At 63.1% G+C, this 54,606-nt stretch carries 61 protein-coding genes (2 of these 61 running past the window's edge); 37 read left to right on the top strand and 24 right to left on the bottom strand.

Annotation, left to right across the window (positions count from 1 at the left end; translation table 11 throughout):
* On the top strand, positions 1-61 hold the 3' end of the coding sequence (rpoH, locus tag AC1DYW_RS23260; protein ID WP_095089340.1) for an RNA polymerase sigma factor RpoH. Its footprint begins 851 nt before the window's first position; the window shows 61 of its 912 coding nt (coding positions 852-912); the start codon falls outside the window, past its left edge; the stop codon is at positions 59-61.
* A gap of 209 nt (positions 62-270) precedes the next feature.
* Here rpoH and AC1DYW_RS23255 read toward each other — a convergent pair whose 3' ends face one another.
* The 4 genes from AC1DYW_RS23255 to AC1DYW_RS23240 form a co-directional block, all read right to left on the bottom strand.
* Positions 271-1,170, bottom strand: a complete 900-nt coding sequence (locus AC1DYW_RS23255) for an MBL fold metallo-hydrolase (protein WP_457153493.1) — start codon at positions 1,168-1,170, stop codon at positions 271-273.
* Positions 1,171-1,386: 216 nt separating this feature from the next.
* On the bottom strand, positions 1,387-2,046 hold the full coding sequence (locus tag AC1DYW_RS23250; protein ID WP_477227741.1) for a peroxiredoxin: 660 nt from the start codon (positions 2,044-2,046) through the stop codon (positions 1,387-1,389).
* A gap of 233 nt (positions 2,047-2,279) precedes the next feature.
* Positions 2,280-2,645: a cell division protein ZapA gene (locus AC1DYW_RS23245; RefSeq protein ID WP_095089345.1), complete on the bottom strand. Its 366-nt coding sequence runs from the start codon at positions 2,643-2,645 to the stop codon at positions 2,280-2,282.
* 18 nt (positions 2,646-2,663) lie between these two features.
* On the bottom strand, positions 2,664-2,936 hold the full coding sequence (locus tag AC1DYW_RS23240) for a DUF4164 domain-containing protein (protein ID WP_457154879.1): 273 nt from the start codon (positions 2,934-2,936) through the stop codon (positions 2,664-2,666).
* Between the two features lie 262 nt (positions 2,937-3,198).
* Here AC1DYW_RS23240 and tkt point away from each other — a divergent pair, with 262 nt between their 5' ends.
* The 7 genes from tkt (at position 3,199) to AC1DYW_RS23205 (ending at position 12,814) form a co-directional block, all read left to right on the top strand.
* The gene (gene tkt / locus AC1DYW_RS23235; protein WP_457154880.1) at positions 3,199-5,190 is read left to right on the top strand and encodes a transketolase; all 1,992 of its coding nucleotides are present in this window, start codon (positions 3,199-3,201) and stop codon (positions 5,188-5,190) included.
* A 211-nt stretch (positions 5,191-5,401) separates the two neighbouring features.
* Positions 5,402-6,412, top strand: coding sequence for a type I glyceraldehyde-3-phosphate dehydrogenase (gene gap / locus AC1DYW_RS23230; RefSeq protein WP_095089351.1), 1,011 nt, complete (start codon positions 5,402-5,404; stop codon positions 6,410-6,412).
* 217 nt (positions 6,413-6,629) lie between these two features.
* A complete protein-coding gene (locus AC1DYW_RS23225) occupies positions 6,630-8,519 on the top strand; it encodes a potassium/proton antiporter (protein WP_457150472.1) in 1,890 nt (629 codons plus the stop codon).
* 143 nt (positions 8,520-8,662) lie between these two features.
* On the top strand, positions 8,663-9,859 hold the full coding sequence (locus AC1DYW_RS23220; protein WP_457150471.1) for a phosphoglycerate kinase: 1,197 nt from the start codon (positions 8,663-8,665) through the stop codon (positions 9,857-9,859).
* 186 nt (positions 9,860-10,045) lie between these two features.
* On the top strand, positions 10,046-11,071 hold the full coding sequence (locus AC1DYW_RS23215; protein ID WP_477227740.1) for a class I fructose-bisphosphate aldolase: 1,026 nt from the start codon (positions 10,046-10,048) through the stop codon (positions 11,069-11,071).
* Between the two features lie 231 nt (positions 11,072-11,302).
* Positions 11,303-12,088 (top strand): DUF899 domain-containing protein, encoded by a 786-nt coding sequence (locus AC1DYW_RS23210; RefSeq protein WP_457150469.1) that lies wholly within the window; start codon positions 11,303-11,305, stop codon positions 12,086-12,088.
* 9 nt (positions 12,089-12,097) lie between these two features.
* Positions 12,098-12,814 carry an SGNH/GDSL hydrolase family protein gene (locus tag AC1DYW_RS23205; protein ID WP_457150468.1) on the top strand — a complete coding sequence of 239 codons (717 nt, stop codon included), beginning with the start codon at positions 12,098-12,100 and terminating at the stop codon, positions 12,812-12,814.
* Between the two features lie 28 nt (positions 12,815-12,842).
* On the opposite strand, the gene AC1DYW_RS23200 is transcribed toward AC1DYW_RS23205, so the two are convergent.
* Complete coding sequence (locus AC1DYW_RS23200) at positions 12,843-13,004, bottom strand: hypothetical protein (protein WP_082525434.1); 162 nt, start codon at positions 13,002-13,004, stop codon at positions 12,843-12,845.
* A 114-nt stretch (positions 13,005-13,118) separates the two neighbouring features.
* Positions 13,119-14,066 (bottom strand): ring-cleaving dioxygenase, encoded by a 948-nt coding sequence (locus tag AC1DYW_RS23195; protein WP_457150467.1) that lies wholly within the window; start codon positions 14,064-14,066, stop codon positions 13,119-13,121.
* A 310-nt stretch (positions 14,067-14,376) separates the two neighbouring features.
* Between AC1DYW_RS23195 and AC1DYW_RS23190 the strand changes: the two genes are divergently transcribed.
* The 4 genes from AC1DYW_RS23190 (at position 14,377) to AC1DYW_RS23175 (ending at position 16,577) form a co-directional block, all read left to right on the top strand.
* Entirely contained in the window at positions 14,377-14,544 is a 168-nt protein-coding gene (locus AC1DYW_RS23190) for a hypothetical protein (protein WP_457150466.1), read from the top strand.
* 83 nt (positions 14,545-14,627) lie between these two features.
* On the top strand, positions 14,628-15,218 hold the full coding sequence (locus AC1DYW_RS23185) for a DJ-1/PfpI family protein (RefSeq protein WP_477227739.1): 591 nt from the start codon (positions 14,628-14,630) through the stop codon (positions 15,216-15,218).
* Positions 15,219-15,376: 158 nt separating this feature from the next.
* Positions 15,377-15,787, top strand: coding sequence for a hypothetical protein (locus AC1DYW_RS23180; protein ID WP_457150464.1), 411 nt, complete (start codon positions 15,377-15,379; stop codon positions 15,785-15,787).
* A 70-nt stretch (positions 15,788-15,857) separates the two neighbouring features.
* The gene (locus AC1DYW_RS23175; RefSeq protein WP_091578656.1) at positions 15,858-16,577 is read left to right on the top strand and encodes a helix-turn-helix transcriptional regulator; all 720 of its coding nucleotides are present in this window, start codon (positions 15,858-15,860) and stop codon (positions 16,575-16,577) included.
* Between the two features lie 104 nt (positions 16,578-16,681).
* Here AC1DYW_RS23175 and AC1DYW_RS23170 read toward each other — a convergent pair whose 3' ends face one another.
* The 3 genes from AC1DYW_RS23170 to AC1DYW_RS23160 all read right to left on the bottom strand — a co-directional run bounded on the left by AC1DYW_RS23170 (position 16,682) and on the right by AC1DYW_RS23160 (position 19,077).
* Positions 16,682-17,374 carry a DUF1013 domain-containing protein gene (locus tag AC1DYW_RS23170; protein WP_095089368.1) on the bottom strand — a complete coding sequence of 231 codons (693 nt, stop codon included), beginning with the start codon at positions 17,372-17,374 and terminating at the stop codon, positions 16,682-16,684.
* 347 nt (positions 17,375-17,721) lie between these two features.
* Positions 17,722-17,862, bottom strand: coding sequence for a DUF1127 domain-containing protein (locus AC1DYW_RS23165; protein ID WP_095089369.1), 141 nt, complete (start codon positions 17,860-17,862; stop codon positions 17,722-17,724).
* A 204-nt stretch (positions 17,863-18,066) separates the two neighbouring features.
* Entirely contained in the window at positions 18,067-19,077 is a 1,011-nt protein-coding gene (locus tag AC1DYW_RS23160) for an NAD(P)H-quinone oxidoreductase (RefSeq protein WP_477227738.1), read from the bottom strand.
* Positions 19,078-19,189: 112 nt separating this feature from the next.
* Here AC1DYW_RS23160 and AC1DYW_RS23155 point away from each other — a divergent pair, with 112 nt between their 5' ends.
* The 3 genes from AC1DYW_RS23155 (at position 19,190) to AC1DYW_RS23145 (ending at position 21,014) form a co-directional block, all read left to right on the top strand.
* Positions 19,190-19,384, top strand: a complete 195-nt coding sequence (locus AC1DYW_RS23155; RefSeq protein WP_378922741.1) for a DUF1192 domain-containing protein — start codon at positions 19,190-19,192, stop codon at positions 19,382-19,384.
* 86 nt (positions 19,385-19,470) lie between these two features.
* Positions 19,471-20,718 carry an MFS transporter gene (locus AC1DYW_RS23150; protein WP_095089372.1) on the top strand — a complete coding sequence of 416 codons (1,248 nt, stop codon included), beginning with the start codon at positions 19,471-19,473 and terminating at the stop codon, positions 20,716-20,718.
* Between the two features lie 32 nt (positions 20,719-20,750).
* Positions 20,751-21,014 (top strand): ArsR/SmtB family transcription factor, encoded by a 264-nt coding sequence (locus AC1DYW_RS23145; protein ID WP_095089373.1) that lies wholly within the window; start codon positions 20,751-20,753, stop codon positions 21,012-21,014.
* A 26-nt stretch (positions 21,015-21,040) separates the two neighbouring features.
* On the opposite strand, the gene AC1DYW_RS23140 is transcribed toward AC1DYW_RS23145, so the two are convergent.
* The 5 genes from AC1DYW_RS23140 to AC1DYW_RS23120 form a co-directional block, all read right to left on the bottom strand.
* Entirely contained in the window at positions 21,041-21,505 is a 465-nt protein-coding gene (locus tag AC1DYW_RS23140) for an SRPBCC family protein (RefSeq protein ID WP_477227737.1), read from the bottom strand.
* A gap of 55 nt (positions 21,506-21,560) precedes the next feature.
* Entirely contained in the window at positions 21,561-22,034 is a 474-nt protein-coding gene (locus AC1DYW_RS23135; RefSeq protein ID WP_477227736.1) for an SRPBCC family protein, read from the bottom strand.
* A gap of 11 nt (positions 22,035-22,045) precedes the next feature.
* Positions 22,046-22,381 carry an ArsR/SmtB family transcription factor gene (locus AC1DYW_RS23130; RefSeq protein WP_095089377.1) on the bottom strand — a complete coding sequence of 112 codons (336 nt, stop codon included), beginning with the start codon at positions 22,379-22,381 and terminating at the stop codon, positions 22,046-22,048.
* 5 nt (positions 22,382-22,386) lie between these two features.
* Positions 22,387-23,043, bottom strand: a complete 657-nt coding sequence (locus AC1DYW_RS23125; RefSeq protein ID WP_477227735.1) for a glutathione S-transferase family protein — start codon at positions 23,041-23,043, stop codon at positions 22,387-22,389.
* Positions 23,044-23,167: 124 nt separating this feature from the next.
* A complete protein-coding gene (locus tag AC1DYW_RS23120; RefSeq protein WP_477227734.1) occupies positions 23,168-24,004 on the bottom strand; it encodes an alpha/beta fold hydrolase in 837 nt (278 codons plus the stop codon).
* 100 nt (positions 24,005-24,104) lie between these two features.
* On the opposite strand from AC1DYW_RS23120, the gene AC1DYW_RS23115 reads away from it, so the two are divergent.
* From AC1DYW_RS23115 to AC1DYW_RS23105, 3 genes are all read left to right on the top strand, one after another.
* Positions 24,105-24,626 (top strand): winged helix-turn-helix transcriptional regulator, encoded by a 522-nt coding sequence (locus AC1DYW_RS23115; RefSeq protein ID WP_477227733.1) that lies wholly within the window; start codon positions 24,105-24,107, stop codon positions 24,624-24,626.
* Positions 24,627-24,703: 77 nt separating this feature from the next.
* Positions 24,704-24,937 (top strand): hypothetical protein, encoded by a 234-nt coding sequence (locus AC1DYW_RS23110; protein WP_457150457.1) that lies wholly within the window; start codon positions 24,704-24,706, stop codon positions 24,935-24,937.
* A gap of 169 nt (positions 24,938-25,106) precedes the next feature.
* Entirely contained in the window at positions 25,107-25,538 is a 432-nt protein-coding gene (locus AC1DYW_RS23105) for a GlcG/HbpS family heme-binding protein (protein ID WP_477227732.1), read from the top strand.
* 166 nt (positions 25,539-25,704) lie between these two features.
* Here the strand turns inward: AC1DYW_RS23105 and AC1DYW_RS23100 are convergent, their stop codons facing one another.
* From AC1DYW_RS23100 to AC1DYW_RS23090, 3 genes are all read right to left on the bottom strand, one after another.
* Positions 25,705-26,106 carry a hypothetical protein gene (locus AC1DYW_RS23100; RefSeq protein WP_095089382.1) on the bottom strand — a complete coding sequence of 134 codons (402 nt, stop codon included), beginning with the start codon at positions 26,104-26,106 and terminating at the stop codon, positions 25,705-25,707.
* A gap of 281 nt (positions 26,107-26,387) precedes the next feature.
* Positions 26,388-26,570, bottom strand: coding sequence for a 50S ribosomal protein L32 (gene rpmF, locus AC1DYW_RS23095; RefSeq protein ID WP_008834724.1), 183 nt, complete (start codon positions 26,568-26,570; stop codon positions 26,388-26,390).
* Positions 26,571-26,711: 141 nt separating this feature from the next.
* Positions 26,712-27,473, bottom strand: coding sequence for a biosynthetic peptidoglycan transglycosylase (locus tag AC1DYW_RS23090; RefSeq protein WP_477227731.1), 762 nt, complete (start codon positions 27,471-27,473; stop codon positions 26,712-26,714).
* Positions 27,474-27,551: 78 nt separating this feature from the next.
* Between AC1DYW_RS23090 and AC1DYW_RS23085 the strand changes: the two genes are divergently transcribed.
* The 4 genes from AC1DYW_RS23085 to AC1DYW_RS23070 all read left to right on the top strand — a co-directional run bounded on the left by AC1DYW_RS23085 (position 27,552) and on the right by AC1DYW_RS23070 (position 32,856).
* Positions 27,552-28,469, top strand: a complete 918-nt coding sequence (locus tag AC1DYW_RS23085; RefSeq protein ID WP_477227730.1) for a polyprenyl synthetase family protein — start codon at positions 27,552-27,554, stop codon at positions 28,467-28,469.
* Between the two features lie 268 nt (positions 28,470-28,737).
* Positions 28,738-29,196 carry a (2Fe-2S)-binding protein gene (locus AC1DYW_RS23080; protein ID WP_457150452.1) on the top strand — a complete coding sequence of 153 codons (459 nt, stop codon included), beginning with the start codon at positions 28,738-28,740 and terminating at the stop codon, positions 29,194-29,196.
* Between the two features lie 2 nt (positions 29,197-29,198).
* The gene (locus AC1DYW_RS23075) at positions 29,199-30,563 is read left to right on the top strand and encodes a c-type cytochrome (protein ID WP_477227729.1); all 1,365 of its coding nucleotides are present in this window, start codon (positions 29,199-29,201) and stop codon (positions 30,561-30,563) included.
* On the top strand, positions 30,556-32,856 hold the full coding sequence (locus AC1DYW_RS23070; protein WP_477227728.1) for a xanthine dehydrogenase family protein molybdopterin-binding subunit: 2,301 nt from the start codon (positions 30,556-30,558) through the stop codon (positions 32,854-32,856). Before AC1DYW_RS23075 ends, AC1DYW_RS23070 begins: the two co-directional genes overlap by 8 nt.
* Before the next feature lie 24 nt (positions 32,857-32,880).
* Here AC1DYW_RS23070 and AC1DYW_RS23065 read toward each other — a convergent pair whose 3' ends face one another.
* On the bottom strand, positions 32,881-36,309 hold the full coding sequence (locus AC1DYW_RS23065) for an acyl-[ACP]--phospholipid O-acyltransferase (RefSeq protein ID WP_477227727.1): 3,429 nt from the start codon (positions 36,307-36,309) through the stop codon (positions 32,881-32,883).
* 460 nt (positions 36,310-36,769) lie between these two features.
* On the opposite strand from AC1DYW_RS23065, the gene AC1DYW_RS23060 reads away from it, so the two are divergent.
* Positions 36,770-39,109: a response regulator gene (locus AC1DYW_RS23060; RefSeq protein WP_477227726.1), complete on the top strand. Its 2,340-nt coding sequence runs from the start codon at positions 36,770-36,772 to the stop codon at positions 39,107-39,109.
* A gap of 18 nt (positions 39,110-39,127) precedes the next feature.
* On the opposite strand, the gene AC1DYW_RS23055 is transcribed toward AC1DYW_RS23060, so the two are convergent.
* From AC1DYW_RS23055 to AC1DYW_RS23035, 5 genes are all read right to left on the bottom strand, one after another.
* The gene (locus tag AC1DYW_RS23055) at positions 39,128-39,880 is read right to left on the bottom strand and encodes a Stf0 family sulfotransferase (RefSeq protein WP_477227725.1); all 753 of its coding nucleotides are present in this window, start codon (positions 39,878-39,880) and stop codon (positions 39,128-39,130) included.
* Positions 39,881-39,940: 60 nt separating this feature from the next.
* Positions 39,941-40,492 (bottom strand): phosphotransferase-like protein, encoded by a 552-nt coding sequence (locus tag AC1DYW_RS23050; RefSeq protein ID WP_477227724.1) that lies wholly within the window; start codon positions 40,490-40,492, stop codon positions 39,941-39,943.
* A gap of 47 nt (positions 40,493-40,539) precedes the next feature.
* Positions 40,540-41,394 carry a transglycosylase SLT domain-containing protein gene (locus tag AC1DYW_RS23045; RefSeq protein WP_477227723.1) on the bottom strand — a complete coding sequence of 285 codons (855 nt, stop codon included), beginning with the start codon at positions 41,392-41,394 and terminating at the stop codon, positions 40,540-40,542.
* 5 nt (positions 41,395-41,399) lie between these two features.
* Positions 41,400-42,650: a flavodoxin-dependent (E)-4-hydroxy-3-methylbut-2-enyl-diphosphate synthase gene (ispG, locus tag AC1DYW_RS23040; RefSeq protein WP_095089394.1), complete on the bottom strand. Its 1,251-nt coding sequence runs from the start codon at positions 42,648-42,650 to the stop codon at positions 41,400-41,402.
* A 317-nt stretch (positions 42,651-42,967) separates the two neighbouring features.
* Positions 42,968-43,147 carry a YdcH family protein gene (locus tag AC1DYW_RS23035; RefSeq protein ID WP_027023510.1) on the bottom strand — a complete coding sequence of 60 codons (180 nt, stop codon included), beginning with the start codon at positions 43,145-43,147 and terminating at the stop codon, positions 42,968-42,970.
* Between the two features lie 241 nt (positions 43,148-43,388).
* Between AC1DYW_RS23035 and AC1DYW_RS23030 the strand changes: the two genes are divergently transcribed.
* Positions 43,389-43,592 carry a YdcH family protein gene (locus AC1DYW_RS23030; protein WP_095089397.1) on the top strand — a complete coding sequence of 68 codons (204 nt, stop codon included), beginning with the start codon at positions 43,389-43,391 and terminating at the stop codon, positions 43,590-43,592.
* 35 nt (positions 43,593-43,627) lie between these two features.
* On the opposite strand, the gene AC1DYW_RS23025 is transcribed toward AC1DYW_RS23030, so the two are convergent.
* A complete protein-coding gene (locus AC1DYW_RS23025; RefSeq protein WP_095089399.1) occupies positions 43,628-44,416 on the bottom strand; it encodes an IclR family transcriptional regulator in 789 nt (262 codons plus the stop codon).
* 130 nt (positions 44,417-44,546) lie between these two features.
* Between AC1DYW_RS23025 and AC1DYW_RS23020 the strand changes: the two genes are divergently transcribed.
* The 13 genes from AC1DYW_RS23020 to purE all read left to right on the top strand — a co-directional run.
* On the top strand, positions 44,547-45,419 hold the full coding sequence (locus AC1DYW_RS23020; RefSeq protein ID WP_095089400.1) for a transporter substrate-binding domain-containing protein: 873 nt from the start codon (positions 44,547-44,549) through the stop codon (positions 45,417-45,419).
* Between the two features lie 76 nt (positions 45,420-45,495).
* Positions 45,496-46,161: an amino acid ABC transporter permease gene (locus AC1DYW_RS23015; RefSeq protein ID WP_477227722.1), complete on the top strand. Its 666-nt coding sequence runs from the start codon at positions 45,496-45,498 to the stop codon at positions 46,159-46,161.
* Between the two features lies 1 nt (position 46,162).
* On the top strand, positions 46,163-46,813 hold the full coding sequence (locus tag AC1DYW_RS23010) for an amino acid ABC transporter permease (RefSeq protein WP_111544464.1): 651 nt from the start codon (positions 46,163-46,165) through the stop codon (positions 46,811-46,813).
* 2 nt (positions 46,814-46,815) lie between these two features.
* On the top strand, positions 46,816-47,610 hold the full coding sequence (locus tag AC1DYW_RS23005) for an amino acid ABC transporter ATP-binding protein (RefSeq protein ID WP_095089404.1): 795 nt from the start codon (positions 46,816-46,818) through the stop codon (positions 47,608-47,610).
* A 36-nt stretch (positions 47,611-47,646) separates the two neighbouring features.
* A complete protein-coding gene (locus AC1DYW_RS23000) occupies positions 47,647-48,108 on the top strand; it encodes a RidA family protein (protein ID WP_095089405.1) in 462 nt (153 codons plus the stop codon).
* Positions 48,109-48,131: 23 nt separating this feature from the next.
* Positions 48,132-49,337: an aminotransferase class V-fold PLP-dependent enzyme gene (locus tag AC1DYW_RS22995; protein WP_477227721.1), complete on the top strand. Its 1,206-nt coding sequence runs from the start codon at positions 48,132-48,134 to the stop codon at positions 49,335-49,337.
* Between the two features lie 149 nt (positions 49,338-49,486).
* Complete coding sequence (locus tag AC1DYW_RS22990; protein ID WP_095089408.1) at positions 49,487-49,687, top strand: plastocyanin/azurin family copper-binding protein; 201 nt, start codon at positions 49,487-49,489, stop codon at positions 49,685-49,687.
* Positions 49,688-49,733: 46 nt separating this feature from the next.
* Positions 49,734-50,273 carry a sigma-70 family RNA polymerase sigma factor gene (locus AC1DYW_RS22985; RefSeq protein WP_477227720.1) on the top strand — a complete coding sequence of 180 codons (540 nt, stop codon included), beginning with the start codon at positions 49,734-49,736 and terminating at the stop codon, positions 50,271-50,273.
* On the top strand, positions 50,270-51,181 hold the full coding sequence (locus tag AC1DYW_RS22980) for an anti-sigma factor family protein (protein ID WP_477227719.1): 912 nt from the start codon (positions 50,270-50,272) through the stop codon (positions 51,179-51,181). The genes AC1DYW_RS22985 and AC1DYW_RS22980 overlap by 4 nt, the downstream gene beginning before the upstream one ends.
* Positions 51,182-51,385: 204 nt before the next feature.
* Complete coding sequence (locus tag AC1DYW_RS22975) at positions 51,386-52,375, top strand: sugar phosphate isomerase/epimerase family protein (protein WP_477227718.1); 990 nt, start codon at positions 51,386-51,388, stop codon at positions 52,373-52,375.
* 13 nt (positions 52,376-52,388) lie between these two features.
* Positions 52,389-53,264 carry a MurR/RpiR family transcriptional regulator gene (locus AC1DYW_RS22970; RefSeq protein WP_477227717.1) on the top strand — a complete coding sequence of 292 codons (876 nt, stop codon included), beginning with the start codon at positions 52,389-52,391 and terminating at the stop codon, positions 53,262-53,264.
* Positions 53,261-54,154 carry a ribokinase gene (locus AC1DYW_RS22965; protein WP_477227716.1) on the top strand — a complete coding sequence of 298 codons (894 nt, stop codon included), beginning with the start codon at positions 53,261-53,263 and terminating at the stop codon, positions 54,152-54,154. Before AC1DYW_RS22970 ends, AC1DYW_RS22965 begins: the two co-directional genes overlap by 4 nt.
* A 117-nt stretch (positions 54,155-54,271) precedes the next feature.
* Positions 54,272-54,606, top strand: the 5' portion of a protein-coding gene (purE, locus tag AC1DYW_RS22960) for a 5-(carboxyamino)imidazole ribonucleotide mutase (protein ID WP_477227715.1). The gene runs 163 nt beyond the window's last position; the window shows 335 of its 498 coding nt (coding positions 1-335); it begins with the start codon at positions 54,272-54,274; its stop codon lies beyond the right edge, outside the window.

The raw sequence follows: 54,606 nt of genomic DNA, 5'->3' as shown, positions 1-54,606 counted from the left end.
GGCCGCCGCCAAGCGCCAGACCCAGGCGCTGCGCACCATCGAGGCGCAGCCGGCGGCTTAAGGCCAGCTCGGCAACAAAAATACAAAGGCGGCGTCAGGAAACTGACGCCGCCTTTTTTGTAGCGCTGTCTAGAGCAATTCCAGGAAAAGTGTGAAACGGTTTTCCCGGGAAAAGCGCATAGCGCTTTCCCTTTGGGAACTGCGTCAAAACAAAGAGATAGAGCGGTTCGGCGTTTCCGTGAAACGGTGAACCGCTCTGGCGCCGTCAGGTCAAAGCGAGTCCAGCGGAAATTTCAGATACCGCCGGCCATTGGCTTCCGGGTCCGGCAACCGTCCGCCATTCATGTTGACCTGCAGCGCATGCAGGATCAGCCTCGGCATCGGCAGTGTCCTGTCGCGGGTTTCGCGCAGGGCAACGAAATCAGCCTCGGTGCGCGCGGCAACGAGGTGGGTATTGCTGGCCTTCTGCATCGCGACCGTGCTTTCCCACAACGGCTCTCGTCCGCCGGGCTGATAGTCATGGCCGACGAAAACGCGCGTCTCGTCCGGCAATGCCAGGATGTCCTGGATCGAGTGCCACAACCGCGCTGCACTGCCGCCGGGAAAGTCCGCCCTCGCGGTGCCGCTGTCGGGCACGAACAGCGTATCGTGGACGAAGGCGGCATCGCCGATCACATAGGTGATCGAGGCCAGCGTGTGCCCGGGGGAGAACAGCACGGTGACTGGAAGGGTGCCGATCCGGAAGGTTTCGCCTCCTCCGAACAGCCTGTCCCATTGCGAACCGTCGGCGGGAAAATTCGGCCAGTTGTAGATCGCCTTCCACAGTTTCTGGACGTCGACGATCCTCTCGCCGATCGCCGTGGGCGCGCCGGTCTTCTGCTTCAGATAGTGCGCCGACGAGAAATGATCGGCATGCGGATGGGTATCGAGGATCCACTCGACGCCCAGCCCCTGCTCGCTGACGAAGTCGAGCAGAGCATCGGCGCTCTTCGTCGCCGTGGCGCCGGACCTCTCGTCGAAGTCGAGGATCGGATCGATGATGGCGCATCGTTTCGTCGCCGGGTCGGCGACGACATACTGGATGGCCCCGGTCGACTTATCATAGAAGCCGCTGACCTGCGGCCTGGCCAAAGCTAGGTCCAATTTCAGCTCCCCCAACCCTTGATGCATGTCGCCCAAAAGTGGCCCCGGCTTTGGGAGAACGACATGCATAACAACTCAGACCTCGGCACGCCGTCTCAATCCGTTCAGAAACGACGCGCTTTGGTCGGCAGGAATGATTTTCTCTACCGGCACCCAAGGAGAGCATGGTTGCCCCCTCGCGCGACCCAGTCAAGTATCATTTCGCCCGCTGCGGCGAGAAAGCCAAAAACCGTTCCGAAGCGCTCAGGCGGATGGCTGCTTGGTCTTCCTGAGATAGGGCAGGATGGTCTCGTAGGCGCCGAAACGCTTGATTGCATCCTCATTGGAGACGGCGGCGGTGATGATGACATCCTCCCCCTGCTTCCAGTTCGCCGGCGTCGCTACCTGGTGTTTGGCGGTCAGCTGCATGGAATCGACTGCGCGCAGGATCTCGTCGAAGTTACGGCCCGTGGTCATTGGGTAGGTGAGCACCAGCTTGATCTTCTTGTCCGGCCCGATGACATAGACCGAGCGCACCGTGGCGTTGTCGGCGGGCGTGCGACCCTCCGACGTCTCGCCGGCGCCGCCCGGCAGCATGTCGTAGAGCTTGGCGACCTTGAGGTCCCTGTCGCCGATCAGCGGATAGTTCACCGAGTGGCCGGTCGCCGTCTTGATGTCGTCCTGCCATTTGCCGTGGCTTTCGACCGGATCGACCGAAATGCCGATGATCTTGACATTGCGTTTCTTGAACTCGCCCTCCAGCCCGGCCATCGTGCCAAGCTCGGTCGTGCAGACCGGGGTGAAATTCTTCGGGTGGCTGAACAGGATCGCCCAGCCGTCACCGATCCATTCATGGAACTTGATCGTCCCTTGCGTGGTCTCGGCGGTGAAGTCCGGCGCGATGTCGTTGATACGAAGGCTCATGGCACATCTCCCCTGAAACAAATTCTGCCAGCAGAGAGGGCTACGGGCGGCAAACCATGCCGCCATCAAGGCGTCCCCACGCTCCGGCATTGCTGCATCTTAGCGCAAAAATCGCGGCCGCGAGATAATATGAAACTCTTGTCGGCGGCAGAACGAACATTTTTGTGCTGCAGACGGCAACGCCAGCGCATGCGAGCCACGAGCCACGTGTGGGCAGGAAGGCTCCGTGCGCCTCAGGCCTTGTTGACCGCCAGCGTCTCCGTCAGATCTTCCATACGCTGCGCCAGTGCACCAAGCGCGTTGGTCAGCACACTGTCGTTCTTGTCGGCCTTGGTCAGCGCATCGTCGCGCGTCTTGCGCAAGGTCAGCACTTCACTTTCCATGCCCTTGACGCGCTTCTGCAACTCCGAGAGCTCGTCCATCACCATGATGCCGGCCATGACGGTCAGCCGCTGGTCGCCGATCTCGCCAAATGAGTCCTTCAGATGCAAGACATAGCGGTCGAAGCGTTCGGCAAGATCGATCAGATGCTCTTCCTGGCCTTCGTCGCAGGCCATCCGATACTGCTTGCCGTCGATGGAAACCGTGACCTGTGCCATGAGCCTACCTGTCCAGCCCTATCTGTCCAACACAGCGCGGATGGTTTCCATGGCGGTCACCAGCCGTCGCGACACTTCCTTGTTGGCGTCTTCCAGCCTTTCGGCGCGCGCTTCGGAATTGTCGAGTTCTTGCGCCAACCGGGATCTGTCGGCATTCATCCGCTGTACCTCGGCCTCGGCTTCCGAGTAATCGCGTTCATGCTCGAGCTTGGCCGCGACGGCATTTTCCAGCCCCTCGATGGCCTTACTCAGCCTGGAGATGACTTCCTTGAGCGTGGTTTCCCCGGTCATGGCCTTCGTCCTGTGCCCTGCCCATCACCGAATCGTTCGCGTTCAGAACGCGTTATCCGCGAAACATTAGGCACCGGGTGAAGGCAACGTCAACAAAGCTCTCGCGACTGTCCCCTGCTAACGCTAATGTAGGCCCGCCATCGGCATCATAAGACCGGCAAATACGCACCGATTTGTTGACTAAAAGCCCGCGCCTGCTATGTGTCGCGCACCCTTTTCCAGGGCTCTCCCCAGCCCTCAAACCCCCATTTCTGGAGGAACCATGACGTCGCGTGAACAACATGACCGGATGGCCAATGCGATCCGTTTTCTCTCCATGGACGCCGTCGAGAAGGCTCAGTCCGGCCATCCCGGCCTGCCCATGGGCTGCGCCGACATCGCCACGGTGCTGTTCACACGCTTCCTGAAATATGATCCCAAGGCCCCGCACTGGCCCGATCGCGACCGCTTCATCCTGTCGGCCGGTCACGGCTCGATGCTGCTCTATTCGCTGCTGCATCTGACCGGCTATGAAGACATGACCATCGACCAGATCAAGCATTTCCGCCAGTTGGGCTCGAAGACCGCCGGCCACCCTGAATATGGTCACGCCACCGGCATCGAGACGACGACCGGCCCGCTCGGCCAGGGTCTCGCCAATTCGGTCGGCTTCGCGCTCGGCGAGCGCATCATGAACGCCGCCTTCGGCAACGACCTCATCAATCACTACACCTATGTGCTGGCCGGCGACGGCTGCCTGATGGAAGGCGTCAGCCAGGAGGCCATCGCGCTTGCCGGGCACCTCAAGCTCAACAAGCTGATCGTCTTCTGGGACAACAACAACATCTCGATCGATGGCCCGGTGTCGCTCGCCGACAACACCGACCAGGTTGCCCGCTTCCAAGCATCCGGCTGGAACGCCAGCCACATCGACGGCACGGATCCGGAAGCGATCGCCTATGCCATCGAAGCCGCCCGCCATTCCGACAAGCCGACGATGATCGCCTGCAAGACGACCATCGGCTTCGGCGCGCCGACCAAGGCCGGCACCAACAAGGCACACGGCTCGCCGCTCGGCGCCGACGAGATTGCCGGCGCGCGGAAGTTCTTCAACTGGGATTCGCCGCCCTTCGAGATTCCGGCCGACATCCTCGACGCATGGCGCACCGCCGGCAAGGCCGGCGTCAACGCGCGCACCGACTGGGAAGGCCGCCTCGCCAAGGCCGAAGCGAAGCTGAAGGCTGAGTTCGAGCGCCGCATCGCCGGCAAGCTGCCGTCCAACTTCGACGCCGTCATTGCCGACTACAAGAAGACGCTCTCTGTCGACAAGCCGAAGGTCGCCACCCGCAAATCGTCGGAAATGGCGCTGGAGGTCATCAACGGCGCCGTGCCCGAGACCATCGGTGGCTCCGCCGACCTGACCGGCTCCAACAACACCAAGACCAGCCAGACCAAGAACATCACGCCGGACGATTATGGCCAGCGCTACGTCCACTATGGCATCCGCGAGCATGGCATGGCCGCCGCACTCAATGGACTGACGCTGCATGGCGGCCTCATCGCCTATGGCGGCACCTTCATGTGCTTCTCCGATTATGCCCGTCCGTCGATGCGGCTGGCCTCGCTGATGGGCATCCGTTCGATCTTCGTCATGACCCATGATTCCATCGGTCTGGGCGAAGACGGCCCGACCCACCAGCCGGTCGAGCATCTGGCGGCACTGCGCGCCATTCCCAACCACAATGTCTTCCGTCCGGCCGATGCGGTGGAAACCGCCGAATGCTGGCAGATCGCTCTCGAGTCGGAAAAGACGCCTTCGACTTTGGCGCTGACCCGCCAGAACCTGCCGACGGTGCGCACCGAATTCTCGGCCAAGAACCTGAGTAGCCAGGGCGGCTACGAACTGGCCGCAGCCAGCGGGGAGGCCGCGGTGACGATCTTCGCCAGCGGCTCCGAGGTCGAGATTGCGCTTGCCGCCCGCGAGTTGCTGGAGAAGCATGGTCATCCGACCCGCGTCGTGTCGATGCCTTGCTTCGAATTGTTCGACAAGCAGAGCGACGACTACCGCAAGAAGACGATCGGCAACGCGCCAATCAAGATGGCGATCGAAGCCGGCATCCGCCAGGGCTGGGATCATCTCATCGGCTCCGACGGCATCTTCATCGGCATGACCGGCTTCGGCGCCAGCGGCACCATCGAACAGCTCTATCCGCATTTCGGCATCACCGCCGATGCTGCCGCCAAGGCAGCGGAAGCCCGCTTGCACGGCAAGTAAGGTCTTGCATGTCGCCCAAAAGCGTATCGCGGTTTTGGACAACGACAGGCTGAAGCAAAAAATGCCCCGGCGAAACCGCACAAAGCGATTTCGCCGGACTGGCCCAACCTAATCGATTTAAATCCATGTCGCTGCGGCTGGATTCTTTCCGCTTCCGCCGCTATGAAGCTGCGGACCCATCGTCTGCCCTCCAGCTCCCCGGGAGAGAAAAATGACCGTCAGAGTTGCCATCAACGGATTCGGCCGCATCGGCCGCAACATCCTGCGCGCCATCCATGAATCAGGCCGCAAGGACATCGACGTCGTCGCCGTCAACGATCTCGGCCCGGTCGAGACCAATGCCCATCTCCTGCGCTTCGACAGCGTGCATGGCCGCTTCCCGCACGAGGTTTCGGTCTCCGGCGACCAGATCACCGTCGGCAAGGAAAAGTTCAAGGTCACCGCGATCAAGGATCCGACGCAACTGCCGTGGAAGGAACTCGGCGTCGACATCGCGCTCGAATGCACCGGCATCTTCACCGCCCGTGACAAGGCCGCTGCGCACCTGACCGCCGGCGCCAAGCGCGTGCTGGTCTCGGCGCCGGCCGAAGGCGCCGACCTCACCGTCGTCTACGGCATCAACCACGACAAGCTGACCAAGGACCACATCGTCATCTCGAACGCGTCGTGCACCACCAACTGCCTGGCGCCGCTGGCCGCCGTGCTGCACGAGACGGTCGGCATCGAAAAGGGCATGATGACGACGATCCATTCCTATACCGGCGACCAGCCAACGCTGGACACCATGCACAAGGATCTCTACCGCGCCCGCGCCGCCGCTTTGTCGCAGATCCCGACCTCGACCGGTGCCGCCAAGGCAATCGGCCTCGTCTTGCCCGACCTCAAGGGCAAGCTCGACGGCATCTCGATCCGCGTGCCGACCCCGAACGTCTCGGTCGTCGATTTCAAGTTCATCGCCAAGCGGCCGACCACCGTCCAGGAGATCAACGATGCGGTCATCGCCGCGTCCAACGGCAAGCTGAAGGGCATTCTCGGCGTCACCCATCACCCGAACGTCTCGATCGACTTCAACCACGATCCGCGCTCCTCGATCATGGCGCTCGACCAGACCAAGGTCATGGACGGCAACTTCGTTTCGGTGCTGTCCTGGTACGACAATGAATGGGGCTTCTCCAACCGCATGGCCGACACGGCGGTCGCCTTCAGCAAGACCATCGCCTGATCGCGACGCCTTCCTTCGAGACCTGGAACGCCCGGCTTTGTCCGGGCGTTTTTCATGCGAGCGCCGGGCGCCTTCTCAAATCGTGCCCCGAGCGCCAAAGCGTTCGAAAATCAGGGGCATAGGGCAAAAAACCACCCCGCCGCCTTGCACTGGTCACGTCTTCGCCCCACTCTGCCATAAACCAGGAGACAGACGAATTTGAGGGGCTGATTTCAGGATGGAGCATGCGATCTATCTCGTCACGCTGGTCGGCACAGCACTTGTCGTCGCCGCCGCGTTTTCGAGCCTGATCGCCTTCCGCTTCGGCGCCCCGCTTCTGCTTCTGTTTCTCTGCATCGGATTGGCCACCGGCACCGATGGCCTCGGCATCGAGTTCGACAACGCCCGCATCGCATATTTTGCCGGCTCACTGGCTTTGGCCGTCATCCTGTTCGATTCCGGTTTCGGCACGCCGCTCAACGCCTTGCGGCAGGCGGCGGGACCGGCGCTGTCGCTGGCGACCTTCGGCGTCCTTCTCACCACCGGCCTGTTTGGCGCCGCCGCCCACTACCTGCTCGACCTCACCTGGCTCGAATCGTTCCTGCTCGGCGCCGCCGTCGCCTCCACCGATGCCGCGGCGGTGTTCTTCCTGCTGCGCGCCGGCGAAATCAATCTGCGCGAGCGCGTGCGCTCCACGCTCGAGGTGGAATCCGGCACCAACGACCCGATCGCCATCTTCCTGACCATCACGCTGGTCGAGATCATCGCCGCTCACGCCAACCCCGAGGCCAATGTGCTGGTCACCAGCCTGGCCCTAGGCTTCCTCATCAACATGGGCCTCGGCGCCGTCGTCGGCGCGCTTGGCGGCCTCGCCATCGTGCGCCTCGTCGACCGGCTCAATCTCGATCACGGCTTGCTGCCGATCTTCGTGCTGACCTTGTCGCTGATGATCTTTGCCGCCGCCGGTGCCATCGGCGGCTCGGGCTTCCTGGCGGTTTATCTCGCGGGCTTGATCGCCGGCAATTCCGACATCCGCGCCGTCACCATCCTCAAGCGCTTCCAGGACGGTATGTCATGGCTGGCGCAGATCATCATGTTCCTGATCCTCGGCCTGTTCGCGACGCCATCGCAATTTCCCGCGATCATGGTGCCGGCGATAGCGCTCGGCCTGTTCCTGATGTTTGTCGCCCGCCCGATCGCGGTCTGGCTCTGCCTGATCCCGTTCCGATTGCCGCGTCCCGAAGTCGCCTTCGTCTCCTGGGTCGGCCTGCGTGGCGCGGTGTCGATCCTGCTCGCCATCACCCCGCTGCTCGGCGGGTTGGAAAACGGCCGTATCATCTTCAACACCGCCTTCATCATCGTGCTGGTCTCACTGGTCATCCAGGGCTGGACCGTCGGGCCGCTGGCGCGCCGTCTCGGCCTAATCGTGCCGGCGCGGCTCGGCCCACTAGACAAGGTCGAGCTGGAATTGCCGGGCTCGGCCCATCACGAGCTTCTTGCCTATCGCGTGGCACACGGCAGTCCGGTGGCGCGCGGCGAGCGCATTCCGCGCTGGGCGCGGCCCTCGCTGGTGCTGCGCGACGGGCGCTCGATGCGCTTCCAGGACATGGGCAGGCTCGCCGCCGGCGACCAGGTCTATATTTTCGTGCCGGATCGCTATCCTCGCCTGCTCGACAAGCTGTTCGCCAGCCGCGCGGTGGTCGATCCCGAGGATGCGGATTTCTTCGGCGCCTTCGCCGTGGACCCCGCGCGCTCCGCCGCCGAACTGGAGGCCGCCTATGCGCCCGGTCTGACTGAAGCGGAGCAAAAGCTCACCGTCGGCGCGCTGGTCACTGGGCGGCTCGGCGGCCATGCCGAATATGCCGACCGTGTACTGCTCGGTCCGATCGAGCTGATCGTCCGCGACGTCGACGATAAGGGCAAGATCATGGGCCTCGGCCTTTCCTTCGAGCCGACCGCACCGGTGGCGCGGGTGCCGGTTTTCCTGAGCGCCGGCGAAATCGGCGACCGGCTCTCTGCCTTTATCCGCAACTGGCGCAAACCGACCGAGACGCAATTGGCCGAGGCGCGGGCGGGCGAGAAGCCGGCGCCGGAACCGGCAGCGGAGAAGGCTGCGACCGAGAGCTGACACGGCGATCGCTGCGCTGCCCCTCACCCGCTGCCGGCACGGCCCTGGTACCGGCTTCAAAATTTCGTATCGAACCCAGCCTAAGCCTTGCATCATCGTTGGCGCGGGGTATGGTCCCCCGATTTTTTGCGAAAGGAACCTGCATGGCCGCCTTCAAGACTCTCGACGACATCGGCAACATCAGCGGCAAGCGCGTGCTGGTGCGCGTCGACCTCAACGTGCCTGTCGCCGACGGCAAGGTCACCGACGCCACCCGCATCGAACGCATCGCGCCGACCATCGCGGAGCTGTCCGCCAAGGGCGCCAAGGTTATCCTGCTCGCCCATTTCGGTCGGCCCAAGGATGGCCCCTCGCCCGAATTCTCGCTGGAGCCGATCGCCAGGGCGACAGCCGATGTGCTTGGCCGGCCCGTTGGCTTCGCCAGCGATTGCGTCGGTGACACGGCGGGAAGCGCCATCGCCGCCATGGACAAGGGCGACGTGCTGCTGCTCGAAAACACCCGCTTCTACAAGGCCGAGGAGAAAAACGATCCGGCCTTCACCGAAAGGCTCGCCGCCTGCGGCGACATCTTCGTCAACGACGCCTTTTCCGCGGCGCACCGCGCCCACGCCTCGACCGAGGGGCTGGCGCGTCTGTTGCCGGCCTTCGCCGGCCGCACCATGCAGGCTGAGCTCGAGGCGCTGGAGAGGGGTCTGGGAAATCCGGTCCGTCCGGTGGTTGCCATTGTCGGCGGTGCCAAGGTCTCGACCAAGATCGACCTGTTGATGAATCTGGTGAAGAAGGTCGACGCGCTGGTCATCGGCGGCGGCATGGCCAACACGTTCCTTGCCGCGCGCGGCACCGATGTCGGCAAATCGCTGTGCGAGCATGATCTCGCCAGCACTGCCAAGCAGATCATGATCGAAGCGGCCGAGGCCGGCTGCGCCATCATCCTGCCGGTCGACGGCGTCGTCGCGAAGGAATTCAAGGCCGGTGCGGCCTGCGAGACCGTCGCCATCTCGGAGGTGCCGGCCGACGGCATGATCCTCGATGTCGGCGCCAAAACCGTAACGACCATTGGCGAATGGATCGACCGCGCCGCAACGCTGGTCTGGAATGGCCCGCTCGGCGCTTTCGAGATCGCGCCCTTCGACCATGCGACGGTGGCGGCAGCGAAGCACGCGGCGGCGCGCACCAAGGCCGGCAAGCTGGTCTCGGTCGCCGGCGGTGGCGACACGGTGGCGGCACTCAACCATGCCGGCGTCGCCGACGACTTCACCTATGTCTCGACCGCCGGCGGCGCTTTCCTGGAATGGATGGAAGGCAAGCCGCTGCCCGGCGTCGACGTGCTGAAGCACTAGAGCATTCTTCAGCTAGGCGGAAACGCCTGGCGCCGCGGAAATGCGGCTAAACCGAACGCCTCGATCAACACAAAGAGAGCGGGCAAGGGCTCTCGAGACTTTCAATCGATTCGAGCTTTCCGATGCCATTCCTTTGGCGGTAGACTTCCGTTAAGCGCGGAAGACAACCGTTTCAGGAGAAGCAGAATGAGCGAACGTCTCGAAGACATTGCCGCCGCGATCGTGGCCGATGGCAAGGGCCTGCTGGCCGCCGACGAAAGTTCCGGCACCATAAAGAAGCGCTTCGACGTCATCGGCGTCGAATCGACCGCCGACAGCCGTCGCGACTACCGCGAGATGATGTTCCGCGCCAGGGAGGCGATGACCCGGTATATTTCCGGCGTCATCCTCTACGACGAGACGATCCGCCAGAAGGCCGCCGACGGCACGCCGCTGGTCGATATCATCAAGGCGGCCGGCGCCATCCCCGGCATCAAGGTCGATGCCGGCGCCAAGCCTCTGGCCGGTTTCCCCGGCGACACCGTCACCGAGGGCCTCGAGGGCCTGCGTGAGCGCCTTGCCGACTACTACAAGCTCGGCGCCCGCTTCGCCAAATGGCGCGCGGTGATCGACATCGACACCGGCAAGGGCGTGCCTTCGGCCAATTCGATCAGCTCGAACGCCCATGCGCTCGCCCGCTATGCAGCACTTTGCCAGGAAGCCGGCATCGTGCCGATCGTGGAGCCGGAAGTGCTGATGGACGGCGCCCACGACATCGACACCTGCTACGCGATTTCGAAGGCGACGCTGATCAAGCTCTATGACGAGCTCCATGCGGCACGCGTCGTGCTCGAAGGCACGATCCTGAAGCCCAACATGGTGCTGGCCGGCAGGAAATCGGGCAAGGTGAGCAGCCCGGAAGAAGTCGCGGAAATGACGATAAAACTGTTCCGCGAGACTGTGCCGGCAGCGGTGCCTGGCATCGCCTTCCTCTCCGGCGGCCAGGAGGACGAGGAAGCGACCGCCAACCTCAACGCCATCAACGCCATCGGGCCGCACCCGTGGAAGCTGACCTTCTCCTATGGCCGCGCCCTGCAGGCCGCACCGCAGAAAGCGTGGAGCGGCAAGGCCTCGAACGTCGCCGCCGGCCAGGCCGCCTTCACCCACCGTGCCCACATGAACCATCTGGCCGCACTTGGGAAATGGAAGGCGAGCCTGGAGCAGGCCGCCTGATCGGGGCTTTTTCCGTCTTCCTTCGAACCCGGGCCGCTGCGCCCGGGTTTTTGTTTGTGGCTTGCCTGGGCTTGGGACGGCTCGCCTGCATCCCTACTTCCTCTCCGGCGCTGGAGCGTGATCCCGAAACTGGAATCCGGTTTCGCAAGATCATGCTCAAAAACAAACAACCGGCGATGTCGGTTTTCGCCCGTCCCGAACGTCCTTGGGATGACAGACAGGGAGAGGTTCATGAACCGCAACAAGGTCGTTTCGCGCGAAGACTGGTTTCAGGCGCACAAGGCGCATCTGGCGCGCGAGAAACAACTCACCAAGCTTCGCGAGCGCATCGCCGCCGAACGGCGTGAACTGCCCTGGCTGAAGATCCGCAAGGACTATGTCTTCGAGACCGGGCAAGGGCCGAAGAAACTGGCGGACTTGTTTGCCGGCAACAGCCAGTTGATCGTCTACCACTTCATGTTCGGGCCGGGGTGCAACCATCATTGCGAGGGTTGCTCGTTCCTTGCCGACCATATCGACGGGGCCAACCAGCATCTCAGGCATCACGACGTGTCGCTGGTCGTGATCTCGCGGGCGCCGCTGGCCGAATTGCTGCCCTACAAGCAGCGCATGGGCTGGAAGTTCGACTGGGTGTCGTCCTATGCCTCGGATTTCAACTTCGACATGCAGGTCTCCTTCACCGACAAGCAGATCGCGGCTGGCGACACCACTTACAATTTCGAGACAATTCCCCGGACGTCGAAGGAACTTCCCGGCACCAGCGTTTTCTACCGAGACGAGAACGGCGACATCTTTCTCACGTTCATGTCGCGCGCCCGCGGGGGCGAAGCGCTGATCGGCACATATGATTATCTCGACATGACGCCGAAGGGCCGCAACGAGACCGGCCCCTATCATGGCCTGATGGACTGGGTGCGGCTGCACGATGAATATGGCGACCGGTCTGGAGTGCAGGAAACCTGTTGCGATCAGCGTGTCGGCGAGCCGGTCGTTCACCTCGGGCGCAACATGCGCTAAAGGGTGCGCATGCAGCGCCCTCTCGCCCTTCTCACCTGGCTCGCCTACCCGGTCTATGTCTGGCAAGGCCTCGGCGTGCGCCGCCGTACCACGCGCATGCTGCCGGCGCAGGGTCCGGTCATGCACGATATCCAGGGCAAGGCGCCGCCAATCTCGCTTCTGGTGCTGGGGGATTCCTCGGCCGCTTCGGTTGGCATCGGCAATTCGGAGAACGGGCTTGCCGCGCAACTCGCCGTGCTGATTGCGCAGGACACCGGCCGCGCCGTGCGCTGGCGGGCGGCCGGCTTCAATTCGGCAACGTCGGGCCAGATCCGCGACCATGTCCTGCCCAATCTGTCGGCCGATCCGTGGACACATATCGTGCTCGCCATCGGCACCAACGACACCAAGAATTTTCACTCGGTGCCGCGCTTCAAGAAGGAGTTCGGCGGCCTGCTCTATGCGCTGCGCGCCAAATGGCCGGAAGCGCGCGTGGTGTGGTCTCCGGTGCTGGAGTTCACGCGGGCACCGGCCATGCCGTCGCTGCTCGGCAAGATCCTGGAGATCCGTGCCGCGGAGATGAACCGGATGGGCGAACGCCTTTGCCTGGAACGCGGCGCGGTGCCGGCGCCGCGCCTGCCGATCACAAATCCTGAAGAGGGTTTTGCCTCCGACGGTTTTCACGCCTCGGAAGCCGGCTACCGGGCATGGGCTGAGCATCTCGCCGGCCTGGTACTTGCCAGCTGAACTGGAGCCGGGCTTGGTTGGCGCAGGCTTATGTCCAGTGTCCGAGCACGGCTGTTATGGAAATCGCCGCCATCGCCAGCAGCGCCAGCTTCCAGAAGTCGCTGCGCCGTTTCAGCCCCGGCCAGCCGAGCGGCTTGATCAGCTGGATGACCATGATGCCAACAATGACGAGCGCGAGGAGTTTCGACATGCCGCCTTTGACCAGCAACACGGCCGGCTGTCAAAGCACGTCGTCGTTGCCCGAGAAGAATGGGCGCCGCGATCCCGAGCCGGAACGCGGCGCCCGCCTTGACTGAGGAACGATCTACTTCAGCGGCTTGAGGCCGGCCTCGATCGAGGCGCGCTTCGGTTCGAGGAACGGCGGCAAGGCCAGCTTTTCACCCAGCGTCTCCAGCGGCTCGTCGGCGGTGAACCCCGGCCCATCGGTGGCGATCTCGAACAGGATGCCGTTCGGCTCGCGGAAATAGAGCGAACGGAAGTAATAGCGCTCGACCTCGCCGCTCGACGGCAGTCGGAATTCGGCCAGCCGCGCCGTCCATTGATGCAGCGTCTCCTGGTCCGGCGCCCTGAAGGCGACGTGATGGACCGCACCGGCGCCTTGCCTTGCCGGCGCCAGTCCAGGCTGCACAAGGACATGAAGCTCCGCCGCCGGTCCGCCCTTGCCCATTTCGAAGACGTGAACCTGACCTTCCGGCGAGGCATAGTCGCGGGCCTTGCGCATGTTCATCACTTGCGTCACCATCGCCTCGGTGTTGGTGATGTCGGGAACGCTGATGACGATCGGCCCGAGCCCGCGAATCTGATGCTCAGCCGGCACCGGGCTGTGCGCCCAGGGGTGGCTGTCGCCCTCGCCGTCATCGCTGATGAGGCGCAGACGCTGGCCCTCGGGATCCTCAAAATCCAGGCTGGGGTAGCCGCCGATGTCGGCGATCTCACTCGTCGCGATGTTTTCGCTGGTCAGGTGCTGCTTCCACCAGGCAAGGCTTTCCTGCCTGCCGACCCTGAGGCTGGTCCGCACGATGCTATGGGTGCCGCGCCGCTCCTGGCCAACCGGCCAGTCGAAGAAGGTAAGATCGGTGCCCGGTGTCGCTTCGCCGTCGGCATAGAAGAGGTGGTAAGCCGAGGTGTCGTCCTGGTTCACCGTCTTCTTGACCAGCCGCAAGCCCAGCACCTTTGTGTAGAAATGAAGATTTCCAGGCGCATTGGCGGTGATTGCCGTCAGATGGTGGATTCCTGTCAGTTGCAGGCTCATGGTCGTCTCCCTGTTTTTGGGGAATAATTTTCTCCCTCCATATCAGAACTTCGGCCACGTCGCTGAAGACCGCGTATCCTGACAGTCCGTCGCTCAGGATTGAACAATGGACCCTCGATCGATATTCGCTCGGTGAACAATCCCGACCGGCAAGCGTGCTGCATGGCCTCGACTTGATGCAGCGAAAACGATGTCTTCTCTCGGGGTACACTGCGATCACAACTATCGTCCGCGCCCTGCCACCCTCCTGACAGACTGCTGTCAGGAGGGGTATGCGATACTGCCTCCAGTTAAAGAGAGGAGACTAGCTATGAACGGTTCCACCCTTCTGCGCGGCGTGCAGCACTATGTCGGCAAGATACGGACGATGCGCAACGAGATCCGCACCCAGCGGTTCATGAACTCGCTGCCGGCGGACATTCGCAAGGATATCGGCTGGCCGGACATGTATGCCGAACGTCGCTACCGCGGCAATTGAGACGAATTTTTCGACACAGCGGTTGGATGTGGGCGCCCCAAGGCCCAGATAATAAGTCCGGCGCGCAAGGGAGGAGCGAGCTCATGCCCAAACAGAAGCAGATCGGCTTTCTTTTCATCGACGGCTTTGCCGACTGGGAATATGGGCTGCTGGCGGCCTCGGCGGTCGAATGGTTCGGTGCGCGCGCCGTATCGCTGACGCCCGGTGGCAAGCCAGTGACCGGGATCAGCGGTTTTCAGTTGACACCAGATCGCTCTGCTGAAGCTGGGGAGAATGCCGATCTCGACGCCATCGTCGTCATCGGCTCCGACCAGTGGACAGGCAAGGCGCCACCGGATGCGGCAGACCTGCTCACCGCTGTTGCGTCGCGCGGCGGCGTCGTTGGCGGTGTCTGCGCCGGCACGTTGGCGCTGGCCCGAGCCGGCCTGTTCGAGAAGGCCAGGCACACCAGCAATGGCCGCGATTGGATCAACAGTCATGAAGCCGGCTATCCCGGCAACGGCAACTATCAGGACGTGCCGCATGCCGTTGCCGACGGCGCTGTGGTTTCCGCGCCGGGCTCGGCGCCGGGCACATTCGCGCTCGCCTTTCTGAAGACGCTCTATCCGGAAAGAAGCAGCGATCTCGCGCAGATGCGGACGCTGTTCGCCAAGGAGTATGCTGAAGCCTCCTGACAGTATGCTGTCAGGATAGACGTGCAATAGGTGTCGCGAGCAAACTCACTTCGGGAGAAACGCATGGCTTCCATTGCTGCAAAAGCTTCGGCCTGGTTCCAGATTCCCGTCACTGACATGGACAGGACAGGAGCCTTCTACGGGAAGGGCCTCGCGGAATGGTGAAGAGCTGGAACGACAGGCTGAATACGCCCGGTATCAACGGCGTGAAGCCGACGCCGCGCACGATGGCCGATGTCATCGAGGGCCAGCCGATGCTGGTGCCGACTGCACGCCAGGTCGATGATTTCATCCGCTCGATCCCGGAAGGCGTGGAGATGGATGTCCGCGCCCTGCGCACGGCGCTTGCCATCGAGCACGGCGCCGAAGTGACATGCCCGGTCACCATCGGCTATCATCTGCGCACTGTTGCCGAGGCCGCCAACGAGGATCTCGAGCGCGGCATGACACTGAGCGATATTGCGCCGTTCTGGCGCGTGCTCGACTCGAACACGCCGACCACGAGAAAACTGTCCTTCGGCGCGGCATTCGTCGCCGCGCAGCGCAAGCGCGAAGGGCTGAAACCATGATGCATGCCGCCCCAAAACTGTTCTGCGGTTTTGGGCGGCATGCATAGAAACAACGCCGAGGGACCAAACGATGCGCCGCGCCGACAGGCTCTTCCAGATCGTGCAGCATCTGCGCGGTGGCCGTCTGGTCACCGCCCAGAAGCTCGGCACATGGCTCGAGGTTTCCGAGCGAACCATCTACCGCGATATCGCCGACCTGCAGTCGACCGGAGTGCCTATCGACGGCGAGGCCGGGGTTGGCTACATGATGAGGGAGGGTTTCGACCTTCCGCCGCTGATGTTCACGCGTGACGAGATCGTCGCGCTGGTTGCCGGCGCCCGCATGGTGCGCGCCTTTGGCGGCGCCGCCATGGCGCGCGCTGCCGACGAGGCGCTGGTCAAGATCGGTGCGGTGCTGCCGGATGCCGAGAAGGACCGCATCGCCCGCACCGAGATCCACACGCCGATGTGGGTGGTCAGCGACGCCGCCCGCGAAGCGATCGACCTGATCGAGCGCGCGGTCGAAAAGCGCCAGGTTCTGACCATCGACTATAGCGACGAGGCCGGCCGCGGCACCGCACGCGATATCCGTCCGCTCGGCCTGTGGTTCTGGGGCAAGGTGTGGACGCTGGTCGCCTGGTGCGAGATGCGTGACGACTTTCGCGCCTTCCGCATCGATCGCATCGCTTCGGTGGTCATCGCCGGCCGCATCTTCAAGCCGGAGCGAGGCAAGCAGCTTGCCGACTTCTATCGGGCAGTGGAGCGCAGCGAGGATTACGGCATGGCGCCGGACCGTGCTGCGCGGACCTAGAGCAACTCCAGGAAATGGGTGAACGGCGTCAAAGTAAAAAGGAACTGCCGGACCGCACAAAAAAAGCCCGCTCGAAGCGGGCTTTTTGTTGGGTGTCGGAAATATCACTCGTCGTCGTTGTCCGTGTTCTTCGACTTCAGGGCCGAGAGCTTGGCGAAAACGGCGTTGGCGTCGAGCTCGGCGTCCTCGTCCTTCGGCTTCTCCGGAGCCGGCACCAGCCGCTCGGTCAAGGCCGCTGGCAAAAGCGTGTCGCCGACCGGCTGCGCCTGTTCGCGGCCACGCGAAGCGCGGTTGACTTCCATGTCGAGGTCGATCTGCGAGGCGAGACCCAGCGTCACCGGGTCCATCGGCTGCAGATTGGCCGAGTTCCAGTGCTTGCGCTCGCGGATCTGCTCGATCGTCGACTTGGTGGTGCCGACGAGGCGGGAGATCTGCGCATCTTTCAGTTCGGGATGGTTGCGCACCAGCCACAGAATGGCATTCGGCCGGTCCTGGCGCTTAGACAGAGGCGTGTAGCGCGGACCCTTGCGCTTGGATTCCGGCACCCGCACCTTGGGGTCCGAAAGCTTCAGGCGCTGGTTCGGATCCTTTTCGGCGCGCGCAATCTCGTCGCGGGTCAACTGGCCGGTCATGATCGGATCCATGCCCTTGATGCCTTGCGCCGATTCGCCGTCGGCGATCGCCTTGACCTCGAGCGGATGCAGCCCACAGAACTGCGCGATCTGCTCGAAAGAAAGCGCGGTGTTGTCGACCAGCCAGACGGCAGTCGCCTTGGGCATCAGCAGCGTATTGGCCATTCTAAAAATCCTTCTCGTTCGCCCGCGTTCCCGCGCGGGCGGTGGTTTAGAGCCACCAAAATGGGAAATTCGCGGCCTGTATAGCCGCTCCGTCGCCGCTTCGCAATGTTTTTGGATGTCATCGGCCAGAAACCGTGGCCCGCGACCACTGGAACGGCTCCGCGCTCTTGAGCAGCGACAAACTGGCTTTGCCGACGGAGGCCGCGGTCGACCGGCTCTGGTCGTCCGACCCCCAGAACGACAAAACCCGCCGGACTGGGTCCAGCGGGCTCGGAACCGCGACGGGATCCGTCTGATGCGGCTCTGGCTTCTACGGCACCGTCCGCCTGCGCGGACCGTGCTCGGCTTTAGATGGCCTTGCGGGCGATCTTTTCGATGTCGGCGCGGTTGATGCCGAGATCGTTGAGCTGACGTGCGTTGAGACTGTTCAGTTCGCGCACAGTCTCGGTGTACCTACGCCAGTTACGGAAAGCGCGGATCGGGTTCATGGTAGTCCTCCAAATGGGTTGTTCGTTTCGGTGATGCTCAAATAGTCATCATCGATCAGGACTTGAACGGCCGTTTTTGCATAGCAATGATGCAAATGCTGCATTGCACCATTAAGCCTCTGTTCATCTTGTAGGCAGCGAGGCGCACGATCAGGATGTGTCGAGATTCAGGTCAGTCCCGCAGCAGCTGAAACTCGATGCGGCCTAGCCGACGTCGAGCACGATCTTGCCGATGTGCTCGCCCTCCTCCATCCGCTCATGCGCCCGCCAGGCCTCGCTGAGCGGGAAGATCATGTCCATCACGGGAGCGACCTTGCGCGTGCCGAGCAACGGCCACACCTGCGCCTCCAGCGCTGCCGCGATCGCCGCCTTGAATTCAACGGTGCGCGGCCTCAGCGTCGACCCCGTATGGGTCAGCCGCTTGACCATGATCTTCGAGAAGTCGGCGCTCGCCACGGCGCCGCCCTGCACGGCAATCTGCACAATGCGACCCTCAATCGCCGCGGCCTCGTAGTTGCGCGCCACATAGTCACCGCCGACCATGTCGAGGATGACATTGGCGCCTTTGCCAGCGGTCGCCTCCTTGACCGCAGCGACGAAATCCTCCTCGCGATAGTTGATCGCCCGGTCGGCGCCGAGCTTCAGGCAGGCGTCGCACTTCTCCTTGCTGCCGGCGGTGGTGATGACATTAGCGCCGAAAGCCGAGCCAAGCTGGATCGCCGTGGTGCCGATGCCGGACGAGCCGCCATGGACGAGCAGTGTCTCGCCGCTCTTCAGGCCGCCGCGCTCGAACGCATTGTGCCAGACGGTGAAGTAGTTCTCCGGCACCGCCGCGGCTTCGGTGTGGGTAAAGCCGGCCGGCAGCGGCAGCACACTGCCGGCGTGAACCTTGACATATTCGGCATAGCCTCCGCCGGGTGTGAGCGCGCAGACGCGGTCGCCGATGCGCCAGCGCGATATGTCATCGCCAAGGGCGGCCACTTCGCCCGACACCTCGAGGCCGGGCAGGTCGGACGCGCCGGCCGGCGGCGGGTAGGCGCCCTTGCGCTGCTGGATGTCGGGCCGGTTCACGCCGGCGGCGTGCACCTTGATCAGGATCTCGCCGGGGCCCGGCTGCGGCACGTCGCGCGTTTCGGGTTTCAGCACCCGGGGGCCGCCCGGCACCGAGATCGCGATGGCCGTCATTCTTGCCGGAATTTTCTGTCCGCTCGCCATGTGATTTCCCGTCTTTCCTCGCCGCTATCCGACCGGCTGTTTGCATCGACGCCCCTGCCCTATGTATGCTGATTGCCAAATCAGGCAAATGGCCAATGTGGGAGGAGCGACGATGGCGATCTTCGACGACGAACCCAAGAAGAAGGCGCGCCCGCACGAGATCGGGCAGGACCTGTCGCTGCTTTCGGTCGGTGAATTGACCGAGCGGATCGGTATCCTGCGCGATGAGATCACCCGCCTCGAAAACGAGCTCAAGGCCAAGGACAGCACCAAATCGGCCGCCGAAGCACTGTTCCGTCGCGGATAGAGGCTGGCGCAGGGCCCGCCGCCGAAAAGCCCGAATGCGACTGTCTTCAGACCCAGCGTCCCCGCCAACCCGAGCCGGATCAAACAATGTTCGCAACCTACCGACCGATCCTCTCGCTGCTTCGCGGCACTGCCTTCCTGCTCGCGGCGTCTGGATTGCACGGGCTGCTGTTGCCGCTGCGGGGTCAGCTGGAAGGCTTCTCGACCGCATCGCTCGGCCTGATGGGCACGGCCTGGGCCGGCGGCTTCGTCACCGGCTGTTTCTTTGCACCGCGCATCGTGCGCCGTGCCGGGCACGTGCGCGCCTTCGGCGCCTTTGCCGCATCGGGCGCCATCGTGGCGCTGCTCACCGGACTGATCATCGACGAGTATGTCTGGATCCTGCTGCGCGCCTTCACCGGCTTCACCATGGCCGGCGCCTTCATGGTCATCGAAAGCTGGCTGAACGAAAAGGCCACCAACGAGAACCGCGGCACCATCTTCGGCCTCTATATGATGGTCACCTATGCCTCGATCATGGGCGGACAGATGATCGTCGCTGGCGGCGACGTGAAGTCGGCCTCCCTGTTCATGATCACCGGCATCCTGTTTTGCCTGTCACTGCTCCCGACCGCGGTTTCGACCGCTTCCCACCCCAAGCCGCTGCAGGATGTCTCGCTCGACGTCAAAGGCCTTTATGTCAATTCGCCGGTGTCGGCTGTCGCTTGCGTCCTGATCGGCATCGCCAACGGCGCCTGGGGCACGCTTGGCGCCGTCTATGGCGCCCGCATCCGCATTCCCACGGCCGAGATCGCCCTGATGATGAGCCTGGTGGTCGTTGCCGGTGCCGCCATGCAGCTTCCGGCCGGGCGCCTCTCGGACAAGACCGACCGGCGTTTCGTGCTGGCAGGTGCTGCCTTCGGCGCGGCCTTGGTTGCACTTGCCATCTTCGTGTTCGAGCCACGCTCCAGCGTCTTCGTCATCGTCTTCACGGCCGCCTATGGCGGCTTCGCCTATACGCTCTATTCGATCGCGGTGGCGCATGCCAACGACCACGCCCGCGCCGAGGATTTCGTCAAGGTGTCGGGCGGCCTGCTTCTGCTCTACGGCTTCGGCACGATGATCGGACCGCTGCTGGCAGCCGCCTTGATGGGCTGGACGCGCCCGGAAGGCCTGTTCCTGGCGACCGCTTTCGCGCATGTCTGCCTCGCGGCCTATACGTTGCTGCGCATCAGCCGCCGTGCTCCGGTGCCGATCGAAGATCGTGACGCCTTCAAGACGCAACCGGCCGACCGGTCGGTGACGCCGGAAGCATTGCGGCTTGATCCCAGAAGAAAAGCAGAAGCAGACAGTTGAGATTCGAAAGGCTTTGCCTCACTAATAAAGGCATGATGTTTTCCGACGCCTTCATGGCGATTGCCGATCCCAACCGGCGCCATCTTCTGGAAGAACTTCGCCGCGGCCCGAAAACCGTCAACGAGTTGGCTGCGGGTTTGCCTGTATCGCGCCCGGCCGTTTCGCAACATTTGAAAGTGCTGCTCGATGCCGGGCTGGTCAACGCCAAGGCCGAAGGCACCAGGCGCGTCTATACGGTGAGCAATCCCGGCTTCCTCAAACTCAACATCTGGCTCGATCAGTTCTGGGAAGCCTGACGGCCCCGCCGTATCGGCAACGCAGTTCAAGCTTCCTCGCGCAAGAAAGCGCCGAGCGCATCGAGCAGCTCGCCTGTGCCATGCTCGCGTGTGGCCGACGTATCGTGGCCGTCGAGGAAGGCTCCCTGTTCCGTCATCACAAGCCGCGTCCCGTCGCCCTCGGCAAGCAGCTCGATCGTGGCCAGTGACACCGAGACACGGGTTTCGCCGAACAACAACTCATAGCTGTAGACGATGCGCTGGTCCGGCACGATGTCTTGATAGACAGCATTGAAAAAATGCATCTGGCCATCGCTCGGACAGCCGGCATTGACCTCCTTGCCGCCGATACGGAAATCCATTTCATGCCTGCTGGGCGTCGGATCGTGCGGATCGGCGAACCAGCGCCGTTTGGCCGCCGGATTGCTCAGGGCAAAGTAGACTTTTGCGGGCGACGCTGGGTAGCTGCGCTCGATGACGAAGGTGGAATGGACGACGGAACGTTCGGTCATGGATTCTCCTCGTTGGATGGATTGAATTCAGAGCATGATCCTCATCGAGGGATCGTCATGCACCGGCGGTCTCGGGCACGAATTCGGCAGCCAGATTGTCCAGCGCCGCGCTGAATCCGGCCTCGCTGCCGGCGATCATGTCCTTGCCGCCGAAGGCAGCGATCTGGTCGGTCAGCACCAGCCGCGTGGACGCACCGAGCGGCTGAAACTCGATCGTGATCAGCGAGGCGGACAGCCGGTCCCACCCTTCGCAGACGAGTTCGGTCGAGACGATGCGCTGCTCAGGCACGATATCGACGTAGCGGTTTTCGACCCGGTAGATCAGACTGCCACGCGGACCGCAGCGGCTGACATCCAGCCCGCCGACGCGGAAATCGGCCTTGTCGTAGACCAGTTCGGCAGTCTTTGATGGCGTGCCCCAGCGCATGCGGGCCTTCGGGTCGGCAAAGGCCTGGAACACGCGCGCCGGCACAGCGTCGTAGGTGCGCTCCAACACGATGGTCGAATGAATCACGGAACGTTCCGTCATAATTGCCTCCTTCAGCTTTTGTCCTTGGTCTCAGCCAGAAAATCGCCGAGCCGGTCCAGCCGGCGCTCCCAGACGAGACGCCGTTCATTGATCCAGTGTTCGGCTGCTCTCAGGGCCTTGGGTTCGATCTGGCAGGTGCGCACCCGACCGACCTTCTGCGTGCGCACGAGGCCGCTTGCCTCCAAAAGGTTCAGATGCTGGACGACGGCCGACAGCGACATCGCCAGCGGCTCGGCCAGCTGGCTGACCGAGGCCGGGCCGCGCGACAGCCGGTCGACCATCTGCCGCCGCGCCGGATCGGCGAGCGCCTGGAACATCAGATCGAGCTGGGCAGGATCGTGCAGCATTGCGATCAGCCGTTGTTGTAGGGAAAGTACTTGAAGTAGGGCTGCGCCTCCTCGATCACGCGGGCGAAAGCGGCGCGCTGCACCAGGCGGTCATGGTATCGCTTGACGGCCGGGTATTTGTCGCCGAACGGCTCGACCTTGTTGGCGTAGAAGAGTGCGGGAGACGCCGAGCAATCGGCCATGCTGAAGGCGTCGCCCACCGCCCAGGTCTTCGTCTGCATCTCCTCTTCGACGATGGCGTAGGAATTGCGCAGCTGGGCGCGGGCCTGCTCGACGCCGAACGGATCGGTCTTGTCCTGCGGCCGCAACCGGTCGCCGACGATCTTCTGCATCGGTTCCTGCACATAGAAATCATAGAAACGATCGGACTGCCGGACCGCCAGCGCCAGGTCGATGTCGGCCGGAACGAGGTGGACTGGCCCCGGATAATGGGCGGCCAGGTACTCGACGACGATGGTCGATTCCAGCACCGTGCGGTCGCGCGCATCGTCGCGCAGGACCGGCATCTTGCCGGTCGGCGAAATCTTCAGGAAGGCCGCGCGCGACTCGGTGTCGCCGAGATCGACGATGACCGGCGCGAACGGTATGCCGTTCTCATACAGCGCGATCAGCGGCTTCCAGCAGAAGGAGGCCAGCGGATGGAAATGAAGCGTCAGGGACATTCTTTTGCTCGTCTGTTTCGAGATGCGCCAGTGGTCGGTACCATGCTGCTTGCCAGGATTGACACTGAAGCATTTACTTAACTATTGTGGCGGGCCTTGCTCGTCAAGGCCCGCGCAGGATGGCTCAATTGGCTTGAGCGTGGTCGACGATGGCGGAAGATATCACCGTCCAGTCGTCCGGGTGCAGCTCGTGGCCGCCACCTTCGATCCGAAGGATTTTCGCACCGGCGACAGTCTCGGTCAGTGCCTCGCCGTGCTCGACCGGAAAGATCGGATCGGTGGTGCCATGGATGACCAGCAGCGGCGCCGTCATCTCGCGCAGGCGACCCTTCCATGCCTCGCCGCCCTTGACCATGAAGTGGTTCGTCGCGCTCAGCAAACTGCCGGATCGATCGTAATCCTGTTCGATGAAGGCCCGCATCCCGGTCTCATCGAATGGATGTACGGTGCTAGCGATCGCCCGCGTATCCTTGACCATGAAATCGACCACTTGGCCACGGTCCGACCAATCGACTTTCGCGCCGTCCGCCGAATGCTTGATATAGACATCGCTCGTTTGTGGCAGATGCGATGTGTCGATCCCCAGGGGCGAGCTGCTGATCACGGTCAGCGAAGCGACACGGGACGGGTGCTTGAGGGCCACAAGCTGGGCGATCATGCCGCCCATGGACATGCCGACGACATGCGCCTTGCCGACGCCGTGGTCGTCGAGAACGCGCATCGCGTCGTCAGCCATGTCGTCGAATGTGTAGGGTGGCTCGCCCGGCGGATATTTGGTCGAACGCCCGGTATCGCGATTGTCATAGCGGATGACGAACAGGCCGCCATCGGCCAGTTTCCGGCACAGCGCCTCCGGCCACCAGAGCATCGAGGCCATCGATCCCATGATCAGCAACAGCGACGGGTTTGCCGGATCGCCAAAGGCCTCGGATACGATCTCGGGGCGCTCGATGGTTGTCATGGCTCGGCCTCCTCCTCAGCACTACTGATTGCTTTTTGCAATCGGTTGCACGATAATAAAACTGATACGATAATGCAACCGGTTTTGCGGAGAAAATCCCATGAGCATGGATCGCCGGTCCGGATGCCCGATCAACCTGTCGCTCGAAGTGTTCGGCGACCGCTGGAGCCTGATCATCCTTCGCGACATGATTTTTGGCGGCAGGCGCCACTTTCGCGAGCTGCTCAACGGATCGATGGAAGGCATTGCCTCCAACATCCTCGCTGACCGGCTGAAGCGACTGATGGGACTGGGCATGCTTACCAAGGCCGACGACCCCAGCCACAAGCAGAAGGCGATCTACAGCCTGACCGAGATGGCGATCACCCTGGTGCCGATCCTGGCCCACCTCGGTGCCTGGGGCCGCGTCTGGTTGCCGGTCAGCGCGGAACTCTCGATCCGCGCTGAACTTCTTGAAAATGGCGGGCCGCCGATGTGGGACAAGTTCATGGACGAGTTGCGCCACGAGCATCTCGGCATGCCGCTCGATACATCGGCTGGCCCTTCTGTCCGTGCGACCCTGCAGGCCGCCTATGAGGCCGTGGTCGCCGGCAAGGCCCCCGGCGCCAGCCCGGCCGCTTGAGCAACATATTTTCCCGTTTGAGGCCCGGCTCTGCTAGAAGGGGCGGAAAACCACAATTCACGGGATTGGATAAGGTCTTGGTTGAGAACTCTCGGGATGCTGCCCGCGCGCGTGCTGACCTGCGTTTCAAGAAGCAGGAAGAGGCGGCAACCGTCCGCCAGAAGGCGATGGCCGAATACGTCGCCGAGAGCGACGCCCGCCAGGCCAAGACCAACAAGCTGCGGGCGCTGCGTCTCGCCAAGGAAGCGGAAGACCTTGCCAACGCACCGGTGGCACCCGCCAAGAAGCCTGCCCGCGCCAAGAAAAAATAGCGTTGCCGGCCGGCACGATCGACTGCCGGTCCGGAAGCTGCAAAATGGCAACGCCATATCCGGATCTTTCCATTCCACCTCTTAACGCGAAGCAATTTCAACCGAAACCGGGATTTTGCCGTGCCCGCCGACGGTCGATGATCGGCGCGTTTTCAAACAGGAGACTGCCATGACCGCGCTGCCGCTCGAAAAAGCCAAGCAAATCATCGATGCCGCCTTTGCCAGGGGCGCCGATCTCAAGCTCAAGCCGCTGGGCATCTCGGTGCTTGACGCCGGCGGACATCTGGTCGCCTTCCAGCGCCAGGACGGCGCCTCGTTCCTGCGCCCGCAAATGTCGGCCGGCAAGGCCTATGGCGCGCTCGCCATCGGCATGGGCTCGCGTCGCGTCGAGGCCTTCGCCAAGGAGCGCCCGCACCTCGTCGCCGGTATCTCGGACGTGTCCGGCGGCCGCGTGCTGCCGGTCGTCGGCGGTGTGCTGATCCGCGACAAGGCCGGCGGCATCATCGGCGCTGTCGGCATTTCCGGCGATACGTCGGACAATGACGAAGCGGCGGCCATCGCCGGCATCGAAGCCGCCGGCTTCACTGCCGATCCGGGCTGAGCTTTAACAAATATTGCGGCCAAGGCTGCGTTGAGATTCAGGTAAGGCCGAGTCGAAAACGGTGGCATCCGAGAACCGTAGCGGAGCGTACTTTTGGGTACGTGAGCACCGGAAGTACAGGAGGCCGCCGTTTGCAGGCCGGCATCACCTGAAGATCAATGCAGCCTTAATTCAGATTGATGTCCCTGCTCGCCGACCGCATCGACACCGCAAACCCCGCCAGCACGTCGAACAGCGCGATGACCATCAGCGTGAAGAAGATGGAATGTGCCGCGCCCTTCACCAGCAGGAACTCGACCAGGAACGCGACGAAGACCAGCGTCGACAACAGATGATCCATGATCGAGGCGCCGGTCGTGCGCGCTGACTTCACCATTTCGGCGAAAAGGGAAATCAGCCCGATCAGCACTATCAGGTCGCCGAGAGTCATCGAGAACACTCCGCCCGACATCATGCGGAAGGAGAAGATTTCGCTCGCCCACGGATCGTCGCCGCCGCCGAATATTCCGAGCAGGCCGAGATTGTAGAGCACGAATGGCACGATCAAAAGCGGGACGGCACCGAACATCTGGCGTCTCCATATGGGGGCAATCTCTGTAGAATGCGCCACAGGCATGCCGTCAAGAATTTTCGTAAAATGCCACGAACACGGTCGAAGACCGGATGCAACAACCATGTCAGCCCTCGGCACAACGATCCTGATGAATATCGCCCACGGCAGGCATTTGGCGTTTGGGATAGGGTGAGCGGCCAAGCGACAATGCGGGCTGCCCGGTTATCGGCCCACCCAACGCAAAAGACCGGCCACCGGCCGGTCTTTCGAATGCTCAATACGTCGAAAAGCTGGTCTCAGCTTTCCTTGGGCGTCAACACCTGGCGGCCGCGATACATGCCGGTCTTCAGGTCGATGTGGTGCGGACGGCGCATTTCGCCGGAATTCTTGTCCTCGACATAGGTCGGGGCCTTGAGGGCGTCGGCCGAGCGGCGCATGCCGCGCTTGGACGGAGAGGTTTTTCGTTTCGGAACGGCCATGGATATGCTCCATTACATGGTCAAAAAGCCCCGCCCGCCCTCGTGAAAGGGCCGTGTCGGGGCCGGAATCTGAGAAAGTCGGGTGCCTATACACGCCCTACGCCGTTTTGGCCAGCACTGCCGCGAATTTTTTTGAGCTGGCTACTGCAGACAGCCGACATACGCGCCGGAGCGGCCGGCCCGCCGCTCGATCAGGTTGGCAAGCCGTCTCAGGCCGGGCCCGGGCTTTGCCGGATTGCGGGCGATCGGATTTGGCAGGGAGACGGCGAGCAGGGCGGCCTGCCGTCGCGACAATTGTTTTGCCGAAACGCCGAAATGGTGCTGTGCGGCGGCTTCGATGCCATAGATGCCCGGCCCCCACTCGGCGATGTTGAGATAGATCTCCATGATGCGCCGTTTCGACATCACCGCGTCGAAATAGACTGCCAGCGGCAATTCGACCACCTTGCGCACCGAGCCCAGCGGTCGTGACCAGAGAAAGAGGTTCTTGACCGTCTGCATGGTGATGGTCGAGGCGCCGCGCGTTGCTTCGCCGGCCAGCGCATCGTCGACGACGCCCCTCAGTTCGCCGAGATCGACGCCGCGATGAAAGCAGAACTGCCCGTCCTCCGACATGATGACCGAATTGGCCAGCACAGGTGCGACGTCGTCGATCGACACCCAGCGGCGGTCATAACCCGAGAATGCCGCCAGGTCCTTCAGCATCAGCGTCGAGACCGGATGCACGAAGGACGGCAGATAGAGGAACGTCAGCACCGTTGGTATGAGCGCCAGTACCGCGGCCACGACGATCCCGCGCCGGACCCAGCGCTTGAGACCGCGGCGGTTCACGCTCCGCGATCTGGTCGCCATGTCCAGCTTTTCGGTTTCATGATCGACGATCGGTTCCGCCAAGCCGCCCAACCCGTACTTCTCCCTGCTCCGGCATAATGGCGCTTGGCTTCTTGCGCAACGTCTGAGTGTCGGCTACCGGTCCCGACCATGACGAATGAGGACGAAATGGCGTTCGAAATGGCGCTCATCCGACGGGCCGCCGCCGTCGAGGTGCTGCTGCGGCGGTTGCTCGACGACCGCGCGCTTTCGGGCGAGATCACGCGACCCGACCGCCTGATGGCGGCGATGCGCCACGGCGTGCTCAACGGCGGCAAGCGCCTGCGCCCTTTCCTGGTCATGGAAAGCGCCGCCCTTTTTTCCGCCGATGGCGAGGCAGCACTGCGCGTCGCGGCCGCCCTTGAATGCGTGCATTGCTATTCGCTGATCCACGATGATCTGCCCGCCATGGACGACGATGACCTGCGTCGCGGCCAGCCGACGGTGCACAAGGCCTTCGACGAGGCAACCGCCATCCTGGCCGGCGATGCCTTGCTGACGCTGGCCTTCGACATCATTGCCGATGAGGCGACCATGCTGCCGGCGGAGCGGCGCGCAGCCCTGGTGCTGGCGCTGGCCCGCGCGGCCGGGGCCGGCGGCATGGTCGGCGGCCAGAAGCTCGACCTCGAGGCCGAACAGGCGCCGCCTGACGAGGCCGGCATCATCCGGCTGCAGGCGATGAAGACCGGCGCGCTGATCCGCTTCGCCTGCGAGGCGGGGGCGCTGGTCGCCGGCGCTCCGGCCGAGGACCGCGAGCGGCTGGCCGAATTCGGCTCGGCGATCGGCCTTGCCTTCCAGCTTGCCGACGACCTGCTCGACCTGACCGCCGATGCCAGCCAGATGGGCAAGGCGACCGGCAAGGATGCAGCCGCCGGCAAGGCGACGCTAGTGGCGCTGCACGGCGCGAACTGGGCGCGCAGCCAGCTTCACGGCCTCGTCGACCAGGCGCATGAATTGCTCGCGCCTTACGGGGAGCAGGCGGCGCTGCTGAAAGAAGCGGCGACATTCGTGGCGACCCGTAACAACTGACGTTGGGCCAGCCAAGACGTCGGCGCGATCGGATTGCGAAATCCGTCGCCACCGCTTCCAGACAATGGGGACCCGCGGCGCACAAGGAGGCGGCACCCTCGCCACTGCTTTCAACTTTGCAAACAACCGCTCGGTTTGCCGATTGCACGGGCCGCCCAGCGGCGATCCCTTAAATGTGATCCAACCGATCCTACCTGCGGAGCTCCGGCCCCCTACAATTTGAAGAGGCGCTTATGCGACGGCTTCATGGTCAGGCAGGTATGGACTTATGGTTACCCTCACGGTCAACGGACAATTGCGCACGGTCGATGTACCGGAAGACATGCCGCTTCTGTGGGTGCTGCGCGACCATCTCAATCTGGTCGGCACCAAATATGGTTGCGGCATCGCCCAATGCGGCGTTTGCACGGTGCATGTGGCCGGCAAGCCTGTGCGTTCCTGCCAACTGACAATTGGCGATGTCGGCACCCGCGCCGTCGTCACCATTGAAGGGATCGGCAACACGCCCAACGGCGCCAAGGTCCAGCAGGCCTGGATGGAAGCCGAAGTGCCGCAATGCGGCTATTGCCAGGCCGGCCAGATCATGTCGGCCACGGCGCTGCTGGACAGCAACCCGCAACCCGACGACTCCGACATTGACGCGGCCATGGCGGGCAATCTCTGCCGCTGCGGGACCTATATCCGCATCCGCCGAGCAATCAAGAACGCCGCTGCCAAGCCGGCCTGACCATGCAGAAAATCATCGGCACTGTCTTTGCTGTCATTGTCATCGCAGCGCTTGGTTTCGCCGGCTGGCTGTTCCTCGGCCGCGATCCGATGTCCTTTGCCGGCGGCTCGACCGTTGCGCTGGCGGATTACCATGGCGCCGATATCACCGGTGTTCCGGCCCAGCTCGCCAGTGCCGATCTGGTCAAGCGCGGCGAATACCTCGCCCATGCCGCAGACTGCCAAGCCTGCCATACCGCGCCGGGCGGCGCGCCCTTCTCGGGAGGTTTCGCCTTCAACATGCCGTTCGGCACGATCTATTCCACCAACATCACCCCGGACAAGCAAACCGGCATTGGCAACTACACTGACGCGCAGTTCCTGGCCGCTGTGCACAAGGGCATTCGCGCCGATGGCGAAAAGCTCTATCCCGCCATGCCCTACAGCTCCTACACCTACATGACCGACGCCGACGCGCTGGCCATCAAGGCGTACCTCTTCTCGCTGGCGCCGGTGCACGCCCCAACAAGGCAAGACCAGCTTTCCTGGCCCTTCAGCCAGCGCAGCCTGCTGGTGCTCTGGGATGTCATGTTCAATCCCGACAATCGTTTCCGCCCCAACGCCGGCCAGAGCCCGCAATGGAACAGAGGCGCCTATCTTGCCGAGGCATTGGGCCATTGCGGCGAATGCCATACACCGCGCAACCTGGCATATGGGCTGGACAATCACGGCAAATTCGCCGGCGCGCTGACCGCGGGCTGGCGCGCCTACAACGTCACCGGCGACAAGGCTTCAGGCATCGGCGACTGGAGCGACCAGGATCTCTATTCCTATCTTTCCACCGGTCATGCCAACGGTCATGGCGGCGCTGCTGGGCCGATGGGTGAGGCCACCGATGACAGCCTGAGCTATCTGTTGCCCGACGACACCCATGCCTTGATGGCGTACCTGCGCAGCATACCCGCCCATGCGAGTGACCTGCCCCGCACGGTCACGACCGCAGCGCCGGCGTCGTACAAGGAGGGCGTGGCGGCGGATGTCAATTCGCGTGGTGAAAAGATCTTCGCCGGCGCCTGCGCCAGCTGCCACGACTGGACCGGCGTGAGCCCGGTCACCGGCTATGCCACCCTGACCGGCGTGCGCGCGGTAAACGACCCCAGTGCCACGAATGTAGCGCAGACGATCATCAATGGCGTCAACCGCAAGACCGCCGAAGACACGATCTTCATGCCGGCCTTTGGTGAGGGCTATTCGGACGACGACATCGCGGCCGTGGCCAACTATGTCACCGCCCGGTTTGGTGCCGAAGGCGCACATTTGGCAGGCAAGGATGTGGCCGGTCTGCGAAAGCAGGCGTCCCAGCAATCTAAGGAGGCACCCAATGGCTGACATTCAGTCCAACTTTGCCCAGTCCGATGCCTACCTCTCGGCGCTGATACGCGAGGTCCGTTCGGTCCCGCCGACCAGTGCGTCGGTGACAATGGGACGACGCACCTTCTTCAAGTTGGCCGGCGCGGGCGTAGCGGGGCTGGTGCTGGGCTTTCACCTTGGAGACGCAGCGTTCGCGGCGGATGGTGCGAACGTCGATACGGCAAGCACCAAGGACCAGGCGATGAACGCTTTCATCCGTATCGCCCCGGACAACACGATCACAATTTATTCCAAATGCCCGGAGATCGGCCAGGGCATCAAGACCTCCTTCGGCGTCATCATTGCCGATGAACTCGACGCAGATTGGAACCACGTCGTGATGGAGCAGGCGGACATCAATCCCAAGGTCTATGGCAGTCAAGGCGCGGGAGGCTCGACATCCATCCCGCATGCCTGGGACCAGCTGCGTCAGGCCGGTGCCGGCGCAAAGGCGATGCTCATCGCCGCAGCGGCCGGGCAATGGAAGGTGGACCCGTCGCAGATCACCGCCAGGGACTCGATCTTGACCCATGCCGCCAGCGGTCGGTCCGCAACCTATGGGTCACTTGCCGCCGCGGCGTCGAAAATGCCAGTGCCCGATCCCAAGAGCTTGAAGCTGAAGGTTCGCGCCGAGTATCGCTTGATAGGCAAGCGCTATCGCGGTGTTGACGATCCCAAGGTCGTCAGTGGCAAGCCGCTGTTCGGCATCGATGTTCAACTCCCCGGCATGGTCTATGCGACCTACACCAAATGTCCGGCGGCGGGCGGCAAGGTCAAATCCTTCAACATCGACGAGATCAAGGCGCAACGCGGCGTGCTCGACGCCTTCGCCGTGGACGGCACGGGCATGGCGGTCGAAGTGATGCCGGGCGTCGCTATCGTCGCCAGGGACACCTGGAGCGCTTTCCAGGCCAAGAACAAGCTTCAGGTGGATTGGGACCTGAGCATGGCCTCGAAAGACTCCACGTCGCAATTCTCGGCCCAGGCCAGGAAGCTGGCGACAAATTTCCCGGAAAAGCCCGACGACAATGTCGGCGACGTGGATAGGGCCTTCGGCAATGCCGCCAAGACCGTGGAGGCCTACTACGAGTATCCTTTCGCCGCCCATGTGCCGCTTGAACCGATGAACACCACGGCGCACTACCATGACGGGGTGATGGAGATGTGGGTGCCTACCCAACAGCCCGATCGTGGCTTGCCGCTGATTGCAAAGGCTGCAGACATTCCGCCGGAGAAAGTCGTGATGCACCAGACCCGCGTCGGCGGCGGCTTCGGACGACGGCTGGTCAATGACTATGCCTGCGAGGCGGCGGCTATCGCCAAGAAGGTCAGTGCCCCGGTCAAGCTGCAATGGACCCGCGAAGACGATTTCGCCCACGATTTCTACCGGCCCGCCGGCTACCATCAGTTCAAGGGCGCGATCGACAGAGGCGGCAGGCTCGACGCCTGGCAGGAACATTTCATCACCTTCACCGCCGACGGCAAGAAGGAAGCCACGGGCGCCAACCTCACCGACAATCTGAGATATTCGATCAAGGCGCCCAATCTGCGCCGCGCCAAGACAATGTTCCCCTTGAAGATTCCCACCGGAGCGTGGCGCGCGCCGGGCGACAATGCCCAGGTCTTCGCTGCCCAGAGCTTCATGCACGAACTGTCGCTCGCTTCCGGCCGCGATCATGTCGATTTCCTTATCGACGCCGTGAACCGCGACGTGCCTGGTCTGGCGCCCAAGGACAAAAGCGTCAACTTCAGCCCCAAGCGGGCCACCGACGTGATCAGGATGTGCTCCGAGAAGGCCGGGTGGGGCAAGAAGTTGGCGAATGGGAGCGGTTTGGGCCTGGCCTGGTGCTATTCCCACGCCGGCCATGTCGCACAGTCGATTGAGATCAGCGTGGACACCGACAAGCGGATCAAGATCGCGCGCATCGTGGTGGTGCTCGATGTCGGCCCCATCATTGACATGGCAGGGTCCGAAGCCCAGGCGCAGGGAGCGTCGACCGACGCACTCTCAACGGCCATGGGTCTCAAGATCAACATCGAAAACGGCCGCGTGCAGGAGCAGAATTACAATGCCTATCCGATCCTGCGCATGCCTTTCGCACCAATGACGATCGATGCCTATTTCATCCAGTCGGACAATTCACCGACCGGCATGGGCGAACCTGCTTTCCCGGCGCTGGCGCCCGCGCTGGGCAACGCCATCTTCGCCGCCACCGGAGAGCGCGTGCGCCGACTGCCATTGCGCGATCTGGGCTACTCGCTGGCGGTCTGAGAGATCAATCGATGTTCAAGCGCTTCAAGCCACCTTGATCTTCATCTCTTCTTCGCCGCGCACCATTTTGGTCACAGCGGCGAAGTCGAGCTTGCCGGAACCGAGGACCGGCACTTTTGCAACGGCGCGGACTTCGGCCGGCACCATCAGGTCCATGGCGCCGTTCGCCTTGGCGAAAGTCAGGAATTCGGCGCGCGTGGCGTTGGCGGCCTCGGTGATCAGGATCAGCTTTTCGCCCTTGCGCGCATCCGGCACAGTAGCGACCGCAGAGAGCGAACCTTTCCACAATTCGCCGGCCAGCGCCTCGATAGCAGCCAGCGATATCATCTCGCCGCCGATCTTGGCAAAGCGCTTGGCCCGGCCGCGAATGGTGATGAAGCCGACGTCGTCGACGGCGACGACGTCGCCGGTGTCATGCCAGCCGTCTTCGAGTGGTTCGAGCACACCGGGCTTCTCGGCCCTGAGATAGCCGGCCATGACATTGGGCCCACGCACGAAAAGCCGTCCGCCATCGTCGACACCGGGCACCGGATCGAGGCGATATTCCATGCCGGGCATGATTTTGCCGACGGTTCCGGAGCGGTTGTACATCGGCGTGTTGATCGAGATCACAGGTGCTGTTTCGGTGACGCCGTAACCCTCGAGGATGCGCACGCCGAACTTCTCCATATAGGTCATGCGCGTCGCTGCCTTGACCGGCTCCGCGCCGGCAAAGCAATAACGTATCGAGCGGAAGTCATAGGGGTGTGCGGTGCGCGCATAGCCGGCGAGGAACGTGTCGGTGCCGAAGATGATCGTCGCGTTCGAGGCGTAGATCAGTTCTGGCACGATGCGGTAGTGCAGCGGCGAGGGGTAGAAATAGACCGGCACGCCGGAGATCAGCGGCAGCACCGTGCCCGCCGTCATGCCGAACGAATGGAAGATCGGCAACACGTTGAACACCTTGTCGCCCGAATGGAAGTCGATGCGCGAGGCAGCTTGGGCGGCATTGGCCAGGATGTTGCGGTGGGTGAGCACGACGCCCTTCGGCGTGCCTTCCGAACCCGAGGTGAACAGGATCACCGCGGCATCGTCGGGCTTGCGCGGCGCGCGTGGCGTGCTCTTGCGCAGCAAGCCCAGCAGCTTGTCCCTGAGGCCGACGGTGCCGCGCAAATCGTCGAGCCAGACGATGTCGACCGAGCGGCCGATTTCCTCGACCACCGCACCGAGCTTTGCCTGCTCGACAAAGGCGCGCGAGGTGAGCACGGTGCGCACTTCGGCCGCCTTGCAGGCGGACAGGATGTTTGCCGCACCGGCGGTGAAGTTCATCATCGCCGGAACCTTTCCGGCCGACATGACGCCGAGCAGCGTCGCGCAGGAGCCGTTGGCGTTCGGCAGCATGATGCCGAGCGTCTGCTGGCCGGCATAGAGGTTCTGGAATTTCTCGCCGAGCACCGCAGCGGCCGTGAGCAGCTTTCCGTAGCTCAGCGAACCGGTGACCGGATCCTGCACGGCGAGCTCTCTCATGCCGCGTTCGTTCGCCGTCTGGATGATCTTTTCCAGCACCGTCTTGTCGATGTCCTGGGTACGGAAGACGAGGTCCGACATTACCTGATAGAGGGCAGCGCCCGCCGCGGCGCGGCGCTTGCGGCCCTTTAGGTCCTGCAGCACTTCCAGCCTTACCGGCTCAAGGATGGTCACCTTGACCTTTGGGAACAGCCGGCGGCGCACATGCTGCGAGGTCAGCCGTGAAAAGTAGCTTTTCTCCAGCCCGTCGATGCGCACCGGTACGACCATCGAACCGGTCTTGTCGGCGACCATGGCGGCGCCGTCATAAACCTTCATCAGGCCGCCGGTGACGGTGATGCGGCCTTCCGGGAAGATGACAAGCGGGTCGCCGCCCTGAACGATCTTGATCAGCGTGCGGGTCGACATCGGCTTGGATGGGTTGAGCGGCAGCGCGCGGGCGAGTTTCATGAACGGCTTCATCCACCAGGCCTGGGCGATGGTGTGGTCGATGGCGAAGACCGGCTCCTCATCGGTCAGGGTCAAGGCCAGGGGACCATCGAGGAAGCTGACATGGTTGAGCGCCAGGATAGGTGCCGGGCCGGCGGCCTTGAGGTTTTCCATGCCCTCGACTTCGAGGCGGTGGAAGGCCCGAAACAGAATGGAGACAAAATCGCGGAAAGCGTTGGTCGGCAGGTATTTCAGCATCAGCCAGGCGGCGATGGCGTTGGCCGCAGCAAGGCCGAACAGGATGGCTCCGGTAGAGACGCCGGCTGACTGGATCGCGGCGACGAGTATGCCGCCGACCGTCATGAAGCCTGCGTTGACGATGCTGACGGCGGCGACGACGCGGGCACGACTCGCTTCGGGCGACCATGCCTGTACGGCAGCAAAGGTCGGCACCACGAGGAAGGCGCTGGCAATCGCCATGCCGGCGAGGTCGATCGCGACATGGATCGTGTTTGGCCCGGCGAAGAACAGGGCAAGGGTCTCAGTCCTGGGCGAAGGCTGCATGCTCCAGATGGTCCAGGCCAGGTCCAGTCCAAACAGCGCCAGCAGCGCCGTGCCGACCGGTGCAGGCAACAGCACGATGCGTCCCTGCGACATCCACGCGGCAATGGCCGAGCCAATGGCGATCGAAACGGCGAACACCGCGAGATAGGCAGTCACGGCGATCTCGTTGCCGCCGAGCGAATCCTTGATCAAGGTCGGCAGGATCGAAAGAACGATGGCGCCGATCAGCCAGAACCAGGACGTCATCAGCCCGGCGCGCCAGATCCGCTTGTCGCCACGCAATCCGTTGACCTGCCGCCAGGTCGAGCGAAAGACGTTTTTGTCGATGACGAGGTCGGGGGCGGCAGAACCGGTGGACGGGATGTAGCGGCTGACGATCCAGCAACTCACGGCGAGGATCATCATGATCGGCCCGAAGACCGAGACGCCTATGCCATCGGCCGAGACGATGCCGCCGGCGATGGTGCCACCGAGGATGGCGGCGAAGGTCGCCGATTCGATCCATGCGTTGGCGCCGGGCAATTCCTTGCGCTCGAGATGATCCGGCAGGATGCCGTATTTGATCGGTCCGAACAGCGCCGAGATGATGCCGAACATCAACAACGCCACCATCAGCACCGGTATCGACGACAGCGCGATGCCGACGACCGCGACGCCAGCAGCGGCGATCTCGGTGAATTTCAGCCGACGGGCGATGAGGGCCTTGTCGAAGCGGTCGGCGATCTCGCCGCCAAGGGCTGACAAGAGCAGGAAGGGAGCCATGAAGACGGCACCGGCCAGGGTGACCAGTGATGCCGCCTTGTCCGCCGCCAGCGTGAACAGAATAAGGAACACCAGCGTGTTCTTCAGGAAATTGTCGTTGAAGGCAGACAGGAACTGCGTCCAGAAGAGAGGCGCAAAGCGCCGTGTCATCATCAGATGACTGTTCGTATGATTGTTCGGAGAGATGTCCATGGCGGCGACTTCCATTGGGCAAGGCCGTTGAAGTCCTGGTCCGATCAATCAACGGTCTTACGCGGTTTGAGCGTAGTGGTAGCGGAAACCCGGTTACACTTCGTTACTGCGGTTGGCGTCATCAGCTGTGTCTCGGTCTTGCGCGTCAGGCAGCACCTTGACGATCGAGGTATGCACGAGCCACGATGGCGAAACTGGCCGTGGCGAACGCTTCCCGGGTGCTTGAGTTCATGGGCGCTTAGTTGTTGGTGGCCATCGATATGATCCTTTCGTTTCAGCCTTAAGCCGGGTCGCTGGTGGTCTGTTTCAGGCCGGATACAATCAAGCCGACTTGCCGACAGCGTTTCCGTCAGCCGTTCGAGCTTCGCGCCGGCGCATGGTTCGCCCGACGAACGAAATTTTAATGTAAATGAAGCGTAATCCCGGTCATTAAAATGATGCGTATGTGTTGGGGTTGCGCATGCCGGAATATTCGTCCTTCATCCGTTCGGTCCGGGCCCGCTATATTTCAGGGTTGCTGATCTTTGCGCTGGCTTCCGCCGCCATCGTGATCGCGCTCGATCGGGTCAATTCCTTTCGTCATGACATCGATGCGCTAAGCAGCAACCTCGTCGTTTTCACCCGCGACCTGCGCAACGCGACCAGCTTTGCCGAGACGACCGGTACTGCATGGCGGGCGGAGACGCGCGATGCCCTCACCTCATCGGCGCGCGGTCATTCGGAGCGCCTGACCGGCGAGATCGAAATGCTGACCGCTCAGCTTGCCGCGATCAAGCCGCGCCTTTCGGTGAAGACCATCAACGAGCTCGAAACCGCTTCCGTCAACGGCGACCTGTTCTGGTCGCCGCGCGACATGGTGCGCAACTTCAACCTGATGTCGATGGCGCAGAAGGTCGATGAATGGAGCTATCGCGAAATCCGCAACCAGAATGACCTGTTCGCCCAACCCATGCTGGTCCGCGTCCGCACCGCGATGGACGACGAGCGCCATCTGGCCGATGTCTCCAGCGACAGGCTGTTGCTGTGGGCGAGCGGCATCCTGTTCGCCGCCCTTGCCATCGTCGCCTTCTGGATCTTTCGCCCGATGGAAGTGGCCATCCGCCGCGCCTTTGCCGAGTCCGCCGAATCCCTGTTCAAGGCCGAGGCCGCCGACCGCGCCAAGTCGGAATTCCTGGCCAATATGAGTCACGAAATCCGCACGCCGATGAACGGTGTGCTGGGGATGGCCGAGCTGCTGGCCAAGACCGACCTGACGGCGCGCCAAAAAACCTTTACGGACGTCATCGTCAAATCCGGCAACGCGTTGCTCACCATCATCAACGACATCCTCGATTTCTCCAAGATCAATGCCGGCCAGCTGACCCTCGATCCGGCTCCCTTCCGTCTCTCCGAGGCGGTCGAGGACGTGGCGACGCTGGTGTCGGCGCGCGTCGCCGAGAAGAACCTCGAACTGATCGTGCGTGTCGACCCGCGGCTGCCGGCCTATGTCGTCGGCGACGCCGGACGGTTCCGGCAGATCGTCACCAACCTGCTCGGCAATGCGGTAAAGTTCACCGAAAAGGGTCACGTGCTGATCGATGTCGGCGGCGAGATCGTCAACGACGTGGTCCAGCTCAAGGTTCGCGTCGAGGACACCGGCATCGGCATACCGGCCGAAAAACTGCAGAACGTTTTCGAGAAATTCGCCCAGGTCGACGGGTCGTCGACCCGCCGCCACGAGGGCACTGGCCTTGGCCTCGCCATCGCCGCGCGCCTCGTCGATCTGATGGCGGGCAAGATCGGCGTCGAGAGCGAGATCGGCCGCGGCTCGGTGTTCTGGTTCGCGGTGCCGCTGCCGGCGCACCACGCCCTGGCGCGCGACGAAATCGTGCCGGTCGACGTCACCGGCGCGCGCGTGCTGGTCATCGACGACAATCCGGTCAACCGCGAAATCCTGCTCGAGCAGCTGAGAAGCTGGAGCTTCGACTGTGCCGCCGCCGAAAGTGGTGCCGTGGGCCTGGCCTTCCTCGATCGCGCCTTCCAGCTGGGCGCCGCCGTCGACTGCATCATCCTCGACTACCAGATGCCGGGCATGAACGGCGCCGACGTTGCCAGGGCCATCGCTTCCGATAGCCGGCTGGCTTCCATTCCGGTGGTGTTGCTCACCTCGGTCGACCAGGTCGATTTCGGCAAGATGATCATCGACTTCGGCATCGCCGCGCACCTGACCAAGCCGGCGCGTTCCGCTGTCCTGCTCGGCACCGTCATCTCGGTCATCCAGAGGGCCCGCTCGCAGGTAGGCAAGGCCCAGTTCGTCCGCGAACCGATCGTGCCGATTCCCCCGGCTGCGCCACCCGCTTTCACCGTTATCCGGGGCCCGGCTATACCGGTTGCCGCAGCACCGGAATCGACGGCTACGCTGAACGGTCCGATCGACATCCTCATTGCCGAGGACAACGACGTGAACCAGTTGGTTTTCGGCCAGATCCTTAACGGCCTTGGCCTCAGCTATCGCATTGCCGGCAACGGCCGCACGGCGGTCGAGATGTACCGGGCGCTGCGCCCCAGGCTGATCCTGATGGACGTCTCGATGCCGGAGATGAACGGCTACGAAGCGACCCGCGCCATCCGTGCGATGGAGACCTCGTCGGGCACGCACATCCCGATCATCGGCGTCACCGCGCACACGCTGAAGGGCGATCGCGACAAGTGCATCGAGGCCGGCATGGACGACTATCTGCCCAAGCCGGTTTCACCCGACCGCCTCGGCACCAAGATCGGCACCTGGCTCAGCGAGACTGTGGTGGCGAAGACGGCTTAGCCCGCAGCCATCGGCACATCAGGCGGCAGCGTCCAGACGATAGCGGCGCATCCAGTCAAGGCTCGTCTCGTCGGCGAGCTTTGCAACACCTGGCTTTATGTCATCGGCGATCGGCGCTTGAACGCCCAAGGCTCCGCAGATGTCTAGCAATGTCGCGGCCGGGTTGGCGGCAAGGCGCTCGTAGCCAAGCCGCAGCGGAATTATGCCTTGCTCTACGAACCAAATGTTCCACGCGGCATCATAGGCCTCGAGCTCCGTGACCTCACGTTTGAGCCGCTCGAAATCATATTGCGGTTCTTTCGCGGGTGCGACCCTTTCGATCTCGGTTCCGTCGGGAGCGATATGCCAAGGACCGGTTTGCTCTGCCTTGACCAGGGAAACAGCCTGCGCAAGCTTGTTCTCACGCGAGAGATGCATGTAGAGAACACGGCCGAATGCTTTCTCGAACCGCGCTCTGTCCGATGGAAGTTTTGGGAAAACCTGGTCGAGGATCGCTGAAAGCTCATCCAGGTTTTCCCGCATCAGACGAAGACCGAAAATGCCTGTCCCACCCCTGCCATTGGCGATCGCCGCCTTGAGATAGGCGGCATTGAAGTCGAGCTCGCTCATCGTGTCGCGATCGGGCAGGCCCCACTCTTCGGCCCACTCCGACAAATCCTGCCGCCGATAAAATGAGTGAGGATTGCCAGCCGTCTTCGTGGACGCCAGAAGCTTGCACAGCAAAGTGCTTCCGGTCCTCGGCGTGCCACAGATGATGTATCCGTCAAACATGTCACGGCTCTCGCGGTTCGTCGGTGGCAAGGCTGTCGCCCCTTGGCAAGAATGGTCGCGCTATAGCTGAAATCTTTGCTGGATGCGACGGGCACACTCCTGCGAGGTCAGGACGCTGGTGTCGACTTCGAGGTCGTAGCGAATGTTCTCGTGCACGCGCCCATATTGCCAGCGCGCCAGGCCCGGCAGCCGATCGGCACGCTGGGCTTCGCGCGCCTCCAGCACCTCCAGCGGCGCCAGGACAGCAACCACATGGAGGTCGAAGGCCGACAGCAGTTCGAGATATTCGGACATTTCGCCGTTGCAAAGCACTTCGTCGACGATGAGGTTGTTGCCTTGCCCAGCCATGGCGGCGATGGCGTGGCGCATGCCGCGCAGGGTCCGCGCCCCCACCGGTCCGGTTCTGATCACGACCGCAGGCTTGCCGTCCTGCCGGATGGTCTCATACGAAAAGCCATCCGCATGGTCCTGCAAGGCGTCTGGCAGCATCTCGATGAAAGTGTCCATCTGGACATGCAGGAAGGGCGCGGCGGTGATCTGTTGCAACGCCCTTGCGATGGAGCTCTTGCCGGCACTGCCGACGCCATTGAGCAGAATGATGCTGGCTTTCACGTCATCGCCCCTTTTCGGCCAGAACATCTTGCCCGCCACGGGTCAGACTACCGGTTGCGCACCACCACGCACGCTCCGCCGACGCTTTGCAATTTCTGGCAGATGACATTGGCAGCGGCGCGGTCGTCGACACCGATCCTGACCGCGTAGATGCCGCGCCGGCCGATTGGCGTGCGCACCCGGCTGACCACCGGATCATGGCCGCTGAGCAAGGCCGGGAAGCGGCTCCTCACCCGCAGCCACTGACTGATCGCGGCGCTGCGGCGGAAGTTGCCGGCCACTTGGATACCCCATGGTTTTATGTTGATCGAAGCCATTGCCACGGTCTGCGACATGATCACCGGCAGCCTGCGGCAAGCAACGGCAAAATCCGCCTTCTGATCGAGCGGCTCGACCTTTCCGGCATAAGCTGGATCGGTGAACTTATCGACCGGCTCGCCCATGATGTCGAAAACATAGCTCTCGGTCTCCATCGGCAGGAAGCCGCCGGAACCGAGCCAGCGCGACACCCGGCTTTCGCCGGCATTGTAGGCGGCGGCCGCCAGGCCGAGATTGCCGTAGGCACCCTTCATCTCGGCGAGATATCTCGCCGAGGCAGGGATCGCCTGGTTGATGTCGAAGGAGTTGGCAAGGCCGCGCATCTTGGCGGTGCCCGGCATGAACTGGGCGATGCCTTCGGCGCCGACCGGACTGACGGCGTTGGGATCGAAGCGGCTTTCCTTCCAGATCAGCCGGGCGAAGAAATCCCTGGGCAAGCCGTTCTGGTCGGCATGGGCCTGGATCAGGGTGCAGACCTTGTCGATGAGCCGCTGCTTGGCGGATTGAGGAGGGTCTGCCTGAACCAGCGTCGACCAGCCCACTCCGAACATCAAGATCAGCGCCGCCCACAGGAAACGCTGCATGGCGCCTACTCGGCCGCGGCCTTGCCGCGACCAAACCGTTGCTCGATATAGTCTGCGACCATTTTTTCGAAATCCGCCGCGATCGACGGCCCGCGCAGCGTCGCTGCCTTCTTGCCGTCGACGAAGACAGGCGCCGTCGGCGTCTCGCCGGTGCCGGGCAGCGAAATGCCGATATCGGCATGCTTGGACTCACCCGGGCCGTTGACGATGCAACCCATCACCGCGACCTTGAGGTTCTCGACGCCGGGATATTTTTCGCGCCACACCGGCATGTTCTTCCTGAGATCCGCCTGGATGTTCTGGGCAAGTTCCTGGAACACGGTGGAGGTCGTTCGGCCGCAGCCCGGACAGGCCGCGACGATCGGCACGAACTGCCTGAACCCCATCGTCTGCAACAGTTCCTGCGACACCTGCACTTCACGCGTGCGATCGCCGTTCGGCTCCGGCGTCAGCGAGATACGGATGGTGTCGCCGATGCCTTGCTGGAGCAGGATGCCCATGGCGGCGGACGAGGCCACGATGCCTTTCGAACCCATGCCGGCCTCGGTCAGGCCAAGATGCAGTGCGTGGTTGGAGCGGGTGGCGAGTTCGGTATAGACGGCGATCAGGTCCTGCACGCCGCTGACCTTGGCCGACAGGATGATTTTTTCACGGCCAAGGCCGATCTCTTCCGCCATTTCGGCCGACAGGATCGCCGACTGCACGATCGCCTCGCGCGTCACTTCCTGCGCCGTCAGCGGAAAGCCCTTGGCCTGGTTGTCGTCCATCAGCCGGGTCAAAAGCTCCTGGTCGAGCGAACCCCAGTTGACGCCGATGCGCACCGGCTTGTCATATTTGATCGCCATCTCGACGATCGCAGCGAACTGCCGATCCTTCTTGTCCTTGAAGCCGACATTGCCCGGATTGATGCGGTATTTGGCCAGCGCCTCGGCGCAGGCCGGATGGTCGGCCAAAAGCTTGTGGCCGATATAGTGGAAATCGCCGACCAGCGGAACGTCGACGCCGAGCCGCGCCAGCCTTTCGTGGATGCGCGGCACGGCCGCAGCGCTCTCGTCGCGATCGACGGTGATGCGCACGATCTCGGAGCCGGCGCGGTGCAGCGCCGCAACTTGCGCAACCGTCTGGTCGACATCGGCCGTATCGGTGTTGGTCATCGACTGCACGACAACCGGCGCGCCGCCGCCGACGACCACGCCGCCGACATCGACGCCGACCGAGGTGCGGCGGGGGAAGGGAGAGGAAAAATATCCGGTCATGCCCGGCAGCCTTTTGTCTCTGGAGCGTCATGCGTCCACTCGGACGCACACAAACGCCCCGGGCCGATGCGCTAAGTCCGGGCATGAGGTGGAGGAGCAAAGATGGCTTGTCAATGGCGACAGGTCGCCACTGGCCGCATTTGGCTCGCCGCCGGGATCAAAAACAATCGGTGATCCGGCGACGGCCGAAGCGACAATTGACCTGAACGGAAGTCCAGCCTGGGCGATCGCCGCGCTGGAAATCAAAACCCACCACACCGGCGACAATTGCCGCCGGCAAAGGGCCGTGGATCGTGATCGTCTATATCAGGAGGGCATCAATGCGTGGTCGGTTGTGCTCTCAGTTTTTCAATCTCGTCCTTGAGTGCCAGCTTGCGTCGCTTCAGATTCACGATTTCGAGGTCGTCCACCGACGGATGGTTCATCGCGTCATCGATCTCGCGCTCGATGTCGCCGTGTTTCCGCTGCAACTCATCAAGATGGGAAGCAAGAGACATGATTGGTTCTCCCTTTCATGGTTTTCCTCGATTGCAACCGTCACGGCGCGTCCACCGCAGGTTCGCTTCTGTGACGGCACAATGACACTGTGCCACCATCCGGCGGCGATGTCGAATGCTGCGTGGTAGCATTCCACGACAATGTGAAATGTGATATGGGCTGCGCGCCAGCGGCAGAAGTTGCCGGTCCCGCCCAATCAGGCCCAGTTTTTGGGCGCCGCAGACGTGCAGACGGTAGAGAATGTCCGATCAGGAACAGGCCGATATTCGCCTCGAATTTTCCCGGCTGAAGCAGGAACACGCCGATTTCGATGCGGCGATCAACGCAATGATCGCCACGAACTGCGACCCGCTGCAGATCCAGCGCATGAAAAAGAAGAAGCTGTTCCTCAAGGACCGGCTGATGGCGCTGGAAGACAAGATCATCCCCGACATCATTGCGTGAGACGGCGAGCCGGGGTCGATCCTGATCGCTTGCGCCTATCCGGCGATCGAAAGCCTGGCGGCGCGGTCGCGCAGCAGACCGATGAGACTGCCGGTCCGTTCCTCGGACGTGTCGATGGGAACCACCAGGCACATCGTCGCCTCGACCTTGCCAGGTCCTGAAAAGACGGGCGCGGCGAGGCATTTCGTATAGGCATCGACAAGGCCCGAGGTGACGCAATAGCCTGTGGCTTCGGCCTTCGCTATGTCGGCGATGAAGTCATTGAGAAGCAATCTGCGGCCATCCGGCAGGACGAGATCATCTTCGGACACCATGTCTTCGATCTGGGCCTGTTGGAAGCCCGCCAGCAGCAGCCGTCCCGAAGCGGTCCAGGGCAGCGGTATCTGCAGGCCGGTGGCGGAGCTGATGCGGAACGGCCTGGTGCCCGGGCTTGAATGGACGATCGTATAGCGGCCGCTCTGCAGCATACACAGTTCCGAGGTCTCGCCCGTTTCGCGCGACAGATTGTCGACCTCCTGGCGCCCGCGCCTCAAGAGGTCGTTGCCCCGCACATAATCCATTCCGTAGAGATAGAGCTTCTTGCCGAAATAGACGCGATTGCCGTCGCCGGCCATTTCCAGCAGGCCGGCATCCACCAGCGACCGCACAAGCGTGTAGGTCGTCGAGCGGGGTGCGTTCACCCCCTTGGCAAGATCGCCAATGCCGATCGCGCGCTGCGTCGTGTGCAGAAACTCCAGGATCTCGAGCACCCGGTTGAGGCCTTTTTCGCGGGACCCCGAAATCTTCTCGTCGGCTGAAACTGCTGGGGCATTGCCGTCTTGCATTGTCGATTCCTGATGCTAGTATCTGTCTTGTACAGGATACATACGTCTCTTGTAAGAGACAATCGCTCTGAAAATCGACGATGCGTGAATTTCCTGTGCATAGGGGAACACAACACGAAAGGAGGTCGCCGTGAACGACACATCCGGAAGACGTGATTTTCTGAAATTTGGAATGGCGGGACTGGCCACGGCTGGCGTGCTTGCAACCGTCGATGCCCAGAAGGCTGCCGCTCAGGCAGCATCCGACAGCCTGCTGCGCACCGTGCTCGACCGCGGCAAGCTGATTGTCGGCACTGGCAGCACCAATGCGCCCTGGCACTTCGAAAACGATGCCGGCGAACTGGTCGGCATGGACATCACCATGGGACGTATCCTTGCCAAGGGCCTTTTCGACGATCCGACCAAGGTCGAGTTCGTCATGCAGGATCCGGCGCAGCGCATTCCGAACGTCACCACCAACAAGGTCGACATCACCATCCAGTTCATGACGATGAGCGCCCAGCGCTCGCAGCTCATCAACTTTTCCCGACCTTACTACGTCGAAGGCGTCGCGCTGCTGACCCTTCCGACCGCCGAGAACAAGACTTTCGACAAATTGCTTGCCGCCGGTTCGGCGACACGCGTCTCCATCCTGCAGAACGTTGATGCCGAAGCATCGGTGCACATAGCTCTGCCGCAGTCGCAGGTGATGCAGATCGATACCCAGGCCAACGTGTTGCAGGCACTGGAAGCCAAGCGTGTCGACGCTGCCGCGGTGGATTTGTCGACGGTGCGTTGGCTTGCCTCGCGCAATCCGGACAAATACTTCGACGCCGGCAAGAGCTGGTTCTCGATGCTGTACGGTGCGGCACTCCGGCAAGGCGATCTCGACTGGCTGACCTTCGTCAATCAGACCTTCACCATCGCCATGTTCGGTCACGAAACGGCGCTCTATGACGCGGCGTTCAAGGATTACTTCGGACAGGAGCCGCCGGCTCGTCATCCCGGTTTTCCGGTTATCTGATCCAGTTGGCGGAAGGGCGGCATTCAGCGCCCTTCCGCCAGCTTCTCCTCGACGCCCTTCGCACTGAGGCTGACGCATGGGCTATGCCCTGAATTTCAACCTGATCTGGCGGCATTTCGACAAGCTGTGGGGCGGCCTGCTGCTCAGCCTGGAACTCGCTGTGATCTCGATTGCCATCGGCATCGTCATCGGCCTGGTTCTGGCGGTCTGGTACGTCTCGGCCGGGCGCGTGGTGCGCACCATCATCGCCGCCTATGTCGAATTCATCCGCAACGTGCCGCTGATCCTGCTCGTCTATCTGGTGTTCTACGGCCTGCCGACGGTGGTCGATCTTGCCTACAGCGCCCCGACCTCGTTCATCTTGACGCTGTCGGTCTATAGCGGCGCCTATCTGGTCGAGGTGTTCCGCTCCGGGCTCGAAGCCGTCCCACGTGGGCAGCTTGACGCCGGCAAGGCGATTGGCCTGACGCCATGGCAGCGACTGGTCCATGTGCGCCTGCCGACCATGCTGCGCATCACATTGCCGGCGCTGTCCAACACCTTCATCTCGCTGTTCAAGGACACTTCGATAGCCTCGGTCATTTCGGTGCCGGAGCTGACCTACGGCGCCCAGTGGATCAATTTCAACACCTTCCGCATCGTCGAGGTCTACCTGGTCACGACGGCGATGTATCTCTTGACCGGCTATGCGCTGCTTTTCGGGTTGCGGTTGGTCGAGCGCCGATTCAGGGCGGCGCGCTGACATGCTCACCCAGATCGCCTATGCCTTACCGTTTCTCGCCCAGGGCTTTGCCTTGACCTTGTGGGTGTCGCTTCTGGTCGTGGTCCTGTCGCTCATCGCCGGCGTCCTGCTCGGCGTCGGCCTGGTTTATGGTCCCGCGCCGCTGCGCTGGGCGGTACGCATCTTCAGCGACACGATCCGCGGCATTCCGATCCTGGTGCTGATGTTCTTCGTCTATTACGGCTTGCCCGCGATCGGGCTTCATCTGCCGTCGTTCTGGGCCGCCGTGCTTGCTCTCACCTTGTTCAAGACGGCGCAGGTCATCGAGTATCTCAGGGGTGCAGTCGGCTCGATCCCGAAAGGGCAGTCGGAAGCCGCGATGGCGATCGGGCTGACCTTTCGCCAGCGCTTGGCCTACGTCATCTTCCCGCAGGCGTTCAGGCGCTTCCTGCCACCCTGGATCAACGGCGTCACGGATGCGGTCAAGGGCAGCGCACTGGTGTCGCTGCTCGGCATCACCGATCTGATGCAGGCCATCAACCAGGTCATCGGCCGTACCTACGAGGCCATGCCGCTCTATATCCTCGGTGCGCTCATCTACTTCGCGGTCAACTACGCCCTTTCGCTCGCCAGCCGGCGGCTCGAGCGGCGTTTCTCCTTCATCCGGGAATAGCAATGTCCACAAGTTCGAACGACACGCCGGCCCTTCTCGACGTCCGCGACGTTTCCAAATCCTTTGGCGCCGTCCAGGTCCTGCGTTCGGTCAGCCTGGAGGTGGCGCGCGGCGAGGTGGTGACGGTCATCGGCCCCTCGGGCAGCGGCAAGACGACGCTACTGCGTTGCGTCAACTTCCTGGAAAGCTACGACAGCGGCTCGATCCGCATCGACGGCAAGGAGGTGGGCTTTCGCGACCCGGGAACCCGTCAGCGCCGCAGCGAACGCGATCTCGCCGCGATGCGTGCCGAAACCGGGATGGTGTTCCAGAGCTTCAACCTGTTTCCGCACCTGACGGCGGCCGGCAACATCATGCTCGGGCTGCGCAAGGTGCGTGGAAAAAGCGAAGCCGAGGCGCGCTCGATCGCCGAGCACTGGCTCGGCCGCGTCGGCCTCGCCCACAAGGCCGACAGCCTCCCCGCCGAACTGTCAGGCGGCCAGCAGCAGCGCGTCGGTATTGCGCGGGCCGTGGCTATGGAGCCGAAGATCCTGTTGCTTGACGAGATAACCTCGGCGCTCGATCCCGAACTCGTCGGCGAAGTGCTGGCCGTCGTGCGCAGCCTCGCCGAGGACGGCATGACCATGCTGATGGTGACACATGAGATGGCCTTCGCCCGCGATGCTTCGAGCCGCATCGTCTTCATGGCCGATGGTGGCGTCAGCGCCGTCGGCCCACCGAAGGAGATTCTCGCGGCAGAGACCACCAACGAGCGCCTCCGCACTTTCCTGGCGCGCTTCCGCGCCTCGCATTTCTGACACTGGACAGCGAAAGCTGTTCGCAAGGAGCATTTGATGACGCCCTACATCCGGCTCGCCGAACTCGGCTTGACGCTGCCCGAGCCGCCGACCCCGATCGCCAACTTCGTCACCCATGCCGAAAGCGGGCGATTGATTTTCCTGTCCGGTCAGGGACCGCTGCGGGCCGACGGCACACTGTTCACCGGCAAGGTGGGAGACGATGTCACCGTCGAGGAGGCCTATCAACATGCCCGCCTCACTGGCCTCAATTTACTCGCCGTCATGCACGCAGCCGCCGGCGACCTCGGTCGCATCGTGCGCATCGTCAAGCTGCTCGGCTTCGTCAACGCGATACCGACCTTCAGCGATCACCCAAAGGTGGTCAACGGCTGTTCCGACCTGTTCGCCGATGTCTTCGACAATATTGGCGGTCATGCCCGCTCGGCGATCGGGGTCGGTTCCTTGCCCGGAAATATCACCGTTGAAATCGAGGCGGTTGTCGAGATCGCCGCCTGACCTTTAGAAATGGAATCCGAGAGATGAACACCTATTCCGCCGACGGCTCCAACACCACCATCCGCGAACGGCTCGGCCTTCGCCCGATCATCAATGTTTCCGGCACGATGACTGCGCTTGGCGCATCGATCATCGTCCCGGAAGCGATCAGCGCCATGGCTGAAATGGCCTCGCAATGGGTGGAGATGGACGATCTGCAGCGCGCCGCAAGCACGATCGTTGCCCGCCTCACGGGCGGCGAGGCCGGTTTCATCACCGCTTGCTGCGCCAGCGGCATCACCATGGCGATCGCCGGCGCGATGACCGGAACCAACCTGCTCGCCATCGAGCGCCTGCCGGACGACACAGAGGATCTCAAGTCGGAAGTCATCGTCCAGCTCGGGCACATCGTCAATTACGGCGCGCCGATCGACCAGTCGATCCGGCTGGCCGGAGCAAGAACCATTCCCGCCGGCACGGTCAGCGTGACCCAGGACTATCATGTGCGCGACGCGATCCGCGATCGCACGGCGGCGGGCCTCTATGTCGTCGCGCACCACACCGTGCAGTACGGCATGCTGTCGCTGGAGGAATTCTGCGAAATCTGTCACGCCAGGGGCGTCCCGGTGATTGTCGACGCGGCGTCCGAATATGATCTGCGCGGCTTCCTGGCGCGCGGCGCCGACATCGTCATCTACAGCGGTCACAAATTCCTCAGCGGGCCGACGAGCGGCATCGTCACCGGGCGCAAGGATCTGGTGCGCGCCGCCTATCTGCAGAACCGCGGCGTCGCACGCGCCATGAAGGTCGGCAAGGAGAGCATCGCTGGCACCATGGCGGCACTGGAAGCCTGGGAAAAGCGCGACCATGCCGGCATCCGCCGGCGCGAAGAAGCAGCCCTCAAGCTGTGGAAGGACACGTTGCAGGAACTGCCTGGCATCGTCGCGCAGATCATCCCTGATCCGACCGCCAATCCGCTCGACCGGCTGCAGATCTTCGTGTCGCCCGAGAGCCGGTTCACCGCCGCCGGCCTCGCCTCGGGCCTGGCCGCAGGCCCGCCGCCCATCATTGTGCGCAACCACGAGGTGGAGCGCGGCCATTTCTTCCTCGACCCGTGCAATCTGCACCCAGGCGAAGCGGAGATCGTCGCCGAACGGCTGCGAGCCGTATTGACCGCGGCCGACCGACCCATCGACGCCATGAAGCCTGCCCGCAAGGATTCCTCCGGCTCATTGCGCTGGCCGGATTGAGCGCCAAACCGACATACATCCAAAAATGCACCGGCTACGACCGGCTGATCACGCGACTGTGAACGGCCGCATTTGCATGCGGCGGGAATAAACCGTCACTGGAACAAGTCTCCTCGACATACGCCATTGCAGGCGTTGAGGAGCCTGACATGCCCCATCATTGCGAGGATGACAGCGACCATGGCACCAGCTGTCGTCTCGCGCCGGAGTGCATGATCGTCGTCAGTCCCTCCCCCAAGGCGCTTGACACCGGTGACACATATGAATTCACCTTCACCAAAGCAGGCGACTTTGCCTATTTCTGCGGGCTCCACCCGCACATGCAGGGCAAGATCACCGTCGCGCCTTGAGGGCGCATGGCAGAACCTGCCCGGAGTGCCGGATCATGCTGCGGTGTTGAGCGAGAAGGCCCTGGCCGAGCGCTTCGGTGAGGTGGTGCTGCCCCATCTCGGCGATGCGCTTGCGCTCGCCCGCTGGTTGACCGGCAATGCCGCCGATGCCGAGGATGTTGTGCAGGAAGCCTGCGTGAAGGCACATGTCGGCATTGCCGGTTATGCCGGCGGCAATGCCCGCGCGTGGCTGCTGACCATCGTGCGCAACACCGCCTACACCTGGATGTCGCGTAACCGGCCGCGCGGCATGCTGGCCGTCGGTGACCTCGGCGATCTCGACGAGATGGCGGCTGCGCACGGTACCAGGCTGCCGGACGAAGACGGTCCGGAGGCGAGCCTGATGGCCAGGGCCGATACGGCGGCACTGGAAGCGGCGATTGCGGCACTGCCGCAGCCGTTTCGCGAGACGCTGGTGCTGCGCGATATCAACGGTCTCAGCTATCGCGAGATAGCGGCGATGCTCGGCGTGCCGATGGGCACCGTGATGTCGCGGCTGGCCCGTGCCCGCGGCCTGCTTGTGTCTGAACTGGGGAGAGCGCCATGACCGACCATGACGACGGACTGCCCAACGATCCCGAAGGTATCAGGCTGATGATCCATGCCCTCGTTGATGGCGAGCTCGACGCGGCCGCGGCGCTGGCGGTGGAGCGGCGCATCGCCGCCGACCCGCAGCTTGCCGCCGAATACGCTCGCATCGTCGCCTTGCAGGCGGTCGTCAGCGGCTTGCCGCGCCCCGATGTCAGCGACGCCTTTCAGGCCCGCATCGCGGCGATCGGCGTTGCAGCCACGGCACAACAGACGCAAGACGAGCCGGCGGAGCCGCAGCAGGGCGCGCCGCCGTCGCAACCGGGGTTGATTGCCTCGATCGGTGGAGGCCAGAGGCGAGACGCAGGAACACGTCCGTCGCAGACGCGGGTCCTGCCTAGGGCACGCCGCTTCGGCTCGTTCGACTGGCGTGCCATGGCAGCGTCGATCATGATCAGCGCCGTGCTGGCAAGCGGCGCGACGCAATGGGTGATGGTCAACAGCGCGTCCGACAGCTTTGCCGCGGCGGTCGCCAGCGGCCATCGCCGCAGCCTGCTTGCGGCGAGCCCGATCGACATCGTCTCGTCCGACCGCCACACGGTGAAGCCGTGGCTAGATGCTCGGATCGGCGTGTCGCCGCCGGCGCCGGACCTCGCCCAGGATGGCTACGCATTGATCGGCGGTCGGGTCGAGGTGATCGCCGGCCGGCCGGTACCGGCGCTGGTCTACCGCCACCGCGAGCATCTGATCACACTGGTCGCCGAACCGCAGCAAGGCGGCGGCATCACAGCACCTGACGATCTCTCGTCAGGCGGCTTCTCGCTGGTGCACTGGAGCGACGGCGCGTTCTCCTACTGGGCGATCTCCGACATGGAGCGCCCCGAACTCGACGACTTCGTCGCCCGCTTCCGCAAGGCGGCGGTGTGAGGAGGTCCAGCCTCGTCACTGATCCCGCCGCCCTGACAGGTTCTCCGACCCACGGCGCCAGTCAAGAAATCGCCGCTTCCCGGCGCGCGTTTGCGTGGCTCGGCCGGGCCGGGATTGCAGCCTGACTGTTGCTCTAATTCTTCAAAGCAATAACTTTACAAATATCCGCCTTTGTGTGAAGTTATGAGCGTCGAAGGGTCAATCATGACAGCCAATCGTTTCGCCACGCGCCTGAATTCCTTTGCCTCGCAGCCGCAGGCCGAATGGCCGGATCTCACCGGCAAGCCGTCACTAATGCAGATGGCAGCGCGCGCTGCCAGGGTTGCAGGGCTGACCGACCTCGATCTGAATTTTCCCGACCATGTCGGTGAAAAGCCTTCGGCGATCGCGCGCAAGCTTGGTGACATCGGACTTTCTATCAATGGCTTCGCCATGCGTTACTACTCCAACTCGGCCTTCAAGCTCGGCGCCTTCACCAATCCGGATCCGGCGGTACGCCGCGAAGCCATCGACCTGACCAAGGCCGGCATCGGCGCCGTGCGCGAGGCCGGCGCCAGCCTGATGACGCTGTGGCTCGGACAGGATGGCTTCGATTACGCCTTCCAGGCCGACTATGCGACACTCTGGCAACACGAAATTGACGGAATTCGTGAAGTAGCCGCGCATGACCCCGGCTGCCAGATCAGCCTGGAGTACAAGCCAAACGAGCCGCGCTCCTACAGCCTGATGCCGGACGCGGCGACGACCTTGCTGGCAATCCGCGATGTCGGACTGCCCAACCTCGGCGTCACGCTCGATTTCGCCCATGTGCTCTATGCCGATGAGCAGCCGGCCTTCGCCGCCGCCCTGGTGGCGCGTCACAGCAGGCTGCTCGGCGTGCATCTCAATGACGGCTACGCCAAACGCGACGACGGCCTGATGGTCGGCGCCGTGCATACGCTGCAGACCATCGAACTGCTCCGGCAGATCCGCAGGGACGGCTATGCCGGCGCTATCTATTTCGACACCTTCCCCGACATGACGGGTCTCGATCCGGTGCATGAGTGCGAGGTCAATATTGCCACCGTCAAGCGCATGCTGCAGGTCGTCGACCGGATCGACCAGGACAACCGGCTGTCCGCCGCCATCGAGCGCCAGGACGCGGTGGCGTCGCAGGCCATCATCCAGGAAATCATGCTCGGGCCTGACGTATGACGAGGGGGCGTGGATGACCTTGAGCGGGCTGGACCTGAAAGCGGTGGGACCGCGCATCCGCATGATGATGCCGCATCTCACACCGCTGGAGGCGAAGGTGGTGGAAACGGTCTTTGGCCGACGCGGCTTCGACGAGAGCATTCCGCTGAAGCGCATCGCCGAAGAATCCGGCGTGTCGGAGGCGATGGTCGTCAAGATCGCTAAGAAGCTCGGCTTCTCCGGCTATCGCGACTTCCGCACCGCCGTCTATGAATACAGCCGCCTGCCGACCGCAGAGATGCACCAGGAACTGTCGTCGGACGACAGTTCGGCCGAGATCGTGCAGAAGGTGTTCCGCACCTCCATCCAGGCGCTGGAGGAGACGCTGGCCATCCTCGACATCGAGGATTTCGACCGCGCCGCCGATCTGCTCTACCGCGCCGGAAATCGTGACTTCTACGGCGTCGGCGGTTCGGCGCAGATCGCGCGCGACGTCTCGCACAAATTCCTGCGCATCGGCATCCGAGCATCGGTCTACGACGATTCGCATATGATGCTGATGTCGGCCTCGCTGCTCGGCCCAGACGACATCGCCATCGGCTTCTCGCATTCCGGCAACACGTCGGCTGTCATCGACGCCATCCAGCTTGCCCGCAAGAACGGCGCACGCACGCTTGCCATCACCAACTACAACAATTCGCCGTTGGCCACGGTCGCCGACATTGTGCTGTGCTCGACCGCGCAGGGCTCGCCGCTGATGGGGGAGAACGCGGCGGCGCGCATTGCCCAGCTCAACATCCTCGACGCGTTGTTCGTGGCGGTGGCGCAGCGCGACTACCAGGCGGCGGAACGCAATCTCGGCCGCACCATGTCGGCGGTGGCATCGAAAAGAAAAGACCGGGGCTCATGAGGACAACGCCGCTGGTCACCGTGTTCGGCAGCCTGCACTATGACATCATGGTCGACGCCCCCGACCGGCCTCGCAAGGGCGAGACGGTGACCGGCCATGCCTGGCACCCGAAATGCGGTGGCAAGGGCGGCAACCAGGCGGTTTCAGTGGCAAGGGCCGGTATGCGCGTGGCGATGATCGGCGCCGTCGGTGACGATGATTTCGGCACGGCGCTGCTGGCCAATCTCGATCGTACCGGCGTCGACGGTCGCTTCGTTCGGGTGGCGCCGGGCGCCGGCTCCGGCATGAGCGTGGCGATCTTCGACGAAAGCGGCGACTACGGCGCGGTGATCGTTTCGGGCAGTAATCTGACGCTCGGCGACAGGGACATCGCGGCTGCGTCCGAGGTAGTGGCACAAACGTCCGTGCTGCTTTTGCAGAACGAGATACCGGAAGCCGCCAACATTGCCGCCGCGCGCGAGGTGAAGAGACATGGCGGCCGCGTCCTGCTCAACGCCGCCCCTGCGCGCAAACTCTCAGGCGATTTGATCGCGCTCGTGGACATCCTGGTGGTCAACGCCATCGAAGCGGAATTCCTTGCCGGCCTAAAGGTGGTTGAAATACTGGAAGGAGCCGCGCAAGCGGCGCGGCTTCTGGTCGATCTCTGCCCAACCGTAATCGTCACGGCAGGCGGCGAGGGCGTCGCTTGTTGCGACCGGACCGGAGCCGCCTTCGCGTTGCCGGCCATCCCGGTCAAGGTCGTCAGTACGCATGGCGCGGGCGATGAATTCGTTGGTGCGCTGGCCGCCGCACTTGCCCGTGGAGAGGCCATGCGGGCCGCCGTCACCGCGGCCAACGCCGCTTCGGCCTTGCTGGTTTCGACACCCGAGGCCGAGCGCGGCAGCATCTGACGTCTGGACTCCGGAGGACCCACTTTCCGTCTTGCCAAACGGCAGCGGCGGCCGCCTATCCTTGCGGCTTCGCCCGAATTCCGCTAAGGCGCGCCTTTGTCGCCGGGGAGCAAGGACTTGGACGATCAACGCGCCGATGTCGCCATCATCATGGGCAGCCAGTCCGACTGGGCAACCATGCGCCATGCGGCTGAGACGCTGGAGGCACTCGGCATCCCGCACAAGCGGCTGATCGTCTCCGCGCATCGCACACCCGACCGTCTCTATGAATTCGCCAAGGGCGCCAAGGCTGCCGGTTACAAGGTGATCATCGCCGGTGCCGGCGGCGCGGCGCATCTGCCCGGCATGACCGCTGCGATGACGCCGCTGCCGGTGTTCGGCGTGCCGGTGGAATCGAAGGCGCTCTCGGGGCAGGATTCGCTGCTCTCCATCGTCCAGATGCCGGCCGGCAT

The sequence above is a fragment of the Mesorhizobium sp. P2_D5 genome, from assembly GCF_056404355.1.
Note: the sequence above shows the minus strand (reverse complement) of the source record. Positions and strands in the feature narration are given on the sequence as shown.

Bases quoted from the DNA above. Each gene is read 5' to 3' on its own strand.
- AC1DYW_RS23255 (WP_457153493.1), bottom strand. From the start codon at position 1,170: ATGCATCAAGGGTTGGGGGAGCTGAAATTGGACCTAGCTTTGGCCAGG.
- AC1DYW_RS23250 (WP_477227741.1), bottom strand. From the start codon at position 2,046: ATGAGCCTTCGTATCAACGACATCGCGCCGGACTTCACCGCCGAGACC.
- AC1DYW_RS23245 (WP_095089345.1), bottom strand. From the start codon at position 2,645: ATGGCACAGGTCACGGTTTCCATCGACGGCAAGCAGTATCGGATGGCC.
- AC1DYW_RS23240 (WP_457154879.1), bottom strand. From the start codon at position 2,936: ATGACCGGGGAAACCACGCTCAAGGAAGTCATCTCCAGGCTGAGTAAG.
- tkt (WP_457154880.1), top strand. From the start codon at position 3,199: ATGACGTCGCGTGAACAACATGACCGGATGGCCAATGCGATCCGTTTT.
- gap (WP_095089351.1), top strand. From the start codon at position 5,402: ATGACCGTCAGAGTTGCCATCAACGGATTCGGCCGCATCGGCCGCAAC.
- AC1DYW_RS23225 (WP_457150472.1), top strand. From the start codon at position 6,630: ATGGAGCATGCGATCTATCTCGTCACGCTGGTCGGCACAGCACTTGTC.
- AC1DYW_RS23220 (WP_457150471.1), top strand. From the start codon at position 8,663: ATGGCCGCCTTCAAGACTCTCGACGACATCGGCAACATCAGCGGCAAG.
- AC1DYW_RS23215 (WP_477227740.1), top strand. From the start codon at position 10,046: ATGAGCGAACGTCTCGAAGACATTGCCGCCGCGATCGTGGCCGATGGC.
- AC1DYW_RS23210 (WP_457150469.1), top strand. From the start codon at position 11,303: ATGAACCGCAACAAGGTCGTTTCGCGCGAAGACTGGTTTCAGGCGCAC.
- AC1DYW_RS23205 (WP_457150468.1), top strand. From the start codon at position 12,098: ATGCAGCGCCCTCTCGCCCTTCTCACCTGGCTCGCCTACCCGGTCTAT.
- AC1DYW_RS23200 (WP_082525434.1), bottom strand. From the start codon at position 13,004: ATGTCGAAACTCCTCGCGCTCGTCATTGTTGGCATCATGGTCATCCAG.
- AC1DYW_RS23195 (WP_457150467.1), bottom strand. From the start codon at position 14,066: ATGAGCCTGCAACTGACAGGAATCCACCATCTGACGGCAATCACCGCC.
- AC1DYW_RS23190 (WP_457150466.1), top strand. From the start codon at position 14,377: ATGAACGGTTCCACCCTTCTGCGCGGCGTGCAGCACTATGTCGGCAAG.
- AC1DYW_RS23185 (WP_477227739.1), top strand. From the start codon at position 14,628: ATGCCCAAACAGAAGCAGATCGGCTTTCTTTTCATCGACGGCTTTGCC.
- AC1DYW_RS23180 (WP_457150464.1), top strand. From the start codon at position 15,377: ATGGTGAAGAGCTGGAACGACAGGCTGAATACGCCCGGTATCAACGGC.
- AC1DYW_RS23175 (WP_091578656.1), top strand. From the start codon at position 15,858: ATGCGCCGCGCCGACAGGCTCTTCCAGATCGTGCAGCATCTGCGCGGT.
- AC1DYW_RS23170 (WP_095089368.1), bottom strand. From the start codon at position 17,374: ATGGCCAATACGCTGCTGATGCCCAAGGCGACTGCCGTCTGGCTGGTC.
- AC1DYW_RS23165 (WP_095089369.1), bottom strand. From the start codon at position 17,862: ATGAACCCGATCCGCGCTTTCCGTAACTGGCGTAGGTACACCGAGACT.
- AC1DYW_RS23160 (WP_477227738.1), bottom strand. From the start codon at position 19,077: ATGGCGAGCGGACAGAAAATTCCGGCAAGAATGACGGCCATCGCGATC.
- AC1DYW_RS23155 (WP_378922741.1), top strand. From the start codon at position 19,190: ATGGCGATCTTCGACGACGAACCCAAGAAGAAGGCGCGCCCGCACGAG.
- AC1DYW_RS23150 (WP_095089372.1), top strand. From the start codon at position 19,471: ATGTTCGCAACCTACCGACCGATCCTCTCGCTGCTTCGCGGCACTGCC.
- AC1DYW_RS23145 (WP_095089373.1), top strand. From the start codon at position 20,751: ATGATGTTTTCCGACGCCTTCATGGCGATTGCCGATCCCAACCGGCGC.
- AC1DYW_RS23140 (WP_477227737.1), bottom strand. From the start codon at position 21,505: ATGACCGAACGTTCCGTCGTCCATTCCACCTTCGTCATCGAGCGCAGC.
- AC1DYW_RS23135 (WP_477227736.1), bottom strand. From the start codon at position 22,034: ATGACGGAACGTTCCGTGATTCATTCGACCATCGTGTTGGAGCGCACC.
- AC1DYW_RS23130 (WP_095089377.1), bottom strand. From the start codon at position 22,381: ATGCTGCACGATCCTGCCCAGCTCGATCTGATGTTCCAGGCGCTCGCC.
- AC1DYW_RS23125 (WP_477227735.1), bottom strand. From the start codon at position 23,043: ATGTCCCTGACGCTTCATTTCCATCCGCTGGCCTCCTTCTGCTGGAAG.
- AC1DYW_RS23120 (WP_477227734.1), bottom strand. From the start codon at position 24,004: ATGACAACCATCGAGCGCCCCGAGATCGTATCCGAGGCCTTTGGCGAT.
- AC1DYW_RS23115 (WP_477227733.1), top strand. From the start codon at position 24,105: ATGAGCATGGATCGCCGGTCCGGATGCCCGATCAACCTGTCGCTCGAA.
- AC1DYW_RS23105 (WP_477227732.1), top strand. From the start codon at position 25,107: ATGACCGCGCTGCCGCTCGAAAAAGCCAAGCAAATCATCGATGCCGCC.
- AC1DYW_RS23100 (WP_095089382.1), bottom strand. From the start codon at position 26,106: ATGTTCGGTGCCGTCCCGCTTTTGATCGTGCCATTCGTGCTCTACAAT.
- rpmF (WP_008834724.1), bottom strand. From the start codon at position 26,570: ATGGCCGTTCCGAAACGAAAAACCTCTCCGTCCAAGCGCGGCATGCGC.
- AC1DYW_RS23085 (WP_477227730.1), top strand. From the start codon at position 27,552: ATGACGAATGAGGACGAAATGGCGTTCGAAATGGCGCTCATCCGACGG.
- AC1DYW_RS23080 (WP_457150452.1), top strand. From the start codon at position 28,738: ATGGTTACCCTCACGGTCAACGGACAATTGCGCACGGTCGATGTACCG.
- AC1DYW_RS23075 (WP_477227729.1), top strand. From the start codon at position 29,199: ATGCAGAAAATCATCGGCACTGTCTTTGCTGTCATTGTCATCGCAGCG.
- AC1DYW_RS23070 (WP_477227728.1), top strand. From the start codon at position 30,556: ATGGCTGACATTCAGTCCAACTTTGCCCAGTCCGATGCCTACCTCTCG.
- AC1DYW_RS23065 (WP_477227727.1), bottom strand. From the start codon at position 36,309: ATGGACATCTCTCCGAACAATCATACGAACAGTCATCTGATGATGACA.
- AC1DYW_RS23060 (WP_477227726.1), top strand. From the start codon at position 36,770: ATGCCGGAATATTCGTCCTTCATCCGTTCGGTCCGGGCCCGCTATATT.
- AC1DYW_RS23055 (WP_477227725.1), bottom strand. From the start codon at position 39,880: ATGTTTGACGGATACATCATCTGTGGCACGCCGAGGACCGGAAGCACT.
- AC1DYW_RS23045 (WP_477227723.1), bottom strand. From the start codon at position 41,394: ATGCAGCGTTTCCTGTGGGCGGCGCTGATCTTGATGTTCGGAGTGGGC.
- ispG (WP_095089394.1), bottom strand. From the start codon at position 42,650: ATGACCGGATATTTTTCCTCTCCCTTCCCCCGCCGCACCTCGGTCGGC.
- AC1DYW_RS23035 (WP_027023510.1), bottom strand. From the start codon at position 43,147: ATGTCTCTTGCTTCCCATCTTGATGAGTTGCAGCGGAAACACGGCGAC.
- AC1DYW_RS23030 (WP_095089397.1), top strand. From the start codon at position 43,389: ATGTCCGATCAGGAACAGGCCGATATTCGCCTCGAATTTTCCCGGCTG.
- AC1DYW_RS23025 (WP_095089399.1), bottom strand. From the start codon at position 44,416: ATGCAAGACGGCAATGCCCCAGCAGTTTCAGCCGACGAGAAGATTTCG.
- AC1DYW_RS23015 (WP_477227722.1), top strand. From the start codon at position 45,496: ATGGGCTATGCCCTGAATTTCAACCTGATCTGGCGGCATTTCGACAAG.
- AC1DYW_RS23010 (WP_111544464.1), top strand. From the start codon at position 46,163: ATGCTCACCCAGATCGCCTATGCCTTACCGTTTCTCGCCCAGGGCTTT.
- AC1DYW_RS23005 (WP_095089404.1), top strand. From the start codon at position 46,816: ATGTCCACAAGTTCGAACGACACGCCGGCCCTTCTCGACGTCCGCGAC.
- AC1DYW_RS23000 (WP_095089405.1), top strand. From the start codon at position 47,647: ATGACGCCCTACATCCGGCTCGCCGAACTCGGCTTGACGCTGCCCGAG.
- AC1DYW_RS22995 (WP_477227721.1), top strand. From the start codon at position 48,132: ATGAACACCTATTCCGCCGACGGCTCCAACACCACCATCCGCGAACGG.
- AC1DYW_RS22990 (WP_095089408.1), top strand. From the start codon at position 49,487: ATGCCCCATCATTGCGAGGATGACAGCGACCATGGCACCAGCTGTCGT.
- AC1DYW_RS22980 (WP_477227719.1), top strand. From the start codon at position 50,270: ATGACCGACCATGACGACGGACTGCCCAACGATCCCGAAGGTATCAGG.
- AC1DYW_RS22975 (WP_477227718.1), top strand. From the start codon at position 51,386: ATGACAGCCAATCGTTTCGCCACGCGCCTGAATTCCTTTGCCTCGCAG.
- AC1DYW_RS22970 (WP_477227717.1), top strand. From the start codon at position 52,389: ATGACCTTGAGCGGGCTGGACCTGAAAGCGGTGGGACCGCGCATCCGC.
- AC1DYW_RS22965 (WP_477227716.1), top strand. From the start codon at position 53,261: ATGAGGACAACGCCGCTGGTCACCGTGTTCGGCAGCCTGCACTATGAC.